Here is a 43,950-nt window from a genome sequence, read left to right on the forward strand (position 1 = left end):
AGGCGCCGGGTGCGACCATGATCCAGGCCGGCTATCGCATCGCCATGCTGGTGGCCGGCGCCGGCGCGCTGTGGCTGGCCGAACACTTCCTGACCTGGCCCGAGGTCTACATGGTGATGGCCGGCATGGTGGGAATCGGCATGGTGGCGACGCTGTGCAATCCCGAACCGCATCTGGGCGAGCGCACGCCCATCCCGCCCGGCGCGCGGGCGTGGATCGAGGACGCGGTGGTGTCGCCGTTCGCCGACATGCTGCGCCGTCAGGGCGGCGCGCTGTTCGCCATTCTGGCCTTCATCATGCTGTTCAAGCTGTGCGACGCCATTCCCGGCTCGGTGGCGACGCCGTTCTACAAGGCCATGGGTTTCAGCAACGACGAAATCGCCGGCATCACCAAGGTGTTCGGCCTGGGCGCCACCATGATCGGGCTGGCGCTGGGCGGCGTGGTGGCGGTGCGTCTGGGATTGTTGCGGGCGTTGTTCATTACCGGGGTTCTTCAGGCGGTGTCCAACCTGATGTATGTGTGGCAGACCTTCATGGGCCATGACCGTCTTGCCCTGGTCGCCACCATCGCCATCGAGAACGTCAGCGGCTCCATGGCCGCGACGGTGTTCGTCGCCTATCTGTCGCGGCTGTGCAGCCTGAATTATTCCGCCACCCAATACGCCCTGTTGTCGGCCCTGGCGGCGGTGGGCACCAACTTCTTCTCGGGTTTCAGCGGCATGCTGGTGCAGAGCATGGGCTGGGCGGGGTTCTTCGCCTTCACCACCCTGACGGCGTTGCCGGGCATGGCCATCCTGGTATGGCTGATGCGCAACATGCCAGTGGAAGCGACCGCGGAGCGGGCTTAATCTAGACGTCGTTTCCGCGCGATCTTCACCATACCGTCAGGTTGCGCATGCTCCTTTTTGGGGTATTGTAATTCCAAAAAATGGGTGAGCCCATGCGCATCGGCGTTCCCAAGGAAATCAAGAGCCACGAATACCGCGTCGGGTTGACCCCTGGCTCCGTTCGCGAGCTGGTGCATCACGGCCATCAGGTGATTGTGGAGCGTTCGGCCGGCGACGGCATCGGCTGTTCCGACGCCGCTTACCGCGCGGTCGGTGCCCAGGTGGTGGACAGTGCCGCCGAGGTGTTCGCCACCGCCGATCTGGTGGTCAAGGTCAAGGAACCGCAACCGGCCGAGATCGCCCGCCTGCGCGAGGGCCAGGTGCTGTTCACCTATCTGCATCTTGCTCCCGACGCCGACCAGACCAAGGCCTTGGTGGAATCGGGCGTCACCGCCATCGCCTACGAGACGGTGACCGATTCCTTCGGCCGTTTGCCGTTGCTGGCCCCCATGAGCGAGGTCGCCGGCCGCATGGCGGTCCAGGTCGGCGCCCATTGCCTGGAAAAGGAACAAGGCGGCATCGGCGTGCTGTTGGGCGGGGTGCCGGGCGTCGCGCCGGGCAACGTGGTGGTCCTGGGCGGCGGCGTGGTCGGCACCAACGCGGCGCGCATGGCGGCTGGCCTGGGCGCACGGGTGGTGGTGCTGGACAAATCGTTGCCGCGCCTGGCCCAGATCGACGAGATGTTCGGCGGCCGGGTCCAGACCGCCTATGCCAATCTGAACGCGCTGGAGCAGCATGTGCTGGACGCCGACCTGCTGATCGGCGCGGTTCTGGTGCCCGGGGCCGCCGCGCCGCGTCTGGTCAGCCGCTCCCAGGTGGCCGGCATGCGCAACGGCTCGGTTGTCGTCGATGTCGCCATCGACCAAGGCGGCTGTATCGAGACGGCCCGCCCCACCACCCACGCCCAGCCGACCTATGTCGAGGAGGGCGTGGTTCATTATTGCGTGACCAACATGCCGGGCGCGGTGGCGCGGACCTCGGCCTTCGCGCTCAACAACGCCACGCTGCCTTTCGTGCTGGCCCTGGCCGACAAGGGCTGGGTCGGCGCGGTATCCGAGGACCCGCACCTGCGCGCGGGCCTCAACGTCCATCGCGGCCAGGTCACCCACGCCGCAGTGGCGCGCGACCGCGGTTTCCAGTATGTGGATGCCGAGGTCGTCCTGACCAAAGAACAAGGATCATAAGAACCATGGATATCAAGAAGATCCCCATCGGCAAGAACCCGCCGAACGACATCAACGTGATCATCGAGATCCCGCTCAAGGGTGATCCGGTGAAGTACGAGATCGACAAGGAATCGGGCGCCATGTTCGTCGACCGCTTCCTGCACACCGCCATGTACTACCCGACCAATTACGGCTTCGTCCCGCACACCTTGTCGGATGACGGCGATCCGGTGGACGTGATGGTGGTCGGCCGGCATGGCGTCGCGGTGGGATCGGTCATGCGGTCGCGCCCGATCGGCGTGTTGCTGATGGAGGACGAGGCCGGTCACGACGAGAAGATCCTGGCCGTGCCGCATCCCAAGCTGCACCCGTTCTACGACGACGTGAAGACCTATTCGGACCTGCCCGCTACCCTGATCCAGCAGATCGAGCACTTCTTCGCTCATTACAAGGATCTGGAAGAGGGCAAGTGGGTCAAGGTGATCGGCTGGGGCGGCCCGGAAAAGGCCGCCGAGATCATCGAGGCCGCCATCAAGAAGGCCGAGAAGAAGACGAAGAAGTAATCTTCGCCGCCTTCCGGGCAAGAGAAAACCCTCCCCCTGCCACCGAGAGCCGTTGGGGCTAGGTGTGTTTGATGTCAGCCCCGCAACAGGCCATGAGCCAGTTGCGGGGCTTTTCATTTACCGAAGAATTTCTCCGTCATGGCCGGGCTTGACCCGGCCATCCACGCTGCCGGTTGCAGACGCCCACGGCGGGCCGCATCATGCGAGCATGCAAGGCGGCTGGGTCTACATCATGACGAACCGACCGAATGGCACGCTGTACGTCGGCGTGACCAGCGATTTGGCGCGTCGAGCATGGGAGCACCGGGAGGGCGTCGCCGACGGCTTCACCAAACGGTATGGGCTGAAGCGGCTGGTTTATGCCGAGCGATACGAGGACATCCGCACCGCCATTCAGCGGGAGAAGAACCTCAAGCACTGGCCGAGGGCTTGGAAGGTCAAGCTGATCCTGGCCGACAATCCGAACTGGGACGATCTCTACGAGCGGCTGGCGTAGCCGTGGATGGCCGGGTCAAGCCCGGCCATGACGAAACACACTTAGTCTCAACGGCTCCCCTGCCATCGGGGGAGGGTTTTTTTGGTTCTTCACCGGATTCCGGGATGAACCTTTCCTTATTCCTGCTCGGCGCCTTCCAGGGCCGAGGTGTCGCGCTTGGGCCGCTGGTCGTTGAGCTTGCGGCCGGTGACCAGGAAATAAGTCATCTCGGCGATGTTGGTGGCGTGGTCGCCGATGCGTTCGATGTTCTTCGCGATGAACATCAGATGGGTGCCGGCGGTGATGGTGCGCGGGTCTTCCATCATGTAGGTCAGGATCTCACGGAACAGGCTGGAATAAAGGTCGTCCACCTCCTGGTCGCGCGAACGCACCGCCAGCGCCTTTTCCGCGTCATGGGTCAGATAGGCGTCCAGCACCTCGGCCAGCAGCGCCTGGACCAGCCGGCCCATGCGCACCAGCGAGCGCATGGGAGCGACCGGCGGCATCTGGTTGAGCACCAGCGACCGCTTGGCGGCGTTGGCGGCGTGGTCGGCGATGCGTTCCAGGTCGCCGGCCGCTTTCAGCGTGGCGATCACCGCGCGCAGATCGTCGGCCACCGGGGCGCGCAACGCCAACAGCCGCACGGTCTGTTCGTTGACGAAGCTCTCGCAATCATCGACGCGGACGTCGTCGTTCATGATGCGGGTGGCAAGGTCGCTGTCGCGATGTTCGAGCGCCTCGATGGCGCCCTTCAACTGTTGCTCGGTCAGGCCGCCCATACGGGCCAGCGCGTCGTGCAGGCGCTTCAGTTCCTCGTCGAAGGAACGGACGATGTGTTGGTCGCCGATGGTGGGCATGTGCGCAATCTCCTTAACCGAAACGGCCAGTGATGTAGCCTTGGGTCAATTGGTGGCGGGGGGCGGTGAAGATCTGTTCGGTGGGGCCGATCTCGATCAACTCGCCCAGATGGAAAAAGGCGGTCTGTTGCGACACGCGCGCCGCCTGTTGCATGGAATGGGTGACGATGACCAGGGTGTAGCGCTCGTGCAGCTCGTCCATCAGTTCCTCCACCTTGGCGGTGGCGATGGGGTCGAGCGCCGAACACGGCTCGTCCATCAGGATCACCTCGGGGTTGACGGCGATGGCGCGGGCGATGCACAGGCGCTGTTGCTGGCCGCCCGACAGGCCGGTGCCCAACTCGTGCAGGCGGTCCTTGACCTCGTGCCACAGCCCGGCCTTTTCCAGCGCCGTCTCGACGATCTGGTCCAGATGGGTCTTGTCCTTGAACAGCGCGTGGATGCGCGGGCCGAAGGCGACGTTCTCGTAGATGGTCTTGGGGAACGGGTTGGGTTTTTGGAAGACGATGCCCACCCGCATGCGCAACAGCACCGGGTCGATGCCGGCGGGACCGTAGACCGCCTCGCCGTCCAAGGTGATGTCGCCGCTGACCCGCGCGCCGGCGATGGTGTCGTTCATGCGGTTCAGGCAGCGCAGGAAAGTGGATTTGCCGCAGCCCGAGGGGCCGATCAGCGCGGTGACCTGGCCGGCGGGAATGTCGAGGTCGACACCCTTGAGCGCCAGCTTGTCGCCGTAATGCACCTTGACCGCGCGGGCGGTCATCTTCGTTTCGTCCGCCGCGCCCTGGTCCACCGCTTCCGCCATGATCGGGTCCTGAATATGGAACATCCGGGCTAGGTAACCCGAGCGGCGACCCCGTTCAAGTTAATCCAATATGTCATAAATCGAATTACGCCGGGGTTTCCACAGGCCGCGCTCGATGGCCTCGCGGAAACGCGCCTTCATTTCCGCCAGCGCGGCGGGGTTGTTGGCCTGTAAAAAGGCGTGGACGGCCTCGTCGGCCAGATAGGCCTCGGCCAGCATGTCGAAATGATGGTCCTTGACCGCGCGGGTGGTGGCGGCGAAGGCGAACAGATAGTCCACCGTCGCCGTCATCTCGAACGCGCCCTTGTAACCGTGGCGCATGACGCCTTCGATCCATTTGGGATTGGCGGCCCGCGCCCGGACCACGCGGGCGACCTCTTCGTCCAGCGTGCGGATGCGCGGGCTTTCCGGGCGCGAATGGTCGGGGTGGTAGACCGCCGGGTCGGTCCCCGACACCAGCCGCACGGCGGCGGTCATTCCGCCTTCGAACTGGTAATAATCGTCGGAATCAAGCAGATCGTGTTCGCGGTTGTCCTGGTTCTGCACCACCGCCTCGACCCGGCCCAGGCGGTCGCGGAACAGTTCGTGCCCGGCCTCGCCCTCGCCGCCGGCGCCATAGACCCAGCCGCCCCAGGCGATGTACGCCTCGGCCAAATCGCCTTGGGTGGTCCAGCCCTTTTCGTCGATCAACGCTTGAAGGCCGGCGCCATAGGCGCCCGGTTTCGATCCGAACACGCGGGCCGCCGCCCGTCCCTCGCCCAGCCGCGCCTTGTCGGCGCGCACGCGGGCGGCTAGCGGGTTGACGTCGTCGGCTTCGTCCAGCGCCGCCACCGCGCGCACCGCCGAATCGAACAGGTTGATCAGATCGGGAAAGGCGTCGCGGAAAAAACCGGAAACGCGCAAGGTCACGTCCACCCGTGGCCGGTCAAGGATGCCGGCCGGCATGATCTCGAAGCCGGTGACCCGGCGCGAACCGGTGTCCCAGGTGGGCCGCACCCCCATCAGCGCCAGTCCCTGGGCGATGTCGTCGCCGCCGGTGCGCATGTTGCTGGTGCCCCAGGCGGTCAGCGCCACCGCGCGCGGCCACTCGCCCTGGTCCTGAAGGTGGCGTTCCAACAGCAATTGCGCCGATTTCCAGCCCAGGCTCCAGGCCGCAGGGGTCGGCACCGTGCGGGTGTCGACGGAAAAGAAGTTGCGGCCGGTGGGCAGCACGTCGGGCCGTCCCCGCGTCGGCGCCCCCGATGGCCCCGGCGGCACGAAACGGCCGTCCAGGCCCTTCAGCAATCCGGCGATCTCGGCCGCACCGCATTCATCCACCGCCGGGGCCAGATGGTCGCGGATGTGGCTCAGGACCGCCGTGGTGCGCGTCCATTCGGCCGGGCATTGCTGTCCCGCCACCAGGGCGCGGGCCAGCAATTCCAGCCGTTCCACGGTGTCGCCCATGGTGCGCCACGGATCGTCCCCGCTCAGAACACTTGGCCGTGCGCCGTTCCAGGGATCGCCCAGCACGCAATCCAGCGGGTCGAAGTCCAGTCCCAGGTCGCGGGCCAACGCGCGCAGCAGCGAATCCGCGCCCGCGCCCGATCCGCGCGGCACGCGGGCCAGGGCCACCAACAGGTCGGTGCGCTGGTCGCCCTGGGGCGACAGGCCGAAAATGTGCAGGCCGTCGCGAATCTGCAATTCCTTCAGCTCGCACAGGTGGTTGTCCAGCTTGGACAAGGCGGTGTCGGTGTCGTCGGTGGGTTCGATGCCCAGGTCGCGGTCCAGCCCGGCGGCCGAGGTGGTGGACAGGATTTCCTTGCGCAGGATGGCCAGCCGGCGGGGATCGACGCCGGCCGCCTCGTAATATTCGTCCACCAGCCGTTCCAGCTCACGCAGGGGGCCGTAGCTTTCGGCGCGGGTCAGGGGCGGCGTCAAATGGTCGACGATGACCGCCGCGCTGCGTCGTTTCGCCTGCGTTCCTTCGCCGGGATCGTTGACGATGAACGGGTAAAGGTTGGGCAGCGGCCCCAGCACCGCCTGGGGGTAACAGGCGTCCGACAGCGCCAAGGACTTGCCCGGCAGCCATTCCAGATTGCCGTGCTTGCCCATGTGCACCACGGCGTCGGCGCGAAACTGTTCGCGCAGCCAGGCGTAAAAGGCGAAATAGCTGTGCGGCGGCACCAGATCGGGGTCGTGGTAGCTGGTGCCGGGATCGATGTTGTAGCCGCGCGCCGGCTGGATGCCGACGGCCACCGACCCGAAACGCATCATCGGCAAGCGGAATTCGCCACAGGACAGCTCACCCTTACGGAAAAAGGGGTCGGCCTCGGGCGCGCCCCAGCGCCGGCGCACCGCCTCCTGAATCTCTTGCGGCAAGGCGTTGAAGAACAGGAAGTAATCGGGAAGCGCCAGGGTCTCGCGCACCTCGCGCCCGTCCAGCGCCCGCCAGTCGTTGGTGGGACCGGCCTGAAGCGCCTGGACCAGGGAATTGCCGTCGGCGGGCAGATCGCGCACGCCGTATCCGGCCAGGGCCAGGGCCCGCAACACCTCGACAGTGCCGGCCGGGGTGTCCAGCCCGACACCGTTGCCAAGGCGGCCATCGCGGTTGGGATAATTGGCCAGCACCATGGCGACGCGGCGTTCGGCCGGGGTCTTGCGCCGCAAGCGGGCCCATCGCGCCGCCAGTTCGGTGACGTAACGAACCCGTTCGGCCACCGGGGCGTGGCGGGCGATGTCGCATTGGCTGAAGGCGTCGCGGCTGGCGGCCTTGAACGACAGGGCGCCGGCCAGGACGCGGCCGTCCACTTCGGGCAAGGCCACGTTCATGGCGATGTCACGCGGCCCCAGGCCGCTTTTTCCGTCGCGCCACGCCTGTTCGGTGCCGGCGGCCAGCACCACCTGAAGAACCGGACAATCGCTGGGGCCGAACGGCGTGTCCTCGGCCTTGATGGGCGAGGCGACGGCGAAACCGGTGGCGTTGACCACCACGTCCACCCGCATCCGGTCCAGAACGTCCTCGACGATGCCGGCGCTGGCTCCGTCCTTCAGTGATTGCACGAACAGACCGTGGGCGTTGAGGCCCTGTCCGCGCAGGCCGGTCAACAGCGCGTCCACCGGCGCGGTGTCGCCCGACAGCACCAGGGCACGATAGAACACCACCACCGCCGACGGCCGCGCCGGGTCCCAGTCGTCCTGCCACCCGGTGTCGGGATAAAGCCCGGCCGGTGGCAGCGGCCGGGGCTCCAGCCAACCGGTTTGCCGGCCGATCAGGTCGGCGGCGTAATTCAGGAAATGGGTGGCGTTGTCGGGGCCGCCGAACAGAAGATAGCGCCACAGCCGGTCCTGCGCCTCGGGCGGCACGGTGGCGTCGCGGGCCAGTTCGGCGTCGGGTTTGTCGTCGCCGGGCAGACAGGCCAACAAGATGCCGCGCCGGCGGCAGGTGGCGGCGATCTGTTCCAGGCCATAGGGCCAATAGGAGCGTCCGCCCAGCAACCGCACCACCACCAGCCGGGCATGGGCCACCACCTGCTCGACATAAAGGTCCACCGACATGTGGTGGGCCAGCCGGGTCAGGTTGGCGAGACGCAGCTCGAACGGCGCGCCGGCGCGGGCATGGGCGGCGGCCAGCGCCGACAATTCGGTGTCGGCGGCCGACAGCACCACCACCTGGCCGGGCGTCTGACCCAGGTCGATGGCTTCGGAGCCGTCGGAAATGGTGCCGGGCTGGGCGGCGAGAAGGTGCATGTCTAGGGCCGTCCCGAATAGGAAATGACACGGATGGACACGGATGAACGCGGATGGCGGCGGCAGTGTCCGTGTCTATCCGTGTCCATCCGTGTCATCACATCTTCAGCCCGCGATGATTGCTTCGATAGCGGAACGGTCCAGGCCCTTTTGGCCGATCACCACCAGCCGGCTCAGCTTTTCCTCGCCGCTCTTCCACGGGCGGTCGAACCAGCGCTCGATACGGGCGCCCACCGCCTGCACCACCTGACGCGCCGCCTTGCCCTCGACCGCCAGGAACCCCTTGAGGCGCAGGATGTCGTGGGCGGCGATGGCGGCGGTCAGCCGTTCGGCCAGGGCCTCGGGATCGGCGATGGTGCCCAAGGTCACGGCGAAGCTCTCGAAATCGTCATGATCGTGGCCTTCCTCGGAATCGTGGTGGCTGGGCCGCGTCGCCAGATCGTCCTCGGCCGCCGCCGACAGGCCCAGCAACACCATGGAATCCACTGCGCTCCTGGTGGTGCGCACCACCTTGACGCCGGGGCGCAGGGCGGCGGCCACTTCGGCCTGGACGCGGTCCAGTTCGGCGGCGTCCAACAGGTCGGCCTTGTTCAAAAGCACCATGTCGGCGCACAGCAACTGGTCCTCGAACACTTCTTCCAGCGGGTTGTCGTGCTCGGGCTGGGCCATCATCTCGGGGGTGTCGGCGAAACGGCCGGCCGCCACCGCACAGGAATCGACCACCGCGACGACGCCGTCGACGGTAACGCGCGAGCGGATTTCCGGCCACTGAAAGGCCTTGACCAATGGCTTGGGCAACGCCAGTCCCGAGGTCTCGATCAGGATGTGCTCGGGCGGGTTGGGACGGTCCAGCAACGCCTGCATGGTCGGCAGGAACTCGTCGGCGACGGTGCAGCACAGGCAGCCGTTGGCCAACTCGACGATGTCCTCTTCCTTGCAGCCGGCGGCGCCGCACGACGCCAGCAAATCACCGTCGACGCCGACGTCGCCGAATTCGTTGACGATCAGCGCGATGCGCCGCCCGCCGGCGTTTTCCAGAAGATGACGGACCAAGGTGGTCTTGCCGGCCCCCAGAAAGCCGGTGACGACGGTGGCGGGAACCTTGCGCGCGAGGGGGCGGATCATGGGGCACCTTTCAGGAAAAGCGGCAGACCGGCGGCGACGAACACCACACGATGACAGGTTTGGGCGACACGCTGGTTCACGCGGCCCTGATGGTCGCGGAACTCGCGGCCCAGGCGGGTTTCGGGCACCAGTCCCAGCCCTACCTCGTTGGACACCAGCACCACCGGGCCGGCGGCGGCGGCCAGAACCTCGCACAATCTGGCGGTTTCCGCGTCAACGTCGCGACCGGCATGCATCAGGTTGCTGAGCCACAGCGTCAGACAATCGACCAGCACCGGGCGGGCCGGGTCGAGCACGCGGTCCAGGGCCTCGGGCAGGGCCAGGGGTTCCTCGACGGTGTCCCAACGCGGACCGCGGCGGTCGCGGTGCAGACGGATACGCTCGGCCATCTCGTCGTCGAAGGCCTGGCCGGTGGCGATATAAAGGGCGTTTCCCCGTGACAGCAGGGATTCGGCGTAGGTGCTCTTGCCCGAACGGGCGCCGCCAAGCACCAGGGTCGTGGAAGCGGAGGTGGACATGGGCCGTAGTTACCACACCTGCGCGTTCAGAACCACCGGCCCACCTTTTGGGCATAGGTGTCGAACTCGGCACCGAACAATTCGGCCAGGGAGGCTTCCTCGTGGCGGATGAACATCTGGCCCATGGCGAACACCCATGCCGCCAGCGCCGCGAACGGCGCCGAACTCGCCAGGGATACCGCCAGCCCGCCCAGAATCAGCCCGAAGCCCAGATAGATGGGGTTCCGACTCAACCGGAACGGCCCCGTAACGACAAGGGTCGAGGCCGCCTCGTGCGGATGCAAGGTGGTTCCGCGCCGCCATAGCGCCCACGCCGCCCAGAACATGAGCCCCAGCCCCAAGGCCGCCGGCACCGCGCCCCACGGGTTGCGCGGCGCCATCCGCGCCAGGGGCGCCCACTGGTCGAGCGCCAGCATGGCGCCGGCGGCGATGGCGGTGATCACCGGCGGATAAAGCCGCATGTTTTCCTATGCCGCTTGCAGGATGCGCCGCACCTGGTCGGCGTCGATGTCGCCGCGTTCGCCCAGCGGCAGGCCGCCGCGCTCGCTCAGGCGGCGGGCGATGGCTTCCGGGATGTCGGCGCCCAGGTTGTAGCCGCCCAATCCGGCCGGCACACCGACCGATTCGAAGAAGTCGCGGGTCTTGGCCACCGCCGCGTCGATGCGCGCGTCCTCGTCGCCGTCGCTCAGGCCCCAGACGCGGGCGGCGTATTGCAACAGCTTGGCGCGCTTTTCCGGGCGCTTGACCGCCACCACTCCCGGCCACACCGCCGCCAGGGTGCGGGCGTGGTCGATGCCGGTCAGCGCGGTCAGTTCATGGCCGATCATGTGGGTGGCCCAATCCTGGGGCACGCCCTGGCCGATCAGGCCGTTCAGCGCCATGGTGGCGCACCACATCAGATTGGCGCGGGCCTGATAATCGGGCGGCGTCGCCATGGCCTTGGCGCCGATCTCGACCAGGGTGGACAGCACCGATTCCGCCAGCCGGTCCTGAAGCGGCGCCTCGGCTGGATAGGTCAGGTATTGTTCAAGCACGTGGACGAAGGCGTCGACGACGCCGTTGCCCACCTGACGGGCCGGCAGGGAATAGGTGGTTTCCGGGTCCAGCACCGAAAAGCGCGGCATGACCGAAGGATGGCCCCAGCCCAGCTTCTCGCCGGTTTCGTCGCGGCTGATGACCGAGAACAGATTCATTTCGGACCCGGTCGCGGGCAGGGTCAGCACCACGCCCAACGGCATGGCGTTGGTGGGCGCCGCCTTGCGGCAGACGATGTCCCAGGGGTCGCCGGCGAAGTCGATGGCCGCCGCCACCAGCTTGCAGCCGTCCACCACCGAACCGCCGCCCACCGCCAGCACGTAATCCAGCTTTTCCGCCCGCGCCAATTCGACCGCCTTCATCAGCGTCTCGAAACGGGGATTGGGCTCGATGCCGGCGAATTCGCGGAATTCCAGCCCGGCCGAGGCCAGCGCCTCGACCACCTGGGCGTGGACGCCGTTCTTCTTGATCGAGCCGCCGCCATAGGCGAACAACACGCGGCTGCCCTTGGGAATCTCGCGCCCCACCGCCTTGATCTGGCCCTTGCCGAAGATGACCTTGACCGGGTTGTGGAAGACGAAATTCTCCATGGGCGTTCTCCAACGTTCAAACCATCGCTTGGCCCCAATGTGGGGGCGATGGGCGAAAGCGCAAGGTCAGGCCTTGATTCCCGCCCCGCGCGCTTTCGGCGCGGCGGGGTCCAGCGGCCAGCGCGGCCGGGGCGCGAAATCCAAGGAATCGGTCAGGCCCAGGCGGAATCGTTCGATTCCGGCCCAGGCGATCATGGCGGCGTTGTCGGTGCATAATCCCAGCGGCGGCGCCAGGAACGTCAGGCCGGCCTCGGCCGCCACTTTTTCCAGCATGGCGCGCAAGGCGGTGTTGGCGGCGACGCCGCCGGCCACCACCACATGCCGGCCTTGGGGCCAGTCCTGGCGGAACTGGGCGATGGCGCGCCGGGTGCGGTCGCCGATGGAGTCCGCCACCGCCGCCTGGAACGCGGCGCAGACGTCGGCCGCGTCCTGTTCCGACAATGGTTGCGCAAGCGTTTCGACCAACAGCCGCACGGCGTTCTTGAGGCCGGAAAAGCTGAAATCGCAGCCCGGCTTGCCCTTCATCGGGCGCGGCAGGGCGAAACGATTGGGATCGCCGTGATCGGCGGCCTTTTGCACCAGGGGGCCGCCGGGATAGCCCAGGCCCACCATCTTGGCCACCTTGTCGAAGGCTTCGCCGGCGGCGTCGTCGATGGTGGTGCCCAGCCGGCGGTATTGGCCGACGCCCAGCACCGCCAGCAACTGGCAATGGCCGCCCGAGGCCAGCAACAGAAGATAGGGAAACGGCAAATCGTGGGTCAGCCGCGCGGTGAGCGCGTGACCTTCCAGGTGGTTGACCGCCAGGAACGGCTTGCCGGCGGCCAGGGCAATGGCCTTGGCGGTCATCACGCCGACCATGACGCCGCCGATCAGGCCGGGTCCGCCGGTGGCGGCCACCGCGTCGAGGTCGGAAAAGCCGATTCCGGCCTGGTTCATGGCTTCGGCCACCAGCCGGTCCACATGTTCGAGATGGGCGCGCGCGGCGATTTCCGGCACGATGCCGCCGAACGGACGATGTTCTTCAAGCTGCGACAACACCACATTCGCCAGGATGGCGCGGTCGTCGCGCACGATCGCGGCGGCGGTTTCGTCGCACGATGTTTCGACACCCAGGATCAACACCACGAAAATCCTTTCCAGAACCGTCGGCTTTTCCTACAACACCAGGGCCATGACGTCCAAAGCAAACAACCCCCGCCTCACCCTGGGCACCCGCGGATCGCCGCTGGCGCTGGCCCAGACGCACGAGACCCGCGACCGTTTGGCCGCCGCCTGGCCGGAACTGGCCGAAGAAGGTGCCATCGCCATCCAGGTCATCCAGACCACCGGTGACCTGGTGCAGAACCGCGCGCTGTCGGAAATCGGCGGCAAGGGGCTGTTCACCAAGGAACTGGACGAATCCATGCTGGATGGCCGCATCGACCTGGCGGTCCATTCCATGAAGGACGTGCCCACCGTCCTGCCCGACGGCATCGTCCTGCCCTGCGTCCTGCCGCGCGAGGACGTGCGCGACGCCTTTTTGTCGCTCAAATACGCCGGTCTCGACGATCTGCCCGAAGGCGCGGTGATCGGTTCCTCCAGCCTGCGGCGCGGCGCCCAGATCCTGCACAAGCGTCCCGACCTCAAGGTGGTGAACTTTCGCGGCAACGTCCAGTCGCGTCTCAGGAAGCTGGGCGAGGGCGTGGTCGACGCCACGCTGTTGGCCATGGCCGGGCTGAATCGCCTGGGCATGGCGGACAAGGCCACCAGCCCGCTGTCCACCGAGTTCATGCTGCCGGCGGTGGCGCAAGGGGCGATCGGCATCACCTGCCGCACCGACGACGAGGCGGCGCACCGTTACCTTTCGGCGCTGAACTGTCCCGAGACCATGGTGCGCATCACCGCCGAACGGGCGTTCCTGCTGACCCTTGACGGGTCGTGCCGCACGCCCATCGCCGCCCTGGCCGAGCTGGACGGCGACCATCTGTCGTTCCGCGGCCTGATCGTCAGCACCGACGGCAAGGTCGTGCACGCCACCAGCCGTCAGGGCCGGGCCGCCGATGCCGAGGCCATGGGCAACGACGCCGGCGAGGAATTGAAGCGGATCGCCGGCCCCGGCTTCTTCAGTCACTGAACGGGGGCCGGCCGTGACCTGCGCCCTTGTCACCCGCCCGCGCGAGGATTCCGAGGGGGTGTCGCGGGAATTGCGGGCCCGGGGCCTGACGGTGGCGGTCGAGCCGCTTCTCGACATCGCCTATCTTGATGCCGCCATCGATGCCGAGGGTGTCCAGGGTATCCTGGCCACCTCGGCCAACGGCGTGCGCGCCTTGGCCCGATTGTTACCCGACCGCGACCTACCGGTGTGGGCGGTGGGCGACGCCTCGGCGCGCGAGGCGCGGGCATTGGGCTATGAACGGGTGGAAAGCGCCGGCGGCGACGTCCACAGTCTGGCGGCCCTGGTCAAGGACCGTTGCGAACCCGGAACAGGGGCCTTCCTGCATGCCGCCGGTTCGGTCACCGCCGGAGACCTGGCGGGATTGCTGGCCGAGGCCGGCTTCGCCGTCCGCCGGGTGGTCCTGTACGAGGCGCGTACCGCCACCGCCTTGTCCGACGACCTGACGCAGGCGTTGCGGAACGGCGGCATCGGTCTCGCCTTGTTTTTCTCTCCCCGCACCGCCGCTACCTTTGTTACCCTGGTGCAAGCCGCCGGATTGTCCGGGACGCTTCGCCCGCTTACCGCCTACGCGCTCAGCCGGGCCGTCGCCGACAAGCTGGCGCCTCTTTCCTGGGCGGCCGTCCGCGTGGCCGCCGTCCCGACCCAAGCCGCGTTGCTGGCGGCGCTCGAGGAGGATTTGGCCGCCGGCCGCATTTCCTCCGATCTCCAGAGGAGCAGCATGACCGAGACCCCGCCCGCCGCCGCGAACGAGACCAAGACGCCGTCCCCCGAGGCCGCCCCGGAAGCCGCCGACGCGATTCCGGCCCCGGTCCCCGAGGAGGAGGTCGCCACCGAGGAAGCGGAAATCGCCGAGCCGGAGGTCGCGGCCGACGCCGCCAAGGGCCGTGGCTGGGTTCCGGTGGCCGCCGCCGTGGCGGTGGTCGCGGTGGCCGGTGTCGCCGCCCTGGTGTGGTCGGAAATGCGGACCAACGGCGGGACGCCGTCGCCCTTGGCTCCGGTCTTGTCGTCTGCCGAACCGGCGGCGTCCGGGCCGGTTGCGGCGCCCGCCGCCGTCTCGCCCGATCTGGCCGCCGAACTGGCCGCCACCCGCGACCGTCTGGCGGCGCTCGAGGCACGCCTGGGCCACGGCGGCGCGGCGGCGGTGGACCTGTCGCCGCTGGAAAGCCGCGTGGGGCAGACCGAGATGGCGGTCAAGGCCTTGCAGGCCCTGCCGCAGGTGCCGGCCAAGCTGGTGGACGAGGTGACGGAACTGAGCGGCGCGGTCGCCGAACTCAAGCGGACTTCGGCCGACGCGGCGGCGGTGCTGCGGCTGGCCGACCGGGTGGAAAAGGCGGAAAGCGCCGTGCGCGACATGCAGGCGCGGCGCAGTTCCGCCGCTGCTCTGTTGCTGGCGGTGGGTCAGTTGCGCGAGGCGGTGGCCGCCGCCTTGCCGTATGACGGCGAGTTGCGGGCGCTCAAGGCCCTGGCCGGGGCCGACCCGGAAGTCGCCGCCGCCGCCGAAACCCTGAAATCCCATGCCGCGGTGGGTATTCCCACCCTGGCCATGCTGACCCAGCGCATGACCGTCCTGGCCCCGGCCGTGGTTCGCGCCCAGATCCTGCCCGAGGGTCAGGGCTGGTGGCGCCAGACCCTGGACCGCCTGGGCTCGCTGGTGACCATCGAACGCGAGGACGGCGCCGCCGCCGGCACCTCGCCGGCCGCTGTCGTCGCCCGTGCCCAAGGGGCGCTGGCGGTGGGTGACTTGGCTATCGCCGTGACCGAGCTTGAGGCGCTGTCCGGCCCGCCGGCCGAGGTGGCGGCGCCGTGGCTTGCCGACGCGCGGGCCCGGCTTGCCGCCGGCCAAGCGCTGTCCGGGTTGACCGCCCATGTGGTCGCCGCCATCGGCGCGGGGCAATGACCATGATGCGCCGGCTTTCCCTGTTCGTCGTCGTCACCGCCTTGTTGGTGGCGGGTGCCGTGTGGCTGGCCGAACGGCCGGGTCAGGCGGTGATTCATTGGCTGGGGTGGAAGATCACCGCGCCCGTGCCGCTGGTGCTGGGCGGCCTGTTGGCGCTGCTGCTGCTGGGGACGCTGGCGCTCAGGGTGTTCCGCGCGGTGCTGGCGACACCCGGCCGGTGGCTGGCGGCGCGACGGGCGCGGCGCACCCGCGACGGCTATCGCGCGTTGTCCGATGGTTTGGCCGCCGTCGCCGCCGGTGATGGACGCGGTGCGCGGCGTCTGGCCCGGCGTGCCGACAAATTGCTGGCCGATTCGTCCCTGACCGGGTTGTTGACCGCCCAGGCGGCGACGTTGTCGGGCGATGCGGCGGAAGCGGAAAACCGCCTGTCGGCCATGGTCGAACGGCCCGAGACCGCCCTGCTGGGCCTCAAGGGGCTGATGGATCAGGCGCTTCTTCGCCACGATCACGCCGCCGCGCTGGATTACGCCCGCCGCGCCTGGGCGCTGGGGGGACCGGCGGTGGGACTGGCCGCCACCTTGTTCGACCTTCAGGCCCGCGCCGGCCATTGGGCCGAAGCCGCCGCCACCCTGGACGAGGCCAAGAAGCGCGACGCGCTGTCGGGCGGCACCTTGGCCCGTTTCCGCGCCCTGACCTTGCTGGAGCGGTCGCGGGGGGAACGCGATCCGGTCCTGGCCCGCGATCTGGCCATCGCCGCCCATCGTGCCGATCCCGGTTTCGTGGCGGCGGCGGCCCAGGCGGCGTTGGCGCTGCATCGCGCCGACAAGCCGCGCAAGGCCGCCAGCCTGTTGCTGACCACCTGGCGGATCGCGCCGCATCCCGATCTGGTCGAGGCCTGGCTGGCCCTGGCCCCGGCGGAAACGCCGCTGCAACGGGTCAAGCGGCTGGACAAGCTGGTCAAGGCCAATCCCGATGCCGCCGACGGCCATGTCGCCCTGGCCGAGGCGGCCCTGGCCGTCAAGCTGTGGGGATTGGCGCGCAGCCATCTGGAACGTGCCTTGGAGCAGCGTCCGACCACCGGTCTTTATGTGCTGTTGGCGCGACTTGAACGCGAGGAACGTGGCGACGAACATGCCGCCACCGCCTGGATGGCCAAGACCGCCGCCGCTCCGGTCGAGCCGGCGTGGATCTGTGCCACCTGCGCCAAGCCCACCGACCGCTGGCAGGTCACTTGTCCCCATTGCGGGGCGGTGGACAGCCTGGAGTGGAAGTAACTCAGCTTTCGCGCAGACGGTTGCGGTCGATGCGGCTGTGGTCGAAGCGGTCCAGCCGGTTGCCGCGAATCAGCGCGCGGATGGTCTGGACATAGGCGTCGCCTCGCTCCGAATAACGCGACAGGCTGCCGGCCAGGGTGGCGCCGTCGGGGGTTTCTCCCCTGGCCCGTGCCGTGGCCCGCGCCCGGCGAAGCCCCTCATAGGCCGGATGGCTGTTGAGGTTGTGGACATAGGCCCGCACCGCCTCGTGCAGGGTGGTGAAGGCGGCCATGCGCTGACCGGCCGGGTCGCCCTTAGGGGTGACGGCGCTGCCGGTGTGTCCGAACAGGTTGTTGGCCTCGCGCACGAAACGCGACGTGCCCCAGCCCGATTCCTCGGCCGCCTGGGCCAGGGCCAGGGACGGCGGCACCAAGTCCACCTTGCGCAGCAATTGGGACAGGTTCGCGCCCTCGGCCCGGTAACGCACCGCCAGGGCTTCCAGCCAGGCCGGGTCCTGGGGCAGACGGCCGTCGGCCATGGCCTCCAGACGATGGCGATCCTGGGCGATCTCTTCGTTGACCACCAGCACCAGCGGCAGCATCAGGCGCAGGAAAACACGCTTCTTGGCGTCGATCTCGGCCATCTGGTCAAGGTCGTCGGGCACTGTCGACAGGAACAGCGGCGGCACGGTGCCGGTTTCGGCCACCGTGTCCAGGCGATAGCCGATGCGGGTGAAGACGGCGTGCAGACCATCGGCGCTGCCCAGTTCGCTGGTACTGAGATTGCGCTCCAGCCCGACCGGCTTGCCCAGGGAAACCTCGCTGCGCAGCGGCGAGGAAACACCGCCCAGGACCAGCCCGTACAGGGCCCCCACCGCCACGGCCAGGGTGCCGACACCAAAAAGAACGGCTTTGTTTTGCGCCATGCAAATCTCCTTCTGCCGTCTACCCTAGCCAAACAAAAATGGCGGCCGTGTGGCCGCCATTGAAAAAAGTGCTTTCAGGTGCCTGTTTACTGGACGGCCTGAACCGCGACCACTTCCGGCACATAGTACTTGAGCATGTTCTCGATGCCGTGCTTGAGCGTGGCGGTCGAGCTGGGGCAACCCGAGCACGCGCCCTGGAGGTGCAGGTAGACGATACCGTCCTCGAAGGCGCGGAAGATGATATCGCCGCCGTCCTGGGCCACCGCCGGACGGACGCGGGTGTCCAGCAATTCCTTGATCTGCTTGACCACGTCGGAATCGCCCTCGGACCCCTCGGCGCCGGTGCCGGCATCGGTGATCACCGGCGCGCCGGAATTGAAATGGTCCATGATGGCGGCCAAAACCAGCGGCTTGAGCACCGACCAATCCGTCTCGGCGGTCTTGCCGACGGTGATGAAGTCGCCGCCCAGGAACACGCTGGCGACGCCGTCGACGTCGAACAGGCGGCTGGCCAGCGGCGAACTGGCCGAGCCTTCCTTGGTCAGGAAGTCGGCGGTGCCATGGGTCATGACCTCGCGACCGGGCAGGAACTTCAAGGTCGAGGGATTGGGGGTCGGTTCGGTTTGGATGAACATGGAAATCCTCGTTCTAGGCGTCGCGGGGGTAAGGGCGCGCAGCGGAAGCCGATAATCCTAAATGGCCCCGGCCGGGGTCTGAGTCAAGGGAAAGACTGAGCGGACAACTTAGGTAATGGCGTCGATCTGTTCGGGTTTCAGGTGGCCGGGCACGATGGTGACGGGAACGCGCAGCCGGCCGACGAACTTGCCGGTCAGCGCGGTGACCAGGGGTCCCGGCCCGCGCGGCCCGGTGTCGGCGGCCAGCACCAGGATGGAAATCTGCGGTTCCTCGTCGATCAGGGCGATCAATTGCTCGCGCGGGTTGCCCTCGCGCACATAAAGGATGGGCAGTTGGCCCGAGAACTCGTTGACCTCGGCGGCAAGGCGCTGCAACAGCTCCTCGGCGTCCTGGCGGGCCTCTTCCTCCATCAGGTTGGCGATGGCCATGAAATGCTGGTACTCGTTCGGTTCCAGCACCCGGAGCAGGGCGACGCGGCCGCCGGTATGGCGGGCACGGGCGCAGGCATAGCGCAGCGCGGCGCGCATTTCCTCGCTGTCGTCCACCACCACCAGGAACACTCGGGTCTGTTCGGCCGTCATGATGATCCCTTCTCCCCGTGGTTTTCTTGTTGGCCACCGCCGCAATGGGTTGGCCGGCATTACTTGCGGAAGATCGCCGCCGCCGCCCAGCCGGCGCCGGCCGCCAACAGGATGGCGATGATACCGTAGGCCGCGGCCTGTTGGTGGGCGAAATCGAACACGTCGGCGCCCAGGCCGATCTTGGACACCACCAAGGGCGTGGTCTGGGCGCTGGCCACCTCGCCGTCGACCATCAGGTAGACCTCGACCAGATAGGTGCCCACCGGCACGTTGGCGGGAAAATGCATCTCGGTGCGGAACAGGCGGTTGCCGAGAAAGCCGATGTCCTGGACACCGTCGCCGTAAAGCCCCTGTCTTTGTTTCAGCCGGATCAGGGCATCGCGGTATTGCGGGCTGTCGGCGCGTTCGTCGCGGGGATGGATGTCGAGGTCAAGCGCCTCAAGCCCGATCTGGTGGCGTTCCAGCACCGCCTGGGGGGCGATCTCGGCCAAAGGCTTACTGGCGGCGACGCGATAGAAGGATGGCGCGTCGCGGACCTCGGCCAGACCGGAATTGATCCAGATGCCGGCGTTGCGCGCCTTGCGGCGGACGATTTCGCCATGGTTGGGGCCGCGCACCACGACGACGACGTCACCGCCGCGCGAGGCATCCTCGACGGCGCCGAACAACAAGACGTCGGTGCCGGCGAAGCCGGTGGTGATGGCCACCAGATGGCGCGACAGATCGGCCACCAAAGGTTCGGCGGCTCGTGCCGCCGACGCCCACAGGCCGGCCAACAGGGCAAGGAACAAGACGACCGGCCGTCCGTTTCCGCCCGCCATGCTCAGCTCGCCAGTTTTTCGGCGATCCCGGCCAAGATCGCGCGGGCGCGCAACAGATAGAACCCCTGCGCGGTCAGATGGCTGGGAACGAAGGTTCCGTCGGGAGCGCCGTTCAGGACCACCAGCGGCTCAAGCGCCGCCGCCGCCTGCAAGGCTTCGATCATCTGGCGCCACTCGACCGCCAGATTACGGTCGGTCAGCACCTGGGCGAAATCGCCGCCCAATTCGCGCAGCATCAGGCCATAGGCGTAGACCCGGCCCTTGGTGCCGTAGAACAGGTCGTCCGCCTTGGTGTCGAACAGTGCCGAATGGTTCTCGGCCAGATGGCGGTCGGTGTTGGCCGAGATGATGTCCAGGTCGCGGCCGATGGCGCTGACCACTTGGGCCAAGGTGGCGGCGTCAAGGTCCAGACCCGGCCCGCCACCGGCCAGGGAGCGGTTGAACTCCACCAGATTGCGGGCGGCGCCACGGTACATCTTCTCGCTCGAGGCGGTCGGCGCCCACGAGGTCGAGGGGTCGAACTTCCACACCGTTCCGGGATACTTCAGCAATCCGGCGGCCCGTTCCAGTTCGGACACCGGGCCTTGACCGTGGTCGCTGGCGGCGGCCAGGGCGGCGGACATCCGGCCTACCGCGGTGGCAATGCCCTGTTGGAAGGCGGGGGTGTCGTCCAGCCACCAGCCGGGGGTGAAGAACGGGTCGTTGGCGGCCCAATTGTGCTGGTCGATCTCGCGGAACACCAGTCGGGCGGCGATGGCCACCGCCCGGCTCTGGCCGGTTTCCACCGATCCGGGGCCGAAATCGAAATCGTCGTCGATGACGTGGGTGATCGCCATGCCGATTCCCAGGGCACCGACAAAGCCGATCACCACCAGCGCGGCCGCCCACCACCATCCCGGCGACGCGGCACGCCGCAATGCGTCGCGAAGGGTATCGGGGCGGAAACGGGGCAAGGGCTCGGTCATGTCTCTCTCTGTCCGGCGGGGGGCCTTGTTGATTGCTTACGACGGTGGTCGCGCCAACGCAAGCTTACTTGCGTCGGCGCATCATGGCCTTGACCTCGCCGGCGCGTGCGGCGCCCAGCACATGCGCCGCCATCGCGAAGACCACAAGGCCGATCGTCACCAGCGCCGACACCACCGCCAACGCCTGCCAGGTGTGCACCGCCCACGGCCACGCCCAGGCCTTTGCCGCCCACAATGCGCCGGCCATGGCCGCCGCCGCCAGCACGATGCGCGGGCCGCGTGACAACAGCCGCGCGTCCATGGAGAAAAAGCCGCGCCGGGCCAGGATGACCGCCAGGGCGACGACGTTGAACCACGCCGCCAGGGCGGTGGACAGGGCCATGCCCACATGGGCCAGGGGGCCGATCAGCGCCAGGTTGAGGGCGACGTTCAGGGCCATGGTGGCGCCGGCCACCTTGACCGGGGTGCGGGTGTCCTCGCGCGCGAAGAAGGCCGGCGCCAGCACCTTGACCAGCACATAGGCCGGCAGGCCGATGGCGAAGGCCACCAGGGCGTCGGCGGTGGCCGCCGTCTCGGCGGCGCCGAAGCTGCCGCGCTGGAACAAGACGCGGATCACCGGCTCGGCCAGCACCATCAGCGCGGCGGCGGCCGGCAGGGTCATCAACAGGGCGAATTCCATGGCGCGGTTCTGGCTTTCGCGCGCCGCCTCGAACTCGCCGGCCTTGAGCTGGCGGGACAGCAGCGGCAACAGCGCCGTGCCGATGGCGATGCCGACCACGCCCAGCGGCAACTGGTTGACCCGGTCGGCGTAGTTCAGATACGACACCGCGCCGTTGGCCACCGTCGAGGCGATCATGGTGTTGATCACCAGGTTGACCTGATAGACGCCGGCGCCGATGGCGCCAGGCACGATGCGCCGGCCCAACAGCTTGACCTCGGGGCTCAGGCGCGGGCGCACGACGCGCAACGGCATGCCGGCCTTGCGCACCGAGAACACCAGCCACGAGAACTGGGCCACGCCGGCGGCGAAGGTGCCCCAGGCCAAGGCGTGGCCCGGCGTCTGGGTATAGGGGTTGAGCGCCCACAATCCGGCCATGGCCACCAGATTGAGCAGGACCGGCGTGCCGGCGGCGGCGGCGAAACGGCCCAACGAGTTGAGCACCCCGGCCTGAAGCGAGGTCAACGAGATGAACAGAAGATAGGGAAAGCAGATGCGCGAGAATTCGGTCGCCAGTTGAAGCTTGCCGGCGACGTCGGAAAAGCCCGGCGCCAGGGCGTAGACCGCCCACGGCATGGCCAGCTCGACCAGGGCGACGAAGATTCCCAAGGTCAGCGCCATCACCGCCAGCGCCTGTTCGGCGAAGCTGCGGGCCTGGGCCTCGCCCTCGGCCAGCTTGCCGGTGAACAGCGGCACGAAGGCGGCGTTGAAGGCCCCTTCGGCGAACAGCGACCGGAACAGGTTGGGAAAGCGGAAGGCGACGAAGAAGGCGTCGGCGATCGCCCCCGCCCCCATGAAATGGGCGATCATCATCTCGCGCATCAGGCCGGTGACGCGCGACAGCATGGTGAAACCGCCGACGGTGGCGATGGATCGGAACAGGCTCATGGACAAGCGTTTAGCGCAGAATTGCTTAACGCGCTATTGCGCCGCGTTTTCCTCGGATTTGACCGTCGGATCCTCCAGCGCCTTCAGCAGCTCGCCGCGCACCTGATCCAGCTTGCGTTCGTGGCTGACCTTGAGGCCGAAGATGTCCTTGACGTAGAACACGTCCACCACCCGTTCGCCATAGGTCGAGATATGGGCCGAGGCGATCTGAAGCCCGGCCCGCGTCATCGCCGCCGTCAGATCGTACAACAGGCCCGGCCGGTCGCGGCCGTTCAGTTCCAGCAACGTGTGGGTGGACGACGCCTTGTTGTCGATGATGACGCGCGGCGGCACCTTGAACACATGGGCGCGGGCCGGCAGCTTGCCCCGGCGCGCCGCCAGTTCCTTGTCCAGCCACATGCGGCCCGAGAGAACCTGTTCGATCACCGACGACAGCCGCGCCAGCTTGGGCGGGCTGTCGAAAGCGCCGCCCTCGGAATCCTGGACCCAGAAGGTGTCGAGCGCCATGCCGTTGGCCAAGGTGATGATCTTGGCGTCGACGATGTTGGCGCTGGACACGGCCATGGCGCCGGCGATCTGCGAGAACAGACCGGGATGATCGCTGGTGTAGACGGTGATCTCGGTGACGGCGCGCTTGGAATCGACCCGCGATTCCACCGACAGCGGCGCCTTGGTGTGTTCGGCCTCGCGCACCATGCGGGCGTGGCGGACGTGGGTCGCGGTGTCGAAGCCGGTCCAGTAATTGGGATAGCCGCGGGCCAGATGGGCGTCGATGTCCTCGGCCGTCCAGCCGGCCTTGAGCAATTCGCCGCGCAAGGCGTCCTGGGCGCCCTGGATGCGCGATTCGCGGCCCTCGGCCAGGCCGCCCATCATGATTTCCTCGGACCTGAGATACAGCTCGCGCAGCAACCCGCCCTTCCAGCCGTTCCACACGTTGGGGCCGACGGCGCGGATGTCGGCCACCGTCAGGCACAGCAACAGGCGCAGCCGTTCCGGGCTTTGTACCAAGGTGACGAAATCGGCGATGGTCTTGGGGTCGTCGATGTCGCGCTTGAAGGCGACGCGGCTCATGGTCAAATGTTCGCGCACCAGCCACGCCACGGTTTCCGTTTCGGCATCGGAAAGACCGAAGCGCGGGCAAAGCTTCAGCGCCACCTCGGCGCCCAGCGCCGAATGGTCGCCATTGCGGCCCTTGGCGATGTCGTGCAGCAGCACCGACAGATACAGTACCTCGCGCGAGGCCACCTTGTGGATGACCTTGGACGAGACCGGCGCCTCTTCCTTCAACTGGCCGTTCTCGATGGCGTGCAGGATGCCCATGGCCTGGAGCGTGTGCTCGTCCACGGTGTAGACGTGGTACATGTCGTATTGCATCTGCGCCACGACGCGGCCGAAATCGGGAATGAAACGGCCCAGCACCCCGGCTTCGTTCATGTGCCTGAGCGCCACTTCCGGGTTCTTGCGGCTGGTCAGCATGGACACGAACAACTTGTTCGCCTGAAGGTCCTCGCGCACGCCGGAATCGATGCGCTTGAGGTTGCGGTGTACCAGATCCAGCGCCTTGGGGTGGATGTCGAGGTCGTTTTCCAGCGCGGTGTGGAACAGCCGGATCATGGCCACCGGGTCCTTTTCGAACTGGTCGTCGGTGGCGCAATTCAGGCGGTCGCCGTCCAGCTTGAAGCCGGCGACGGTGCCGCGCTTGAACGACAACAGCCGGCCCAGCCGCAATTTCGGCTTCCGCTTCTGCTGTTCCTCGGTCAGCGCGCAGAACAGCCGGGTCAGGTCGCCCACGTCCTTGGCCACCAGGAAGAAGTGCTTCATGAAGCGTTCGACCCCCCTGGAACCGGCGCGGTCGCCATAGCCCATGCGCCGGGCGATTTCCTGCTGGACGTCGAAGGTCAGCCGGTCCTCGGGCCGGCCGGTCAGGTAGTGCAGGTGACAGCGCACCGTCCACAAAAAGGCCTGGGCCTTGGTGAAACGCTTTTCCGCGTCACGTGAGATCAGGCCCAGATCGACCAACTGGCCGATGTTCTCGATGCGATATAGATACTTGGCGATCCAGTACAGGGTGTGCAGGTCGCGCAGGCCGCCCTTGCCTTCCTTGACGTTGGGCTCCAGAACGTAGCGGGTGTCGCCCATCTGGGAATGGCGGGTGTCGCGTTCGGCCAGCTTGCTTTCGACGAATTCCTCGCCCGAGCCGGAGACGACTTCGTTACGGAAGCGGTTCTGAAGCTCGGTGAACAGATCCTGGTCGCCCCACAGCCAGCGCATTTCCAAGAGCGCGGTGCGGATGGTCAGGTCTTCCTTGGCCTGACGGGCGCATTCGTCGGAGGACCGGGTGGAGTGCCCGACCTTGAGCCCCATGTCCCACAGCATGTACAGGATGTATTCGACGATCTGTTCGTGCCACGGCGTGCGTTTGTAAGGCGTCAGAAACAACAGGTCGATGTCGGATTGCGGGCTCAGCTCGGCGCGGCCGTAACCGCCCACCGCCACCAGACTCAGCGCCTCGGCCGAGGTGCGGATGCCGTTGGGGAATTCGTGTTCGACCGCGAAGTCGTGCACGGTGCGGATCAACTGGTCGATCAGGAAGCAATTCTCGCGCACCGTCTGGGCGCCGTCGCCGGCCTGATCGAAACGGGCGCGGATTTCGGTGCGGCCGGTGGCCAAAGCCTCCTTGAAGGTTTCCAGGACCTTGGACCGCCGCTTGTGCTTGGGCAGTTCCAGCGCCACCACCTCGCCCAGCCGTTCGGTGACGGCGCGGCGGTCGATGATGGCACGTTGAGCGGTAATCTTGGTCATGGAACACCAAAAGCAAGGCGGAAAACGGCGATTATAAGTCCCGTTTTCCGCCCGGTGCCACGCGTTTTTGAAATGCTCAAAGGCGCGGCAAACGCTGCCTCAGCCTTGGGCAAGTCCCTTGAGTTCGTACAGCACGTCCAGCGCCTGACGCGGGGTCAGCTCGTCGGGGTTCAGGGCTTTCAGGCGTTCTTCGGCCTTGCTGGTCTCGGCCACCGTTTCGACGGCGCGCGGCTTGGGCCTGGCAAGGGCGGCGAACAGCGGCAGATCGTCGGCGAGACGGGCGACCGCGTTGCTTTCCTCGCCCTTCTCCAACGCTCCCAGCACTTCCTCGGCACGGCCGACCACCGCCGGCGGCAGACCGGCCAGACGGGCGACGTGGATGCCGTAGGAGCGGTCGGCGGCGCCCGCCGCCACCTCGTGCAGGAACACCACGTCGCCTTGCCATTCCTTGACCCGCATCTGATGGCAGGACAGTTGCGGCAGCCGCGCGGCCAGCCGCGTCAGCTCGTGGTAATGGGTGGCGAACAGGGCGCGGCAGCGGTTGACCTCGTGCAGGTTCTCGACCACCGCCCAGGCGATGCTCAACCCGTCGAAAGTGGCGGTGCCGCGCCCGATCTCGTCCAGGATGACCAGGGCACGGGGGCCGGACTGGTTCAGGATGGCCGCCGTCTCCACCATCTCGACCATGAAGGTCGAGCGCCCGCGCGCCAGATCGTCGGCGGCGCCGACGCGCGAGAACAGGCGGTCGACCACACCGATGCGGGCGGACGCCGCCGGTACGAACGATCCCATCTGCGCCAACAGGGCGATCACCGCGTTCTGGCGCAGGAAGGTGGACTTGCCGGCCATGTTGGGGCCGGTGATCAGCCACAATCGCTGTCCGTCCGACAGGTCGCAATCATTGGCGACGAAGGTGCCGGCATGGGCGCTGGCCAGTGCCGCCTCGACCACCGGATGGCGGCCGCCCCGGATGTCGAAGGTCAGGCTGTCGTCCACCACCGGCCGGGTCCAGCCATGGTCCACCGCCATCTGGGCCAGGGCGGTGGCGACGTCGAGCCCGGCCAGGGCCTGGGCACAGGCGGCGATGGCCGGGGCCTGCTCCAGCACTCCGGCGATCAGTTCCTCCAACAGGCTGAGTTCCAGCGCCAGCGCCCGTTCGGCGGCGCCCTGGATCTTGCCGGCCAGTTCGATCATCTCGGTGGTGGTGTAGCGCGCGGCGTTGGCCATGGTCTGGCGGTGGATGAAGCGCTCGTCCAGCTTTTCCGCCTGCTTGGCCGGCACCTCCAGATGATAGCCGATGATGTTGTTATGCTTGACCTTCAGGGTCGCGATGCCTGTTTCGTCAACGTAACGTTGTTGAAGGCGCATCAGCATGCCGTTGCCTTCGACCCGCAACAGCTTGAGTTCGTCCAGCGCCGGGTGGAACCCCTCGGCGATGAAGCCGCCGTCGCGGGCGGCAAGCGGCAAGTCCTCGGCCAGGGCCCGGCCCAGCCGGTCGACCAGCGGCGACGGGTCGCCCAAATCGCGGGCCAGGATCTCCACCCCCTCGGGCGGCGCCTCCAGCCCACCGGCGGACAGGCCGAGGCGCAGGGCCGGCACCTGGGCCAGGGCGTCGCGGATGGCCGCCAGATCGCGCGGGCCGCCCCGTCCCAGGCTCAGCCGCGACAAGGCGCGCTCGACGTCGGGACAGCGCCTGAGGATGTCGCGCACCGTCTCGCGCACATTTTCCGCCTCGGCGAAGAACGCGATGGAATCAAGCCGGCGGTCGATGGCCGCCGGTTCGGTCAGCGGTGCCGCCAGCCGGGCCGCCAACAGCCGCGCCCCGGCCCCGGTCAGGGTGCGGTCGATGGTGGCGAGCAGGCTGCCGCGCCGTTCGCCCGAAAGGGTTTCGGTGAGTTCCAGGTTGCGCCGGGTGGCGGCGTCGATCTCCATCACCGCACCCTGGGCCAGCCGGCGTGGCGGGTTGAGACGCGGCAGCTTGCCCTTTTGCGTCAGCTCGACATAGTCGACCAGGGCACCGCCGGCCGCCAGTTCGGCCCGCGAAAAGGCGCCGAACCCGTCCAGCGCCCCGACCCCGTACAGGGCTTCGAGCCGGCGGCGGGCATTTTCGGAATCGAAACGGACGCTGGGCAGCGGCGTCAGCACGTTTCGCCAATCGGCCAGGGTCTCGGACAGGGCCTCTTGTCCCAACAGACGGTCGGGCACCAGCAACTCGCCGGGGGACAGGCGGGCCAGGGCGGCGGCCAGATGCCCCATCTCGATCCCCTGGGTGGCGAAGTCGCCGGTCGAGACGTCGACCCAGGCCAGTCCCAGGCCGCCTTGCGCCTCGGCCAGAGCGGCAAGATAGTTGTGGGCGCGGGCGTCGAGCAGGTTGTCCTCGGTCAGGGTGCCCGGCGTGACGATACGGATGACGTCGCGCGCCACCACCGACTTGGCCCCGCGCTTCTTGGCCTCGGCCGGGTCCTCGGTCTGTTCGGCGATGGCCACCTTGAAGCCGGAGCGCACCAGCTTGGACAGGTAGACCTCGTAGGAACGGATGGGCACGCCGCACATCTGGATGTCCTCGCCCAGATGCTTGCCGCGCTTGGTCAGCGCGATGTCGAGCGCCGCCGACGCCTTGACCGCGTCGTCGAAGAACAATTCGTAGAAATCGCCCATGCGATAGAACAACAGGCAATCGGGATGGGCATGCTTGATGGCCAGGTACTGGGCCATCATCGGTGTCGCATCGGCGGGGATGTCCGGTGTGTCGGCGGTCACTGGTTCTGATCCGGCAATGAAACGGGCGGCGCACCTTAGCACGCCAGCCCAGGGGCGCAAACCATGGCTCCCCTTTCACGAAGGTTTCAAACCAAAGCCCGAAGACCCGCGCTAGGATGCCCCTCTTTTCGCAGCCCCTATGCAGGTGTCCGGCGATGGCGCACAATGATTCCCCCCGACAACCGACGGAGGAATTCCGTGATCGCCACCAATAATCCCGCCGCCACGACCCGCGAGGTCGTCGGCACCTTCGCCGACCGCGAACATTTCCAGGCCGCCGTAGACGCCCTGTTCAAGGCCGGCTTCGTCCGCACCGACCTGTCGGTGCTGTCGTCCCACGAATCCATCGACACCGCCGCCCAGTCGGGCAAATCGTGGAAGGACGTGCTGGTCGCCCTGGTGGGCGAAACCAAATACGAGGGGCCTTTGGTGGCCGCCGGCCTGATCGCCCTGGCCGCCGGTCCGGTGGGCGCGGTCATCGCCGGTCTGGTCGCGGCCGGGGTCGGCGGCGTCGCCGTCAAGGAATTGCTGGACGAGGTGGCGGCGCTGCCCGATTCGGCGGCTTTCGCCAAGGCGCTGAAGGATGGTTCGGTGGTGTTGTGGGTGGCGGCGGCCGATGCCGGCGCCGAAGACCGGGCCAAGACCATCCTGCATGACGCGGGCGCGCAAAATCTCCATGTGTTCGAGCGCAAAGGGCGCTAAAACCGCGCGCCCCAACGCTGTTCCGACGACCTCCAGGACGTTTCTTCCATGACCGACAAGACCCCGCTCAACCGTGCTTCGGCCGACCTTGAGCGCGAAACCCTGCTGATGCACGCCTCGGGCCGCCCCGGCAAGATCGAGGTGGTGCCGACCAAGCCGCTGACCACCCAGCGCGACCTGTCGCTGGCCTATTCCCCCGGCGTCGCCTTTCCCTGTCTGCACATCGCGCGCGATCCGTCCTTGGCCTACGACTATACGGCCAAGGGCAATCTGGTGGCGGTGATCTCGAACGGCACCGCCGTTCTTGGCCTGGGCGACCTGGGCGCGCTGGCCGGCAAGCCGGTGATGGAAGGCAAGGCGGTGCTGTTCAAGCGCTTCGCCGACATCGACGCCATCGACCTTGAGGTCGATACCCGCGACATCGACGAATTCGTCAACAGCGTGCGTTTCCTGGGGCCCAGCTTCGGCGGCATCAACCTGGAAGACATCAAGGCGCCCGAGTGTTTCGTCATCGAAAGCCGGCTGCGCGAGCTCATGGACATTCCGGTGTTCCACGACGACCAGCACGGCACGGCGATCATCGCCACCGCCGGTCTTTTGAACGCGCTGGAGCTGACCGGGCGGCGTATCGAGGACACCAAGGTGGTGGTCAACGGCGCCGGCGCGGCGGCCATCGCCTGCGTGGAACTGATCAAGGCCTCGGGCATCCGCCACGAACACGTCACCTTGTGCGACACCAAGGGCGTGATCTACCAGGGCCGCGAGAACGGCATGAACCAGTGGAAGTCGGCCCACGCCGTTCCCACCAAGGCCCGCACCCTGGCCGAGGCGCTGGAAGGGGCCGACGTGTTCATGGGGCTTTCGGTCAAGGGCGCGGTGACCCAGGCCATGGTCGCCACCATGGCGGAACGGCCGATCATCTTCGCCATGGCCAATCCCGACCCGGAAATCACCCCGGAAGAGGTGCACGCGGTGCGTTCCGACGCCATCGTCGCCACCGGGCGTTCGGATTACCCCAACCAGATCAACAACGTGTTGGGCTTTCCCTATATCTTCCGCGGCGCGCTCGACGTGCGCGCCAGCACCATCAACGACCAGATGAAGGTGGCCGCCGCCAAGGCCATCGCGCAATTGGCGCGCGAGGACGTGCCCGACGAGGTGGACCGCGCCTATCAGGGCCGCCGACTTCGTTACGGATCCGAATATATCATCCCGGTGCCGTTCGACCCGCGCCTGATCGCCGCCATCCCGCCGGCGGTGGCCCAGGCGGCCATGGATTCGGGGGTGGCGCGCAAGCCGATCGTCGATCTGGCCGCCTACAAGGCCGAGCTGGCGGCGCGTCTTGATCCGACGGCGGCCAGCCTTCAGGCCATCGGCGACAAGGTCAAGGCCCATCCCCGCCGGGTGGTGTTCGCCGAGGGTGAAGAGGAAAAGTCGATCCGTGCCGCCCTGGCCTTCAAGGCGGCGGGCTACGGCACGCCGATCCTGATCGGCCGCGAGGAACAGATCAAGGAAACCATGGCCGCCCAAGGGTTGCCCGGCGCCGAAGGTCTGGAGATCGTCAACGCCCGCGTGTCCGACCGCCGCGAGCATTATACCGAGGTGCTGTACAAGCGGCTTCAGCGCAAGGGCGCGCTGCACCGCGACGCCGCCCGTCTGGTCAACCAGGAACGCAACGTCTGGGGCGCGCTGATGGTGGAGCAAGGCGACGCCGACGCCATGGTCACCGGCCTGACCCGCGCCTATTGGCAAGCCTTCGACGAGGTGAAGCGGGTGATCGATCCGGCGGCCGGACAGGTTCTGTTCGGCCTCAACATGCTGGTGGCGCGCGGCCGTACCGTGTTCATGGCCGACACCACCGTACACGAGGCCCCGACCGCCGAGGATCTGGCCGACATCGCCCAGCAATCGGCGGCCAAGGTGCGGCAATTGGGATACGAGCCGCGCGTCGCCATGCTGTCGTTCTCCACCTTCGGCAATCCCGACAGCCACCCCACCGGCCGGGTGCGTCAGGCGGTGCGGATCCTGGAGGCGCGCGGCGTCGATTTCGAGGTGGACGGCGAGATGGCGGCCGACGTGGCGCTCGATCCCGACCTGCTCAGGCATTATCCGTTCTGCCGCCTGTCGGGGCCGGCCAACGTCTTGGTGATGCCCAGCCTGCATTCGGCCAACATCGCCTGGAAGCTGATGCAGAAACTGGGCGGCGGCACGGTGATCGGGCCGATCCTGGTCGGTCTGGACAAGCCGATCCAGATCACCGCCATGGACGCCACGGTCAACGACATGGTCAACATGGCGGTCCTGGCCGCCTATGATTCCATCGAGTCCTGAGACCATGGAGCGTCACGGTCTCACCATGGGGCGGGTGGTCGGCGCGGCCTTGCTGCTGTCGGTTCCCACCGCCGCCTTGCTGGTGGTCCTGGTCGCGGCGCTCAAGCTCAACATGATGGCGGCCATCATCGGCTGGGTGGTGGTGGTCTTCCTGATCGGGCTGCTGGTGCGGCCCTATCTGGCGTCGTTGTCGGCGGTGACGTCGTGGGCCCGTGCCCTGGCCGCCGGCTACGACACCACGCCGCCGGCCATCGAACGGGAACGGCCGGTGGCGGAAATCGTCGGCGCCATCGCCCAATTGCGCCGCGCCTGGCAGGCCCGCCAGCGCGAACTGGCTGAATCGGCGCGGTGGAACGAGACGCTGTTCGACAACCTGCCCGATCCGTTGATCCTGTTGTCTGAGGACCGGCGCATCGTGCGGCTCAATCAGGCGGGGCTGGGGGTGTTCGGCACCGCCAGCATCGGCCGTGACCTGGCCGCCGTGCTGCGCGACCCCTCGGTCTTGGAGGCCACCGACGAGGTGCTGGCCGGGGCGAGCGGCCGCGAGGGGGAATTCACCCTGCCGGTGCCGGTGGAACGCTCGTTCCTGGTCCGGGTCGAACGCCTGGGCTCGCGCGCCATGGACGACACGGTGGCGGTCCTGGCATTGCACGATCTGACCGCCATCAAGCGCATGGAACAGATGCGCGCCGATTTCGTCGCCAATGCCAGTCACGAATTGCGGACGCCGCTGGCGACGCTTTTGGGGTTCATCGAGACCTTGCGCGGCCCGGCCCGCGACGACGCGGACGCGCGCGAGCGTTTCTTGCTGATCATGCAGGAACAGGCGTCGCGCATGGCGCGGCTGATCAACGATTTGTTGTCGCTGTCGCGCATCGAGCTCAACGAACATTCCAAGCCGCGCACCGCCACCGATCTCGGCCGTATCGTCGAAACCGCGACCGAGGCGTTGCAGCCCCTGGCCCGGGCACGCGGCATGACCATCGTCGCCACCGTCGCTTCCGAAGCGCGGATCGTGGTGGGCGAAGCCGACGAGTTGGCGCAATTGGTGCAGAACCTGTTGGACAACGCGGTCAAATACGGCCGGGACGGCACGCCGGTCGAAGTGTCGCTGGGGGGGGCGGCCGGCCCCCTGCCCCCCACCGTCGGCAACGACCTGACGCCGGATACGGCGGTGGTGCTGGCGGTCAAGGACCATGGCGACGGCATCGGCAAGGAACACCTGCCGCGTCTGACCGAGCGTTTCTACCGGGTCGATACCGCGCGGTCGCGCAAGATGGGGGGCACCGGATTGGGGCTGGCCATCGTCAAGCACATCGTCAACCGTCATCGCGGCGCCTTGGTGGTGGAATCGGTGGTGGGTCAGGGATCGACCTTCGCCGTCTATCTGCCGCGTCCCGAAATCGATGATAAAGCCGTGCTTCGCCCATCCCCATAAAGCGCTTCTCGTTCGCAACCGGGCCTGTTAAACCGTAAGTTTCTCGGGTAAAACCCGGAAGACCCAGGGGTGGGCATGGCGGAATGGGGGAAAGGGACGCGAGCCAGCGTGCGCAGCCTGGGGGCTGCCGCCGCGTTGGTGGTCTATGTCTTCGCCGGATTGGCCCTGTGGCAGTCCTATGCCGGCGCGGTTGACCGTGCCGAACAGAAAACCCAGGCGTTGGCCCAGGTCTACGCCGATTTCACCTACCGTGCGCTCGACGCCTACGACCAGATCCTGCTTGACCTTGGCGGTTTCGTCGATGCCGGCATGGCCAAGCCGCTGATGCATGGCTTCATGAGCCGCAAGAAGGCCTATCACCCGCATCTGCTCAACCTGTTCGTGTTCGACGCCGATGGCGCCATTCGTGTCGGCACCCAGGACCGACCGGCCGACCTTTCCGACCGCGACTACGTCACCGTGCACCGTGACGACCCGGATGTCGGCCGTTACGTCGGCCGTCCGGCGGTGTCGCGCATCGTGCCGGGGCGGCGGTTCTTCGCGGTGTCGCGGCGGTTGAATGCCGCCGACGGCACCTTCGCCGGCGTGCTGGCCGCCACCGTCGATCTCAAGGATCTGAGCGGGGCCTTCGACACCTTGCGGGAAAGCGCCGAAGGCCAGGACATCGCCATGCTGCTGGCCCATCATGACGGTACGCTGATCGTGCGCTCTCCGGCGGTGGACGATGTGATCGGGCGTTCCGTTCCCATCCTTGCCCTGGGCGGTGAACGTGCCCGCACCGTCGAGGCGGTGTCGCCGTTCGATGGCCGCAAGCGGGTCATAACCGTGCGCCAGGTGCCCCATTATCCGTTGGTGGTGCTGGCCAGCGTGCCCTCGGCTCTGGTGCTTGAGGAATGGATGCGGACGGCGGTGCCGGTGGTCGCGGCCGCGCTGGCGTTGACCGGAGCCCTGTTGTGGCTGACGTTGCATCTGTTGCGGCAGGTGCGGGCGCGCGAACGCCTGATGGCCGACGTCCAGGCCGCCAAGGATCAGGCGGAAAAGGCCCTGGCCGACCTGGGACAGGCCCAGGACGCCATCGTGCGCACCGAGAAGCTGGCGGCGTTGGGCGGGCTGGTGGCCGGCATCGCCCACGAAATCAACACCCCCGTCGGCAACGCGGTCACCGCCGCCTCTTTCCTGGCCAAGGAAGTGGACGGGCTGGCCGAAGCCTTCGACGGCCAGACGTTGACCGCGTCGGGCATGAGGTCGTTCCTGGAAAGCGCTGGGGAATCGGTGCGGCTGACGCTGTCCAATTGCGAGCGTGCGGCCGAATTGATCCATGGCTTCAAGCAGGTTGCGGTGGACCAGACCTCGGGCGAGCGGCGGCGGTTCAACCTGGCGGAATACGTGGCCGAGGTGCTGTTGTCGCTGAAACCCCAGTTCAAACGCACGCCGCATCGGGTTGACACCTACATTCCCGACGACATCGAGCTGAATTCCTATCCCGGCGCTTTCAGTCAGGTGCTGACCAACCTGATGACCAACTCGCTGATGCATGGCTTCGACGACGGCCGTTCCGGGGTCATCGACCTGGCGGCGCGGGTCGAGGGCGACATGCTGGAAATGATCTATTCCGACAACGGCAAGGGCATTCCGGTCGAGTTGCAGTCGCAGGTGTTCGAGCCCTTCTTCACCACCCGGCGGGGATCGGGCGGCAGCGGGCTTGGCCTCAACATCATCCACAACATCGTTCACCGCACGCTGGGCGGCAGCCTGACCCTCGACAGCCAGCAAGGCCGCGGCGTGCACTTCACTTTCCGCTTTCCCTTACACGCGCCCGCCGCCAAGGGAGCCGAGGACCACGCCCCATGACGGAAACGTTTCTTTTCGCCAATGAACTTGCCGCACCGGTGGCGGCCGCCGCGGTGCCGGAACGGCGTTGGCCGCTCTTGATCGTCGATGACGACCCGGAGGTCCATTCGGTGACCCGGCTGGCCCTGTCCAAAATGCGCTACAAGGGCCGTTCCATCGAGTTCCTGTCGGCTTTCTCGGCGGCCGAGGCCGAAGAGGTGCTGCGCACCCGGCATGACGTCGCCGTGGTGTTGCTCGACGTGGTGATGGAAAGCGAGGATGCGGGCTTGCGGCTGGTGCGGCGAATCCGCGATGCCCTGGAAAACCGGGCGGTCCGTATCATCCTGCGCACCGGCCAGCCGGGTCAGGCGCCGGAAGAGCGGGTGATCGTCGATTACGACATCAACGACTACAAGGCCAAGACCGAACTGACGGCCACCAAGCTGTTCACCACCGTCATCGCCAGCTTGCGCGCCTTCGAGGACATCACCGCGCTGGAAACCAACCGCCGTGGCCTGCAACAGATCATCGAGACCTCGGATTCGCTGTTCCGTCTGCAAAGCATGGCGCATTTCGCCGCCGGGGTGCTGACCCAGATCGCCACCTTCATCGGCGTCGAGCCCTCGGGCATCCTGTGTGCCCAGCGCGGCGACCTGGGCGGTGGCGACACCGAGCGCCTGTACGTGCTGGCCGCCGCCGGCGCCTTCGAGGGCGTGATCAACCATCCGTTGGTCGAGGCGGTGCACGACGCCCGTCTTTATGATCTGGTGGCGCGCAGTCATGCCGAACGGAGCAGCCTGCACGAGCCGCATCTGTCGGCGCTGTTCATTCCGGCGGTCAGCGACATGAGCCGCGACGTGGTCGCCTGTGTCGAGACCGAACACCCGCTGGACGACATGAACCGGGCCTTGCTCGAGGTGTTCGCCTCGAAATTGTCGGTGGGTTTCGCCAACGTCGATCTGGTCGAACGCCTGCGCGACGCCAACGCCAGCTTGGAAGCCCGTGTCGCGGAACGGACCCACGAATTGGCTGAAGCCAACGACCAGCTTGAACGCCTTGCCGCCCAGGACCCCCTGACCGGGGCCTATAACCGCCGGCATTTCCGCGACCTCGCCAGCCGCGCGGTTTCGATCGCCAAGCGGCAGCAGCGGCCGTTGTCGGTGCTGATGATCGATCTCGACCATTTCAAGGCGGTCAACGACACCTACGGCCACGCCGCCGGCGACGACGCCTTGCGCGCCCTGGTGGCGGCCTGCGGCCACACCTTGCGGCAAGGCGATATCCTGGCCCGCTATGGCGGCGAGGAATTCTGCGTGCTGTTACCAGAAACCGCCACCGCCACCGCCGTCCAAGTGGCCGAGCGGTTGCGCCACGCGGTCCAGGCTCTGCGGGTCGAAGGGCCCGAGGGACCGTTCACGGTCACCGCCAGCATCGGTGTGGCCACATGGGCCGACGAGGAAAACAACATCGAACCGGCGCTGAGCCGTGCCGACCACGCCCTTTACGAGGCCAAGCGGCAAGGCCGCAACCGCGTCATGGTCGACAGCGCCCTGGTAACGGACGGGGTGTGAGCGTCACGATTGCGGCATGAACCGGGGAAGAGCCCGTTTTTTGCCGTAATTCCTTGCGAGAACCGAAGCCCGAGGCGGCCTATTCGTTGGCCGCCTTGAGTACGGCACGCGCCTCGTGCTCGTCGATCTGATGCAAGTCGCCGAGATGAATTTCCCAGTTCTCCACGAATTCCTGGACCGCCAGCGTCAGGCATTCCGCAAGCGGACGGCCGGTTTCGACGGCCAGCGCCTCGAGCCGGGCCTTGAGCTCGGTGGAAATGGTGACGGACAGGGTTTCCATGGATGCGTCCTTGTGTCTGCCCAATGGGCGGAAGGGCAACAGTCTACATCCATTGACCCGTCCTTGCCAGTTCCGACAGACCCGGTCGTCATGCTAGAAACCTCCATGCCCGACCGCAGCCCCCCACCGCGCCGCCCGACGCTATCGCTTGAGATCGATCCCGCCGACCGTCTGTTGTCCAGCGGTGATCGCCCGTTCCGTGCCGCCCGTGACGACGACCGGCTGACAGCCGATGCCCGCGACAACGACGACCGGCCGGCGCCGCCGCGTGTGCGCAAGCCGCGCCGGACCCCGCGCAACAAAGGCGGCGGTGGCGGCGGCAAGAAGACCGGAACCGACCGCAAGTGGTTGAAACGGTTGCTTCTGATCGGCCTGACCCTGGTCATCTGGGTCGGCATCGGTCTGGCCGCTTTGGTGGCCTATTACGCCGTCGATCTGCCCGACATCGACAAGATGACCGCCACCACCAGACGGCCCAGCGTGGTCTTCCTTTCGGCCGAGGGGGAAACCTTCGCGGCCTATGGCGACATCTACGGCCAGCCCCTCGACCTCAAGGAAATGGCCCCGGCCATTCCCCAGGCGGTGATGGCCACCGAGGATCGCCGCTTCTTCAGTCATTTCGGCATCGACCTGTGGGGCCTGGGCCGGGCCATGGTCGCCAATCTGCGGGCCGGCCATGTGGTCCAGGGCGGTTCCACCATCACCCAGCAATTGGCCAAGAACCTGTTCCTCAAGCCTGACCGCACGCTGAAGCGCAAGGTTCAGGAATTGTTGATGGCGCTGTGGCTGGAACAGCGTTTCAGCAAGGAACAATTGCTGACGCTCTATCTCAACCGGGTTTATCTCGGTTCCGGTACGTTCGGCGTGGACGCGGCGGCCAAGCGTTATTTCGATGTTTCCGCCCGCAATGTCAGCCTGTATCAGGCCGCCGTCATCGCCGGATTGTTGAAGGCGCCCAGCCGCTATTCGCCGCTCAACGATCCCGACGCCAGCCACAAGCGCACCGTCGACGTGCTGCAAAACATGGTCGAGGCCGGCTATGTCGATCAGCGCACCGCCGATCTGGCGGCGTTGAACGGCGCGGCGCAGATCCGCCGCCCGCCGCCCGCCGGGCGTTACTTCGCCGACTGGCTGATGGCCCACATGGACGAGATGTCCGAAGTGCAGGGCAAGGACGTGGTGGTCCGCACCACCTTGGATCTGGGCCTGCAACGCAAGGTCGAGGCGGAACTGAAGGCGTTGCTGGCCGACAAGGGCGCCAAGGCCAAGGTCAGCCAGGGCGCGGTGGTGGTGCTGAGCCCGGACGGCGCGGTGCGGGCCATGGCCGGCGGGCGCGATTACGACGACAGCCAATTCAATCGGGCGACGCAGGGCCTGCGCCAGCCCGGCTCGGCGTTCAAGCCGTTCGTCTATCTGGCGGCCATGGAACGCGGGCTGACGCCGTGGGACGTGTTCGACGACGCCCCCATCAAGTTGGGCAACTGGAAACCCGGCAATTACAACGGCAAGTACGAAGGCCCGGTGTCGCTGCGTCACGCCTTCGCCCATTCCACCAACACCGTCGCCGTGCGGCTGATCGAGGAAGTGGGGCCGGCCCGCGTCATTTCCCAGGCCCACAAGATGGGGATCACCTCGGAACTTCGCAGCGACGCCTCGCTGGCGCTCGGCACCTCGGAAACCAGCCTGTTGGACCTGACCACCGCCTACGCGCCGTTCGCCAATGGTGGCGAGGGGGTGACCGCCTATGGTGTCGACATGGTGACCGACCCCCAGGGCAAGATGCTGTGGCGGCGCCAGGGTGGCGGTTTCGGGCCGATCATGTCGCCCACCGCGCTGGCCTACATGCACGACATGATGCAGGCGGTGCTGAGCGAGGGCACCGGCAAGGCGGCGCGTCTTGACCGCCCGGCCGGCGCCAAGACCGGCACCACCCAGGATTATCGGGACGCCTGGTTCCTGGGTTACACCGCCGATTACGTCACCGGCGTGTGGCTGGGCAACGACGACCAGCGCAACGAGATGAAGAAGGTGACCGGCGGCGGTCTGCCGGCGCAATTGTGGAAGACGGTGATGGTCGCCGCCCACAAGGGCTTGCCGGCGCGCCGTCTGCCCACCCCGGAACTGGAGGCGCCGGCCCCGGCCGGCAACGCCCCGGTGGTGCTGGAAGGACCTGGCTCGATCGCCGCCGAACGCGGTGCCTTCGATGGCGGCGAGGGCGAAGGCGACGACGTCATCCACGACGCCGGCCGGGCGCTGGACGGTTTGTTCAACTCGCTGTTCGGACGCTAGGCCGTGCCGCTCGGCTTTCTGCGTCGCCTGAGCGGAGACCGCCGCAGCACCGCCGCCAACCGTCATCTTGGCCTGTCGCTGGCCTTCGTCGCCGGAGCCATGAACGCCGGCGGCTTTCTGGCGGTGGCGCAATACACCTCGCACATGACCGGAATCGTGTCGTCCATCGCCGACAATCTGGCGGTAAACAACCTGCGGCTGGTGCTGGTGGGCCTGGGATCGGTGGTGGCGTTCGTGGCCGGCGCCGCCTATTCCGCCATTCTGATCAATTGGGGGCGCCATCACCGCACCCATTCACGCTATGCCTATCCGCTGTTGTGGGAAGCCGGGTTGTTGCTGGTGTTCGGCCTGATGGGCGGCACGCTGGAACTGAAAAGCGGTTTCATCTCCATCACCGTCATGCTGTTGTGCTTTCTGATGGGGCTCCAGAACGCCATCATCTCGAAGATTTCCAACGCCGAGATCCGCACCACCCACATGACCGGCATCGTCACCGACATCGGCATCGAGCTGGGCAAGATGGTCTATCTGAATTCGCAAAAGGAGTCGCTGCGTTACCAGCCGGTGCATGCCAACTGGCGGCGTCTGGGCCTGCTGGTGTCGCTGTTGGCGGCGTTTTCCGCCGGCGGGCTGGCCGGGGCGCTGGGCTTCAAGTACCTGGGTTATGTCTCGACGGTGCCGTTGGCGGTGTTGCTGATCGTGCTGGCCATCGTGCCCGTGGTGGACGACGTGCGGACCCGGACCCGCCTGTTGCTGCGCGACCGCCGCCGCCATTGACCTTCACGGCACTTGAAAGCGGTGCAGGCCGGCGCCGTTGCCCTTGAGCCAGCGGCGCGGGCCGCGCGGGTCGCCCACCAGGCTTTCCACCACCGCCCAGAACGCCGGGGAATGGTTCATCTGTTCCAGATGCGCCACCTCGTGCGCCACCACATAATCGAGAACCTGTTCCGGGGCCAAGACAAGCCGCCAGGAAAACGCCAGATCGCCGGTGGACGAACACGATCCCCAACGGGAACGGGTGTCCTTGAGGCTGACGCGGCCCGGCTTGCGGCCCAATTGTCCGGCCATGGCGTGGGCACGCGGCACGATCAGCCGCCGCGCCTCGGCCTTCAGGAAGTCGGCCACCCGGCGGCCCACATGCTCGGGCAGGCCGGAAACCAGGATCTCGCCGCCTTCCACCCATACGCCGCGCCGGGCGCCGGGCACATGGCGCACCGCATGCGGCACCCCCAAAAGCGGCACGGCGGCGCCGTCGGTCAAGGCGACGGTTTGCGGCAACCGTGCCAGCCGTTCCGCCAGCCACACCCGATGTGCCGCCAGGAAGCGTTCTGCCTCGGCCAGCCGGGCCTTGGCCGGCAGCATCAGCACCGCCCCGCGTACCGGGTCCACCCGCAGGGACAGACGGCGGGCCAGGGCCGAGCGCTTGACGGCCACCGTGACCACACGGCCGCCGAGATCCAGGGAAAGGGTGTCGGCCACCGGACCCCTCAGGCCGGCCAGTCGACGATGTGGTGGTCCAACGGACCGGCCCGGTTCTCGGTGATCGCCCGGCCGCGCACCGAGACCCCGGCCTGGTGCACGGTGTCGGGGTCACCCGACACCAGGGGATGCCACCATTCCAGCTCCTTGCCCTCGGCCAACAGGCGATAGGCGCAGGTCGAGGGCAGCCAGCGCAGGCCACCCGCCGCCTCGGGCGTCAACTGCACGCAATCGGGCACGAAGGCGCGGCGGGTGTCGTAGTTCTTGCACTGGCAGGTGTGCAGGTTCAGCAACCGGCACGCCACGTTGGTATAGGCGATCTCGCCCGTGTCCTCGTCCTCGAGCTTATGCAGGCAGCACTTGCCGCAGCCGTCACACAGGCTTTCCCATTCCGTGGCGCTCATGCAGTTCATGGGCTTCGTCCGCCAGAACGGTGAGCTTGTCGTGGGTGCGGATGAACTCTCGGACATGGGGATAGATTTCCTCGCGCCAGCGGCGGCCGTTGAAAACGCCGTAATGGCCGACCTTGGGCGCCAGAAGGTGCCTGCGCATGGTCTCGGGCAGGTTGGAACACATCTTGTGCGCGGCCTCGGTCTGGCCGACGCCGGTAATATCATCCTTTTCGCCTTCGATGGTCATCAAAGCGGTGTGACGGATCAAAGAGGGATCGACGGCCCGGCCGCGGCTTTTCATCCGCCCCTCGGGCAGGTGATGCTCGATGAACACGGTCTTCAGCGTCTGGAGATAGTAATCGGCCGGCAGATCCATCACCGCCAGATACTCGTCATAGAAATCGCGGTGCTTTTCCGCCGAATCGCCGTCGCCGCGCACCATGTTCTCGAAAAGCTTCAGGTGTTCGCCCACGTGGCGTTCGGGATTGAGGCTCATGAAGCCCTGAAGCTGAAGAAAGCCGGGATAGACGCGACGGCCGCGCCCTTCGTGGACGAAGGGAACGGTGTTGATGACATGGGTCTCGAACCACGACAGCGGCCGTTCGGTCGCCACCTGGTTGACCTTGGTGGGGTTGATGCGGGTGTCCATCGGCCCGCCCATCAGGGTCATCGAGCTGGGTTGGCGCGGGTCGTGGTTGGCGGCCATCAGCGACACCGCCGCCATCACCGGGATCGAGGGCTGGCACACCGCCAGGACATGGGTATCGGCGCCCAGGAAATGCAACAGCTCGATCACGTACTCGATGTAGTCGTCGAGCGTGAAGGGGCCTTCCGACATGGGCACGTCACGGGCGTCGATCCAGTCGGTGATGTAGACGTCGTGGTCGGGCAGCATGGTCTCGACCGTACCGCGCAACAGCGTGGCGTAATGCCCCGACATGGGCGCCACCACCAGCACGCGGGGATCGCGGCGATCGGTCTGACGCTGGAAGTGCAGGAGGTCGCAGAACGGCTTCTGATAGACCACCATCTCGCGCACCGGAACCTCGGCGCCGTCAATGGTGGTGCTGAACAGGTTGAATTGCGGCTTGGCGTAACGCCGGGTGGTGCGCTCCAGAAGCTCGGCCCCGGCGGCGACCGCTCGGCCCAGGGTGGTATGGGACACCGGCATCCACGGATTGCTGAAGGTGGTGCGAAGCGCCTCGGCCCACATGCGGGTGGGACCAAGAACGGCGTGCTGAAACTCATGCAGGTGATAGAGCATCGAACCAGTTTCCCTTCCCATGAGGTCGCCACGGATAGTTTTGTTACCCAAAATGGCACCACGTTGGCAATAAAATTATCATTTTAAGGAACATGGTCAAGGCACATTTTGCGCCGCACCGTTTGTTGCGGTGCAGTACGACATGAGAGATGGCAAGGATTTTTGCGGTTTCAAGCGTTGCTGCGGCGCAGCAATGTCAGACGCGGTCGATCAGATGCACGAAAGAGGCGAAAACAGACCCGCAAGACAACCCGCATTGACCAAGATCGGCCCCGGCGGCGTCCGTCACCGCCAGCAAGGGCGCGCCGGCCTCTGACGCTACGGTAGCATAATGAAATTCGTGGCCGCGCAGAAGGGTGCCGGCCGGTCCCAACGGCGTGTCGGCCAGCAACCGCGCCTGACGGTATCCCAGATGCAGCCGGCGTTGGGCGAAGCTGGTGTCCAGCGGCAACAACCCGGCCAAGGCGTGGCTTACCCCTTCGGAATCGGTCAGGGTGCGCCCCAGGCTCATGTAGCCGCCGCATTCGCCGAACACCGGTGCCCCCGCCGCCGCCAAACCGCGCAAGCCGTCGAGGAAGCGGGCGTTGGCGGCCAGCCGGCCGGCATGCAATTCGGGATAGCCGCCGGGCAGGTAGACGGCGTCGCCATCCGGCGCCTGGTCGGCCAGCGGCGAAAACAAGGTGATCTCGGCTCCGGCGCGGCGCCAACCGTCCAGGATTGCCGGATAGGCGAAGGCGAAGGCGTCGTCCCTGGCCACCGCGATGCGTTGGCCCAAGGGCGGCAACAGCACCGGCGCGGCCTTGTCCTGTCCCAGCGCCGAAACCTGCGCCAGCGCCATCAGCCGCTCCACCGCCACATGCTCGCCCACCGCCGCCGCCGCCTTGTGGAAAAAGGCGCCCAGATCGGGATGTTCGCAGGCCTGGACCAGACCAAGATGACGGCTGGGCACCACCAGCGCCTCGACCCGAGGCAGGAAGCCCAGCACCTCGACCTCGGGACAGGCACGGGCGCAGGCCTGGGCGATGACCCGGCGATGTTTCTCGCCGCCCACCCGGTTGAACACCACCCCGGCCACCCGCACGTCGGGGCGGAAACGGGCGAAGCCCTGAAGCACCGCCGCCGCCGAACTGGCCATGCCGCGGGCGTCGATCACCAGGACCACCGGCCATCCGGTGCGCGCCGCCAGATCGGCGGTGGCCCCCGTGGTGCTGCCGTCGGCGGTGGCGGCACCGTCGAACAGTCCCATCACCCCTTCGCACACCACCAGATCGGCTCCGTCCGACACTTGGCCGACCAACCCGTCCAGGCTGTCGGGCCGCATTCCCCAGGCATCGAGGTTGACGCACGGCGCACCGGTGGCGGCGGCGTGGAAGGCGGGATCGATATAGTCGGGACCGACCTTGGCCGACGCCACCCGGATTCCACGCTGGCTCAAATGGGCCAGCAATCCCAGCGTCAGCAGCGTCTTGCCGCTGCCCGACGCCGGGGCGGCGATCACCAGTCCCGGTGCGGCCATGTCACTGTACGGTCTTGGTCAAGGCGGCGGCCAGGTCGGAGACGGTCACGCCATGGGCGAAATGGCTGACGAAACTGCCGTCGGGCCCCATCAGGTAAAGGATCGAGGAATGGTCCACCGTATAGGTTTCCTCGTCGCCGCCCTTGGCGCGGGCGGCATAGACCTTGAACAGCTTCATGACCGCCGACACCTGTTCCTGGCTGCCGGTCAGGCCGACCATGCGCGGATGAAAGGCGTGGGCGTAATCCTTGACCACCGCCGGGGTGTCGCGCGCCGGATCGACGCTGATCAGGATCGGCACCACCTTCTCGGCCTGGGCCGGATCAAGCTTGTCGAGGGCGGAGGCCACCACCGACAGCGAGGTCGGGCACACGTCGGGACAGAAGGTGTAGCCGAAATAGATCAGCATCCACTTGCCGCGAAAATCCTGGTCGGTGACGGTCTTCCCGTCGCCCCCCACCAGGGTGAAGGGGCCGCCGATGGCGGCTTGCTGGGCATGGTCGCCCCCGTTCCACACCATCAGGCGCGAACCGACGGCCAGACCGACCACCGCCACCACCGCCAGGATGGCGAGCAGCGACGCCCGGTTGTTGGTCTTCTTCTTCACGGCGAGTCCTCCTTTCAGGTCAGGCGGCCAGTTGCCAGGCCATGAAGCCCAGCACACCGGCATTGACCGCCAGCAGCAGCGGCGACCACCGCAGCATGGGGGC

The 43,950-nt window shown here is 67.1% G+C and carries 36 protein-coding genes (1 of these 36 cut by a window edge); 14 read left to right on the forward strand and 22 right to left on the reverse strand.

The window, feature by feature from the left end; genetic code table 11:
- The 4 genes from G4223_RS16450 to G4223_RS16465 all read left to right on the forward strand — a co-directional run.
- Window positions 1-848 carry the 3' portion of an AmpG family muropeptide MFS transporter gene (locus G4223_RS16450; protein ID WP_163681977.1) on the forward strand. It extends 445 nt beyond the left edge of the window, so the window shows 848 of its 1,293 coding nt (coding positions 446-1,293); its start codon lies off the left edge, out of view; it ends in the stop codon at window positions 846-848.
- A gap of 92 nt (window positions 849-940) precedes the next feature.
- The gene (gene ald, locus G4223_RS16455; protein ID WP_163681979.1) at window positions 941-2,071 is read left to right on the forward strand and encodes an alanine dehydrogenase; all 1,131 of its coding nucleotides are present in this window, start codon (window positions 941-943) and stop codon (window positions 2,069-2,071) included.
- A 5-nt stretch (window positions 2,072-2,076) separates the two neighbouring features.
- Window positions 2,077-2,616: an inorganic diphosphatase gene (gene ppa, locus G4223_RS16460; protein WP_163681982.1), complete on the forward strand. Its 540-nt coding sequence runs from the start codon at window positions 2,077-2,079 to the stop codon at window positions 2,614-2,616.
- A gap of 148 nt (window positions 2,617-2,764) precedes the next feature.
- Window positions 2,765-3,112, forward strand: coding sequence for a GIY-YIG nuclease family protein (locus tag G4223_RS16465; RefSeq protein WP_241004166.1), 348 nt, complete (start codon window positions 2,765-2,767; stop codon window positions 3,110-3,112).
- A gap of 116 nt (window positions 3,113-3,228) precedes the next feature.
- Here the strand turns inward: G4223_RS16465 and phoU are convergent, their stop codons facing one another.
- The 8 genes from phoU to tsaD form a co-directional block, all read right to left on the reverse strand.
- Window positions 3,229-3,948 (reverse strand): phosphate signaling complex protein PhoU, encoded by a 720-nt coding sequence (gene phoU / locus G4223_RS16470; RefSeq protein WP_163681984.1) that lies wholly within the window; start codon window positions 3,946-3,948, stop codon window positions 3,229-3,231.
- A gap of 13 nt (window positions 3,949-3,961) precedes the next feature.
- Window positions 3,962-4,753: a phosphate ABC transporter ATP-binding protein PstB gene (gene pstB / locus G4223_RS16475; RefSeq protein WP_163682058.1), complete on the reverse strand. Its 792-nt coding sequence runs from the start codon at window positions 4,751-4,753 to the stop codon at window positions 3,962-3,964.
- Window positions 4,754-4,813: 60 nt separating this feature from the next.
- Window positions 4,814-8,479, reverse strand: a complete 3,666-nt coding sequence (cobN, locus tag G4223_RS16480) for a cobaltochelatase subunit CobN (protein WP_163681986.1) — start codon at window positions 8,477-8,479, stop codon at window positions 4,814-4,816.
- Between the two features lie 105 nt (window positions 8,480-8,584).
- Window positions 8,585-9,604, reverse strand: coding sequence for a cobalamin biosynthesis protein CobW (cobW, locus tag G4223_RS16485; RefSeq protein ID WP_163681987.1), 1,020 nt, complete (start codon window positions 9,602-9,604; stop codon window positions 8,585-8,587).
- Window positions 9,601-10,122, reverse strand: coding sequence for a bifunctional adenosylcobinamide kinase/adenosylcobinamide-phosphate guanylyltransferase (gene cobU, locus G4223_RS16490; protein WP_163681989.1), 522 nt, complete (start codon window positions 10,120-10,122; stop codon window positions 9,601-9,603). Before cobU ends, cobW begins: the two co-directional genes overlap by 4 nt.
- A 26-nt stretch (window positions 10,123-10,148) precedes the next feature.
- Window positions 10,149-10,583, reverse strand: coding sequence for a methyltransferase family protein (locus G4223_RS16495; RefSeq protein ID WP_163681991.1), 435 nt, complete (start codon window positions 10,581-10,583; stop codon window positions 10,149-10,151).
- Window positions 10,584-10,589: 6 nt separating this feature from the next.
- On the reverse strand, window positions 10,590-11,747 hold the full coding sequence (locus tag G4223_RS16500) for an iron-containing alcohol dehydrogenase (RefSeq protein ID WP_163681992.1): 1,158 nt from the start codon (window positions 11,745-11,747) through the stop codon (window positions 10,590-10,592).
- Window positions 11,748-11,813: 66 nt separating this feature from the next.
- Complete coding sequence (gene tsaD, locus G4223_RS16505) at window positions 11,814-12,869, reverse strand: tRNA (adenosine(37)-N6)-threonylcarbamoyltransferase complex transferase subunit TsaD (RefSeq protein ID WP_163681994.1); 1,056 nt, start codon at window positions 12,867-12,869, stop codon at window positions 11,814-11,816.
- 49 nt (window positions 12,870-12,918) lie between these two features.
- Here tsaD and hemC point away from each other — a divergent pair, with 49 nt between their 5' ends.
- The 3 genes from hemC to G4223_RS16520 are packed head-to-tail and all read left to right on the forward strand — an operon-like array spanning window position 12,919 to window position 17,073.
- Window positions 12,919-13,860, forward strand: coding sequence for a hydroxymethylbilane synthase (hemC, locus tag G4223_RS16510; protein WP_163681996.1), 942 nt, complete (start codon window positions 12,919-12,921; stop codon window positions 13,858-13,860).
- Window positions 13,861-13,873: 13 nt separating this feature from the next.
- A complete protein-coding gene (locus G4223_RS16515) occupies window positions 13,874-15,799 on the forward strand; it encodes a uroporphyrinogen-III synthase (protein WP_163681999.1) in 1,926 nt (641 codons plus the stop codon).
- Window positions 15,800-15,801: 2 nt separating this feature from the next.
- Window positions 15,802-17,073: a heme biosynthesis protein HemY gene (locus tag G4223_RS16520; RefSeq protein ID WP_241004167.1), complete on the forward strand. Its 1,272-nt coding sequence runs from the start codon at window positions 15,802-15,804 to the stop codon at window positions 17,071-17,073.
- A gap of 1 nt (window position 17,074) precedes the next feature.
- Here the strand turns inward: G4223_RS16520 and G4223_RS16525 are convergent, their stop codons facing one another.
- The 8 genes from G4223_RS16525 to mutS form a co-directional block, all read right to left on the reverse strand.
- On the reverse strand, window positions 17,075-17,977 hold the full coding sequence (locus G4223_RS16525; protein WP_163682001.1) for a glucosaminidase domain-containing protein: 903 nt from the start codon (window positions 17,975-17,977) through the stop codon (window positions 17,075-17,077).
- Between the two features lie 86 nt (window positions 17,978-18,063).
- Complete coding sequence (locus tag G4223_RS16530; RefSeq protein ID WP_163682002.1) at window positions 18,064-18,612, reverse strand: NifU family protein; 549 nt, start codon at window positions 18,610-18,612, stop codon at window positions 18,064-18,066.
- Between the two features lie 108 nt (window positions 18,613-18,720).
- Entirely contained in the window at window positions 18,721-19,194 is a 474-nt protein-coding gene (locus G4223_RS16535; RefSeq protein ID WP_205762544.1) for a universal stress protein, read from the reverse strand.
- Between the two features lie 59 nt (window positions 19,195-19,253).
- Window positions 19,254-20,015, reverse strand: a complete 762-nt coding sequence (locus G4223_RS16540) for a TIGR02186 family protein (protein WP_163682007.1) — start codon at window positions 20,013-20,015, stop codon at window positions 19,254-19,256.
- A gap of 2 nt (window positions 20,016-20,017) precedes the next feature.
- Window positions 20,018-20,980 carry a DUF2333 family protein gene (locus G4223_RS16545; protein WP_163682009.1) on the reverse strand — a complete coding sequence of 321 codons (963 nt, stop codon included), beginning with the start codon at window positions 20,978-20,980 and terminating at the stop codon, window positions 20,018-20,020.
- 64 nt (window positions 20,981-21,044) lie between these two features.
- Complete coding sequence (gene murJ, locus G4223_RS16550) at window positions 21,045-22,586, reverse strand: murein biosynthesis integral membrane protein MurJ (RefSeq protein ID WP_163682011.1); 1,542 nt, start codon at window positions 22,584-22,586, stop codon at window positions 21,045-21,047.
- Between the two features lie 33 nt (window positions 22,587-22,619).
- Window positions 22,620-25,388: a [protein-PII] uridylyltransferase gene (locus tag G4223_RS16555; RefSeq protein WP_163682013.1), complete on the reverse strand. Its 2,769-nt coding sequence runs from the start codon at window positions 25,386-25,388 to the stop codon at window positions 22,620-22,622.
- A gap of 99 nt (window positions 25,389-25,487) precedes the next feature.
- Window positions 25,488-28,106, reverse strand: a complete 2,619-nt coding sequence (gene mutS, locus G4223_RS16560; protein ID WP_163682062.1) for a DNA mismatch repair protein MutS — start codon at window positions 28,104-28,106, stop codon at window positions 25,488-25,490.
- A gap of 240 nt (window positions 28,107-28,346) precedes the next feature.
- On the opposite strand from mutS, the gene G4223_RS16565 reads away from it, so the two are divergent.
- From G4223_RS16565 to G4223_RS16585, 5 genes are all read left to right on the forward strand, one after another.
- Window positions 28,347-28,850, forward strand: coding sequence for a hypothetical protein (locus tag G4223_RS16565; RefSeq protein WP_205762545.1), 504 nt, complete (start codon window positions 28,347-28,349; stop codon window positions 28,848-28,850).
- Window positions 28,851-28,898: 48 nt separating this feature from the next.
- Window positions 28,899-31,181, forward strand: a complete 2,283-nt coding sequence (locus tag G4223_RS16570) for an NADP-dependent malic enzyme (protein ID WP_163682014.1) — start codon at window positions 28,899-28,901, stop codon at window positions 31,179-31,181.
- A 4-nt stretch (window positions 31,182-31,185) separates the two neighbouring features.
- Complete coding sequence (locus tag G4223_RS16575) at window positions 31,186-32,619, forward strand: ATP-binding protein (RefSeq protein ID WP_163682016.1); 1,434 nt, start codon at window positions 31,186-31,188, stop codon at window positions 32,617-32,619.
- Between the two features lie 108 nt (window positions 32,620-32,727).
- Window positions 32,728-34,470, forward strand: coding sequence for an ATP-binding protein (locus G4223_RS20300; RefSeq protein WP_163682018.1), 1,743 nt, complete (start codon window positions 32,728-32,730; stop codon window positions 34,468-34,470).
- The gene (locus tag G4223_RS16585) at window positions 34,467-36,020 is read left to right on the forward strand and encodes a diguanylate cyclase (RefSeq protein ID WP_163682020.1); all 1,554 of its coding nucleotides are present in this window, start codon (window positions 34,467-34,469) and stop codon (window positions 36,018-36,020) included. The genes G4223_RS20300 and G4223_RS16585 overlap by 4 nt, the downstream gene beginning before the upstream one ends.
- 79 nt (window positions 36,021-36,099) lie before the next feature.
- On the opposite strand, the gene G4223_RS16590 is transcribed toward G4223_RS16585, so the two are convergent.
- Complete coding sequence (locus G4223_RS16590) at window positions 36,100-36,300, reverse strand: hypothetical protein (protein WP_163682023.1); 201 nt, start codon at window positions 36,298-36,300, stop codon at window positions 36,100-36,102.
- Window positions 36,301-36,405: 105 nt separating this feature from the next.
- Here G4223_RS16590 and G4223_RS16595 point away from each other — a divergent pair, with 105 nt between their 5' ends.
- Both G4223_RS16595 and G4223_RS16600 read left to right on the forward strand, forming a co-directional pair.
- Window positions 36,406-38,589, forward strand: a complete 2,184-nt coding sequence (locus G4223_RS16595; RefSeq protein WP_163682025.1) for a transglycosylase domain-containing protein — start codon at window positions 36,406-36,408, stop codon at window positions 38,587-38,589.
- Window positions 38,590-38,592: 3 nt separating this feature from the next.
- Entirely contained in the window at window positions 38,593-39,366 is a 774-nt protein-coding gene (locus G4223_RS16600) for a DUF1275 family protein (RefSeq protein ID WP_163682027.1), read from the forward strand.
- Between the two features lie 3 nt (window positions 39,367-39,369).
- Here G4223_RS16600 and G4223_RS16605 read toward each other — a convergent pair whose 3' ends face one another.
- The 5 genes from G4223_RS16605 to G4223_RS16625 form a co-directional block, all read right to left on the reverse strand.
- On the reverse strand, window positions 39,370-40,068 hold the full coding sequence (locus G4223_RS16605; RefSeq protein ID WP_163682028.1) for a YgjP-like metallopeptidase domain-containing protein: 699 nt from the start codon (window positions 40,066-40,068) through the stop codon (window positions 39,370-39,372).
- A gap of 8 nt (window positions 40,069-40,076) precedes the next feature.
- Window positions 40,077-40,472, reverse strand: a complete 396-nt coding sequence (locus G4223_RS16610) for a YcgN family cysteine cluster protein (RefSeq protein ID WP_420844457.1) — start codon at window positions 40,470-40,472, stop codon at window positions 40,077-40,079.
- Window positions 40,441-41,724, reverse strand: a complete 1,284-nt coding sequence (locus G4223_RS16615; protein WP_163682032.1) for a polyhydroxyalkanoate depolymerase — start codon at window positions 41,722-41,724, stop codon at window positions 40,441-40,443. Before G4223_RS16615 ends, G4223_RS16610 begins: the two co-directional genes overlap by 32 nt.
- 196 nt (window positions 41,725-41,920) lie before the next feature.
- Window positions 41,921-43,240, reverse strand: a complete 1,320-nt coding sequence (locus G4223_RS16620; protein ID WP_163682034.1) for a cobyrinic acid a,c-diamide synthase CobB — start codon at window positions 43,238-43,240, stop codon at window positions 41,921-41,923.
- 1 nt (window position 43,241) lies between these two features.
- Complete coding sequence (locus G4223_RS16625) at window positions 43,242-43,847, reverse strand: SCO family protein (protein WP_338086905.1); 606 nt, start codon at window positions 43,845-43,847, stop codon at window positions 43,242-43,244.
- Window positions 43,848-43,950 lie beyond the last annotated feature (103 nt).

It is taken from the genome of Magnetospirillum aberrantis SpK (assembly GCF_011022235.1).
Classification (GTDB): domain Bacteria; phylum Pseudomonadota; class Alphaproteobacteria; order Rhodospirillales; family Magnetospirillaceae; genus Magnetospirillum; species Magnetospirillum aberrantis.

Bases quoted from the DNA above. Each gene is read 5' to 3' on its own strand.
- G4223_RS16570 (WP_163682014.1), top strand. From the start codon at position 28,899: ATGACCGACAAGACCCCGCTCAACCGTGCTTCGGCCGACCTTGAGCGC.
- ppa (WP_163681982.1), top strand. From the start codon at position 2,077: ATGGATATCAAGAAGATCCCCATCGGCAAGAACCCGCCGAACGACATC.
- G4223_RS16620 (WP_163682034.1), bottom strand. From the start codon at position 43,240: ATGGCCGCACCGGGACTGGTGATCGCCGCCCCGGCGTCGGGCAGCGGC.
- G4223_RS16520 (WP_241004167.1), top strand. From the start codon at position 15,802: ATGATGCGCCGGCTTTCCCTGTTCGTCGTCGTCACCGCCTTGTTGGTG.
- pstB (WP_163682058.1), bottom strand. From the start codon at position 4,753: ATGGCGGAAGCGGTGGACCAGGGCGCGGCGGACGAAACGAAGATGACC.
- G4223_RS16590 (WP_163682023.1), bottom strand. From the start codon at position 36,300: ATGGAAACCCTGTCCGTCACCATTTCCACCGAGCTCAAGGCCCGGCTC.
- G4223_RS16585 (WP_163682020.1), top strand. From the start codon at position 34,467: ATGACGGAAACGTTTCTTTTCGCCAATGAACTTGCCGCACCGGTGGCG.
- G4223_RS16530 (WP_163682002.1), bottom strand. From the start codon at position 18,612: ATGTTCATCCAAACCGAACCGACCCCCAATCCCTCGACCTTGAAGTTC.
- mutS (WP_163682062.1), bottom strand. From the start codon at position 28,106: ATGATGGCCCAGTACCTGGCCATCAAGCATGCCCATCCCGATTGCCTG.
- G4223_RS16540 (WP_163682007.1), bottom strand. From the start codon at position 20,015: ATGGCGGGCGGAAACGGACGGCCGGTCGTCTTGTTCCTTGCCCTGTTG.
- G4223_RS16535 (WP_205762544.1), bottom strand. From the start codon at position 19,194: ATGACGGCCGAACAGACCCGAGTGTTCCTGGTGGTGGTGGACGACAGC.
- G4223_RS16495 (WP_163681991.1), bottom strand. From the start codon at position 10,583: ATGCGGCTTTATCCGCCGGTGATCACCGCCATCGCCGCCGGCGCCATG.
- G4223_RS16545 (WP_163682009.1), bottom strand. From the start codon at position 20,980: ATGACCGAGCCCTTGCCCCGTTTCCGCCCCGATACCCTTCGCGACGCA.
- phoU (WP_163681984.1), bottom strand. From the start codon at position 3,948: ATGCCCACCATCGGCGACCAACACATCGTCCGTTCCTTCGACGAGGAA.
- G4223_RS16555 (WP_163682013.1), bottom strand. From the start codon at position 25,388: ATGACCAAGATTACCGCTCAACGTGCCATCATCGACCGCCGCGCCGTC.
- G4223_RS16615 (WP_163682032.1), bottom strand. From the start codon at position 41,724: ATGCTCTATCACCTGCATGAGTTTCAGCACGCCGTTCTTGGTCCCACC.
- G4223_RS16595 (WP_163682025.1), top strand. From the start codon at position 36,406: ATGCCCGACCGCAGCCCCCCACCGCGCCGCCCGACGCTATCGCTTGAG.
- G4223_RS16525 (WP_163682001.1), bottom strand. From the start codon at position 17,977: ATGGCGCAAAACAAAGCCGTTCTTTTTGGTGTCGGCACCCTGGCCGTG.
- G4223_RS16575 (WP_163682016.1), top strand. From the start codon at position 31,186: ATGGAGCGTCACGGTCTCACCATGGGGCGGGTGGTCGGCGCGGCCTTG.
- cobU (WP_163681989.1), bottom strand. From the start codon at position 10,122: ATGTCCACCTCCGCTTCCACGACCCTGGTGCTTGGCGGCGCCCGTTCG.
- G4223_RS16500 (WP_163681992.1), bottom strand. From the start codon at position 11,747: ATGGAGAATTTCGTCTTCCACAACCCGGTCAAGGTCATCTTCGGCAAG.
- ald (WP_163681979.1), top strand. From the start codon at position 941: ATGCGCATCGGCGTTCCCAAGGAAATCAAGAGCCACGAATACCGCGTC.
- G4223_RS16610 (WP_420844457.1), bottom strand. From the start codon at position 40,472: ATGAGCGCCACGGAATGGGAAAGCCTGTGTGACGGCTGCGGCAAGTGC.
- cobW (WP_163681987.1), bottom strand. From the start codon at position 9,604: ATGATCCGCCCCCTCGCGCGCAAGGTTCCCGCCACCGTCGTCACCGGC.
- murJ (WP_163682011.1), bottom strand. From the start codon at position 22,586: ATGAGCCTGTTCCGATCCATCGCCACCGTCGGCGGTTTCACCATGCTG.
- cobN (WP_163681986.1), bottom strand. From the start codon at position 8,479: ATGCACCTTCTCGCCGCCCAGCCCGGCACCATTTCCGACGGCTCCGAA.
- hemC (WP_163681996.1), top strand. From the start codon at position 12,919: ATGACGTCCAAAGCAAACAACCCCCGCCTCACCCTGGGCACCCGCGGA.